Below are 57671 nucleotides of genomic sequence, written 5' to 3'. Positions count from 1 at the left end.
ACCAGCCGGCGCCTTCCGGGTCGGTATTCACCAGCGACGGCTCATCGGCCAAGGCTACATTGCCTTCGACCACGGTGCCATCGACCGGGGCATAGACCTCAGACGCAGCCTTCACCGATTCGACCACGGCGGCATCCTTGCCCTTGGTCAGGTGGCGGCCGGCTTCCGGCACCTCGACGAACACCACATCGCCCAAAGCCTGCTGGGCATAATCGGTAATGCCGACGGTGGCGATATCGCCGTCAAGCTTGATCCACTCATGGTCGTTGGTGAAACGGATGGTCATGGTCGGGTCTTTCGTAGGGAGTGCGGCAGAAAGAGGTTTGCCTTCCCCGCGAAAGCGGGGAACCAGGGGCCAAAGGCGCAACGCTGCTTGCTGCTTCCCCTGGACCCCCGCTTTCGCGGGGGAGGCACATTGGTTGTGACGGGTGAGACAGGTGCTGCCCGTCTCACCCCTTGAAATAACGATGCGGTGCGAACGGCAGGGCGGCGACGGTGGCGGGCATGGCCTTGCCACGCACGATCAACTGCACGCGCGTGCCCACAGCGGCGGAAGCGGCCGTGACATAGCCCATGGCGACAGGGCCGCCGGCGGTGGGGCCGAAGCCGCCGCTGGTGATCTCCCCGATGCGGTTGCCGTCCAGATCCTGGATTTCGGTATGTTCGCGGGCCGGGGCCTTGCCTTCCGGCTGAATACCCACGCGCTTACGCGCCGGGCCTGCCGCCAATTGGGCCTGCACGATGGCAGCACCGGGGAAGCCGCCTTCCGTGCGGCGGCGCTTGGAGATGGTCCAGGTCAGGGCCGCTTCCACGGGGTTGGTGCCGGTGTCGATATCATGGCCGTACAGGCACAGCCCGGCTTCCAGGCGCAGCGAGTCGCGCGCACCCAGCCCGATGGCCGCCACTTCCGGTTCGGCCAGCAGCAGGCGGGCCAGCTTTTCGGCATCGGCAGCACCGACGCTGATCTCGTACCCATCTTCACCGGTATAGCCGGACCGGCTGATCTGCACGGGAATGCCCTGGATGGTGGCCGTCCGCGCGCTCATGAAGCCCATGGTCGCCGCTTCGGGCAGCAGGCGGGCCATCACCGTGGCCGCCGCCGGGCCCTGCAGCGCCAGCAGGCCGGCATCATCGCCCAGATATTCGATCTCAATACCCGCCGGCAGGCCGGCCTTCAGATGGGCCAGATCCTCGGCCTTGCAGCCGGCATTGATGACGACATAGAGGTGATCCTCGAACCGCGTCACCATCAGATCATCCAGAATGCCGGCCTGATCATTGGTAAACATGGTGTAGCGGATGCGACCCGGTGCCAGGGCTGCGATATCGCCCGGCACCAGCGCTTCCAGCGCCTTGATCACCGTATCGATATCGGCCCCGCGCAGGCGCACCTGCCCCATATGGGAAACGTCAAACAGGCCCGCCTTCTCACGGGTATGCAGATGTTCCTTCAGCACGCCCAGCGGGTACTGCACCGGCATGTCATAGCCGGCGAATGGCACCATCTTGGCGCCCAGTTCGACATGGAGATCGTAAAGCGGCGTGCGCAACAGGCTGGTGTCACCCAAGACGGGACACTCCCTTCAGGACAGGTTACGGCCGTCACGGGGATCGTCCCCGTGGCGGTTGCCCCCCTCTGTCCTGGCCCCTGAGAGATTCGCCGCAACCTTGTGGCTGTCAGCTTACTCCGTCGGTGGGCTGTCGGCTGGGATGGAATCCCGGCCCGCCTGCTTTCCAGATGCGCCTACCCCTTGCGGTCCTTTTGCCTGAGAGTTTCCGGGGGCGGTTGCTCCTTCGGCGCTGCCGCCCGGTTAAGGGCAACAGTCTCTCCCGCAAAGGGTAATCAGCTTTGCAACACACAAACTAAACAACCCACGCCGCCTGTCAATGGCGGCGTGGGAAGAGGCCCAATGCGGTAATTACCGGCCTTCGTTGGCGGCGCGGTTGGCGTCGGCCTGATCGGGGGTGATCTGGAAGCCGACCAGCACCTCATACCAGCGGGCATCCACCGTCTTGGGCACGGCAATCGACTGTTCCAGCGTCTCCTGCACCATGCCGGTGCCGCCATTCAGCGGAATGGTGGTGCTGAAATCCTTCTTGGTGATGATGTTCCGGTTGGGGTCCACCACCGCCACGAAATAGGTGACGGGCAGCGCGGTGGCGCTGCCACCTTCATTCACCCGGCCGGAAATATCCAGGTTCGCCGCGATCTTGACGTGGGTATCGTCATAGGCGCAGTTGGCGAAAATACCGGACAGCACCGCCACACCCTGATCGGTGCGCAGCGTGCCGGCATCGCGCAGGATACCCACATTGGGGCAGCCGGCCTTGAAGCCTTCATTTTCCGCGCAACCGGACAGGGCCAGCATCGCCAGTCCCGCACACGCGGCCATGCGCCAGGGGCGGGCGGCTTTCCTGGCCGGCGAACCTATATTATGGTCGGGCTGGGTCGTCATCGTGCAGGGGCTGGTCATCAAGCGTCCGTTCACTTCCACCATCCGGGACAAATGCCGCGCATCCCAGATACGAGCCTTCGACAGCCCGCCGCGGCGCGGCACCGCGACAATATAGAGGCCCCTTCGACGGCACAAGCCCGCCAAGAAGGGCCATTTCATGGCATCACCGACGATCACCATTCCGCCTTACACGCAGCGTCAGGAATTTCCCAGCATCATGACCGACATCACCGCGCCAGAAACCGCCGCCGCCCCGCCCTCTCTGCCGCCGCTGCATGTGCTGCTGGCGGCCCCGCGCGGTTTCTGCGCCGGGGTGGACCGGGCCATCCAGATCGTGGAGGTGGCGCTGCAGAAATTCGGCGCGCCCGTCTATGTGCGCCATGAAATCGTGCATAATCGCTTTGTGGTGGAAAGCCTGGAGGCCAAGGGGGCCGTCTTCGTGAAGGAGCTGGACGAGGTGCCGGATGACCGGCCCGTCGTCTTTTCCGCCCATGGCGTGCCCAAGGCGATTCCCGCCGAGGCGCAGCGCCGCAACATGATCTATGTCGATGCCACCTGCCCCCTGGTGTCCAAGGTGCATCGGGAGGCGGAGCGCCATCATGAAAGCGGTCGCGCCATCGTGCTGATCGGCCATGCCGGGCATCCGGAGGTGGTGGGCACCATCGGCCAATTGCCGGATGGTGCCGTGCATCTGGTGGAAACGGTGGAGGATGTGGCGACCCTGACGGTGGCCGACCCGGAGAATCTGGCCTTCGCCACCCAGACCACCCTGTCGGTGGATGATACGGGTGCCATTGTCGACGCGCTGCGTGACCGCTTCCCCAACATTGCCGGGCCGAAGCGGGAGGATATCTGCTACGCCACCACCAACCGGCAGGCGGCGGTGAAGCAGATCGCACCCAAGGCCGATGCGTTGCTGGTGCTGGGGGCGCCCAACTCCTCCAACTCCGTCCGGCTGGTGGAGGTGGCGCGCGGCCATGGCTGCACCCGCGCCATGCTGGTGCAGCGGGCCGCCCAGATCGACTGGCCCCGGCTGGACAAAATCCGCACCCTGGGCATCACCGCCGGCGCCTCGGCCCCGGAAGTGCTGGTGGATGAGGTGCTGACCGCCCTGCGGGAGCGCTTCACCGTGACGGTGGAAGAGGTGGTGACGGCGACGGAAAACGTCGTCTTCAAGCTGCCGCGTGTGCTGGCGGCGGAGTAAACTAAACAGCCGTGACCGGGCGCACAGCGCCCGGTCGGCCGGTGTGGCATTGACGGGGTGTGTGCCCCTTTACGCGGGCGCCATCTCCACCAGATAGGTGCGGGTCCAAATCCGGCTTTCACCGGGGCGGACCATCGCATCATCCTCCATGCCCGGCCTTCCGCCCTTACCCTTACGGCGGCGGCCTCGATCCGAAGGGACAGCCGATGCTTGCACCGACCCCCATCATCGCGGCTTGCCTTGCCGAAGAAACCACCAGCGTCGACAGCATCCTGGCCCGCCCGCCCATGGGCGATTCGACCTGCCCGGCCCTGACGGTGGCGCAGTTGCGCCGGGTGGTGCTGTTCATTGAGGATAATCTGGACGGGCCGCTGGCCCTGCCCCTGCTGGCCGCCCAGACCGGCCTCAGCCCCAGCCATTTCGCTCGGCGTTTCAAGGCATCCACCGGCATGGCGCCGCATGGCTATGTGCTGGCGCGGCGGATCAATGCCGCCAAGAAAATGCTGCTGGAAAGCGAGACGCCGCTGGCGGAAATCGCCGTGGCCACCGGCTTTTCCAGCCAGGGCCATTTCACCGGCATGTTCCGCCGCCATGTCGGCACCACCCCCGGCGGCTACCGTGCCGAACGGGATGAATGTTATGCCTGCCTGATGGCGGGGGAAGCGGCCTGAAAATGGCCCACCCTGTGTGAAGCAGGGCGGGCCTTGGAACCAATCGGATCAGATCGCCCGCGTCGCCTGTTCCAGCCAGGCGCGGTCCGCCCCCTCCACCAGCGGGGACAGTTCACGCAGAACGCGGGCGTGATAGGCGTTCAGCCAATCCCGCTCTTCTGCCGTCAGCAGCGACGCATCCACCATGCGCAGGTCGATGGGGCAGAGCGTCAGCGTCTCAAACCCCAGCATAGACCGTTCGGCCCCTGCGATTTCCACCGGCACCACCAGTTCCAGATTCTCCACCCGGATGCCGTAGGAGCCAGCCAGATAGTAACCCGGCTCGTTGGACAGGATCATGCCCGGCAGCAGCACGACGCCATTCACCGTCTTGCCGATGCGCTGCGGCCCTTCATGCACCGACAGGAAGGAGCCGACGCCATGGCCGGTGCCATGGTCATAATCCAGTCCCGCCTGCCAGAGGAACTGACGGGCCAGCACGTCCAGCTGAATGCCGGCCGTCCCCATGGGGAAGCGCACGCGGTTCAGCGCGATATGGCCCTTCAGCACCAGGGTGAAGTGCCGCCGCGCCTGCGCCCCCGGATCGCCCACCGCCAGGGTGCGGGTGATATCGGTGGTGCCGTCCAGATATTGCCCGCCGCTATCCAGCAGGAAGACGCTGTTCGGATCAACCTGACGGTTGGTCTTCTCATTGGCGCGGTAATGCACGATGGCGCCATTGGGGCCGGCGCCGCTGATCGTGTCGAAGCTGGGGCCGCGGAAATCTGCCGCCCCCCGGCGATAGGCCAGCAGCGTATCCACCACGGTCAGCTCATCCAGGCCGCCCTTCGGTGCCACCTCGTCAAACCAGCGCAGGAAGCGGACCAGGGCGGCACCATCGCGGCGATGGGCCGCCTTGGAACCCTCGATCTCCACCGCATTCTTCGCCGCCTTGGGCAGCACGCAGGGATCGCCGCCCTGATCGACGGCGGCACCGGCCTTTTCCAGCCGGTCGATCACCCACAGGGCGGCGGTGGTGCCATCCAGCCGGACCCGCGCCTCCTTGCCCCCCAGCGCATCCAGCGCCGCCGGCAATTCACCCGGTGCGCGGATGGCGACACCATTGCCCAGATGCTGCTCCAACCCAGGTGCCAGCTTGCGCACATCGACGAACCAGTCGACCTGCCCATCCCGGTGGATGATGGCGAAGGACAGCGGCAGCGGCGTGCAGGGCACGTCCGAACCGCGCACATTCAGCAGCCAGGCGATGCTGTCCGGCTGGGTCAGCACGGCGGCATCCAGCCGCAACCTGTCCAGCGAGGCGGCAATATCCGCGCGCTTATCAGCGGAATCACGGCCGGTCGCGGACAGCGGCTGGATATTGACAATGCCCAGCGGGGCCGGCGGCTGATCGGTCCAGACGGCATCGATCGGGTTGCCCTCGGTCGCCACCAGCTCAATCCCGGCGGGGGAAAGGGATGCCCGCATCTTGTCGGCCCAGCCGGCCGTATGCATCCAGGGATCGAAGCCCAGCTTGGCCCCAGCCGGCAGGTTGGCCGCCGCCCAGTCGCCGTGGAACTCCTCCATCAAGTGGTGATAGCTGAAATGGGCGGCCGAGACTTCCTGGCGGACCTGGATGGTGTACCGGCCATCGGCGAAGACGGCCGCCTTGTCCCGCAATACCACCACCGCCCCGGCAGAGGCGGTGAAACCGCTGATCCAGGCCAGCCGGCTGCCGCGCAGCGGCACATATTCACCCTGATATTCATCGGCGCGCGGCACCACGAACCCATCCAGGCCCCGGCGCTGCAATTCCGCCCGCAGCGCCGCCAGCCGGGCGCCATGATCGCCATGGGCCGGATCGGCCGGACGGGCAATGCCGGCCCGCAGCGCCAGCAACTGCTCGCTCAACCCATCGGACCGTTTCGCCGCGACCAGATCCAGCCAGGCATCCGGCAATTCCCCATCCGGGGCGGCATTGACGCCGGCGATCAGGTCACGGACATCGGCGACGCTGCGCGCCACCCCGGCTTCCCGCAGCAGACGGGCGAGATTTTCATCACCGCCATAGGCGGCCGTGGAGATGGAGGCGGACAAGGGTTGGGCTCCCGTTCTGGGCGGTATGGATTGGGCCAAAGGCTAGAGCGCCAGCGGTGTCGGCGCAAGCGCCACTGTACATTCGGTACCCACTCATATGCCGTAAGACATAGATAAGTTATCAGAGGGACAATCCTGAGAATGACAAGCCCGCTTCACAGTTTTGCCTTAATCAGGCAGCAGAAAAAGCGACGTCAGACAACGCTTGTTGAAAGTTGAGTTCGCATTCGGCTCCTGGGTATTCAAGCGGATTAATGTATCGAAGCAAGACATCTTCGTTGCAATTTAGCCACACCCGCCGATGCAAACAAATCAACCTCAATTTCCGAAGGAACCGCCCGTCAGAGGCGGCGTTGTTTGATCCGAAACGGGAGTTACCCCGGCACATTTGCCGGTCCTTATTCAGGAGGAATATGAGAATGAAGAAGTGGCATAACTTGCTCGCGCCGATGGTGTCGGCCGCCGCCTTGATGGTGGCGTTGCCTTCGCTGGCAATGGCACAGGATGGCGAGATCAAGACCGCTTCCGGTCCGTATCTGGGCCTGTCGGCCGGTTACAACTGGACCCGCGACACCAATGTAAATGCTGGTACTGCCCTCAACAGCATGGATTTCAGCGAAGGCTATACGGGCATTCTGGAAGGCGGCTATCGCTTCGATAACGGCCTGCGTCCGGCCCTGGAGGTTGGCTATTCCACCGATGTGGTCGACAAGATCACGGGCGGTCCGGTTGGCCGTTACGGCAGCGGCGGCAATATGAGCGCCATCACCATCATGGGCGTGGTGAATTATGACTTCCATACCGGCACGGCCCTGCGCCCCTATGTGAATGCCGGTGTCGGTCTGGCCCGCCTGCATATGGACCGCGTTGGGTCCCTGTCGGCCCCCGGCGTGCTGTATGATGATTGGGACAGCACCTTCGCCTGGCAGGTGGGTGCCGGCTTCTCCTATGCCGTGGCCGACAATATGGATCTGACCGTCGGCTATCGTTACCTGGATACCGACAAGGGCACCTTCAAGGCTGGTACCCAGCGTGCCAAGGCCGATTACCGCAGCCACTCTGCCCTGATCGGCGTGCGCTATGTCTTTGGTGCGCCGGAACAGGCGCCGGCCCCCACCCAGGTCGCACCGCCGCCGCCCCCGCCGCCGCCGCCTCCCCCGCCGCCGCCCCCGCCCCCGGTAGAGGCCCCGGCGATCACCCGCAACTTCACGGTCTTCTTCGACTTTGACAAGGCCACCCTGTCGGCGGATGCCCAGGGCGTGTTGCAGAACGTGGCGCGCGATGCCAAGGCCGGCAAGATCGTCAACATCACCGTCAGCGGCCATGCCGACACTGCCGGTTCCGCCCAGTACAATCAGCAGCTCTCGCAGCGCCGCGCCGAAGCGGTCCGCGAGTATCTGCTGAGCCAGGGCATGGGTTCCGCCCAGATCAGCGTTGAAGCCAAGGGTGAAACCGACCTGCTGGTGCCGACGGCCGACGGCGTGCGTGAGCCGTCCAACCGCCGCGCTGTCATCATCTTCCCGTAAGGTCAGCCGACCCGCTGATCTGATGGATTGATGAAAGCCTGAACGGGGGCGCGACCTGCCAAGGGTCGTGCCCCTTTTCATTTATCCAAGCTGTGGCTTGGCACAAAAAGAAATGGCGGGGCCAAAGCCCCGCCATCCCACTTAACACTGTACCTGTCGTCAGGATCAGAACTTGATCTGCGCGCCCATGAAAATGTAACGGCCCATGGCGTCGTAGGTACCCGGATAGGTATTGCCGTTGCCATAGACAGAAGCATAGGTGGAGCTGTTCATGATCGGCGGATCTTTGTCGAACAGGTTGTTGATACCGCCGGAGATGGTGACATTCTCCGTCGCGGAATAGCTCACGCCCAGATCGAAATAGTTGAAGGCGTCGATCTTGCGATCGATGGCGTTGATGTCACCCTTCAGCAGCGGGTTGGACGAGGTAGCCTCATTCTTCACCGAACCGACATAGCGCCAGGTCAGCGACAGGCTCAGATCCAACGGCGTTGCCCAGGTGGTGCGCAGACGGTGACGCCATTCCGGGGTGGGTACGCCGCAGGTGGAACCATGCAGGCCAACGCAGTCAAAGGTGCCTTCGCCCGGCAGCGGCTCCTGGATCGACTTGTCCATCCAGGTACCGGCCATCAGGAAGGACAGAGCACCGGCATCATTGACACCGATATCTTCCAGATCAAAGCTATAGCGGGCTTCCACGTCGATACCGGAGCTCTTCAGCGAGCCGATATTGACATTGGTGGCTTCGACATAGGCTTCCGGAACCGTGTGCAGGATGCCGGTCAGCGGATCACGCTTGACCAGGTTGCAGTAGGCGGGGTTGCCGGTCAGGCCGCAATTCGTCACCGCCAGCGCCGACGGCACAGTGGAGATAACGTCCTTGATCTTGATGTTGAAATAATCGACCGACAGCGAGAAGCCGCTCAGCACCGTCGGGGTGGCCACGAAGCCGATCGAGTAGGTGTCAGAGGTTTCCGGCTTCAGGTCCGGGTTGCCACCATCCAGCGAACCATACTGGCCGGCGGAATTGTCCAGGATCTTGCCATACTGGTCGGCGGGCACGTGCAAATTGGCGCACTGGGCGGCCGTGAAGGTCGGCTTTTCACCCGCGCAGGGGTCAGAGGACATGTTGAACAGCCCCTTGGTCTGCGGGGTGAACAACTCTTGCACGTTCGGTGCACGAACAGCGCGGTTATAACCGCCGCGGAAGCGGAGATCGTCCGCCGGTGCCCAGTCACCACCGATCTTGTAGGTGTTGGTGCTACCGAAGTTGGAATAATCGGAATAGCGGTAACCCAGGTCCAGGGTCAGCTGCTTGACGAACGGTGCATCTTCCACCAGCGGAACACGCATTTCGCCGAACAGTTCGGTGACATCGAAGCCACCCTCAACGCCCTTGGTCGCACCACCCTGGCCGGCCAGATCGCCGCTGGCAAAGGCAGAGTCCACGGTGCGGGACATGAATTCTTCGCGATATTCAGCACCCAGCGCGATGGCAATGCCGGTGGTGGCGGTCGGCAGGGTCAGGCCATAATCGCCCAGATCCTTGGAGACGCTGCCGCTGGCGATCTTCTGCTCAGTATAGCCGCGCTGGAAGCCCGGGGTCTGCAGGAAGGCCAGGGCCTCCTTGGTCACACCATTCGGAGTGAAGATATTGTAGGGCACGCAGTCGTTGGAGCTGTCACGGCAGACGAGATTGCCGGAGCTGTCACGGATGACATCCAACGCCTGACCGGTCCGGGAGAGCGAGAAGTCGTTATAGTAGGTCTCAGCGAAATTGACGCGGGCGTACTGGCCATAGACGTCATAGTCCCAGCCACCAAAGTCACCCTTGAAACCACCGACCATGCGGTAGGAGGTGTGCTGCAGGTCATCCTGACGGCCGCCACCTTCAACGTTACGGCGATAGACCGACGCCAGGAAGGTCTGGTTAGCGGTCGGCGTGGTGCCGCAAATCTGGGTCCGCTGGGCAGCGCTCAACAGGGCATTGTCGCAGCGAATGGTGAAGCGCTGACCGAACACGCCCGACGGGGCGATCTGAGCGACCGTCTGGTCGTTCATGAACATCAGCTGCGTATAGGCAGTGACATGTTCGTTGATCTGGTACTTGCCGAAACCACCCAGCGTGTAACGTTCGTCAGGACGCTGGAAGTAGTTGATCGGGCCGTAATTATACGTGTCGTTGCCGGTGAAGGCGCGGAACTGGCCCGTGCTGTTATCCAGCACTGCGTTGGCCATCGTACCGCTGGCGCCAACCACAACCAGGCGGGTCGGGAAGGTCGTGCCGGAACCGGCGCAGGTGAAGGCCGTATCGGTCGAACCCAGGGCGCAGGCGGAATAGTCGCGCTTGGCCTGGGTGATCGGGTCGATCTTGCGATAGCCGGCATAGAGCGTGACGTTGCCGCGACCATCCTCGGTGGAAGCACCCATCACGACGGTGGCGTCGCGGGTGAAACCGTCGGTCACGTTGTCATCGGGCAGCGGGAAGCCGCGGGTGCGGACAACGTCGCCGACCTTGTTGTTGTTGTTATGCTGGTAGAAGGAGAACTGATAGTCGAAAGCAACGCCTTCGAAATTGTCCTTCATAATGAAGTTCACAACGCCGGAGATAGCGTCGGAGCCATACACGGCGGATGCACCACCGGTGGCCACTTCGACACGCTCCACCAGCGCGGAGGGAATCTGGTTGATATCGGGCGCGGAACCGCCTTCACCCGGAGAACCGGACGGCAGACGACGGCCATCAACCAGCACCAGGGTGCGTTCCGAACCCAGGTTACGCAGGTCGATCGTGGCGGTACCGGTGGAACCGTTGGAGACGGTGCTGGTCTGGGTGGCGAAGGCCTGCGGCAGCTGATTGATCAGATCTTCAACGCGGGTGGTGCCGCTCAGCTTGATTTCTTCCTGACCGACCGAGGTGATCGGGCTGGTGGAAACCAGATTGGGGGAGGCGATACGCGAACCCGTGACAACGATTTCTTCTACCTGATCCTGCGCCATGGCGGGCAGCGCCGGCAGGGTCATCATGCCAGCAGCGGCACCGGCCAGCAAAAGGCTGCGCACGGACCGCGACGGATATACGGACTGCTTCATCTATCTCTTTCCCTTGTTCAGACGCCCTTGTCGAACGCCGCATTGGGTTGCCCTTAATCCCGCGATCCACCCCGGTTGTGTCCGGATAGACCAACGGGCCCCGCCCTTATGATGGGAAAGGCGGGCCGCATGGCTGCTGCCCGCAAATAACAATCTAATCGCTCGCGCTTGCAATAGGTGTTTCACATCGGTGACTCAACATTGCTCAAGACCGTTGCAGTTTTGCACTCCTCGAACCGAGGGATGCGTGTTTTTGAACAAAATTTGCGCAGAGAGCGCAAATTGACAGCAGTGGCCGTAACCATGCCGTTACAAACTGGCAACACGCACCCCGGCCTGTCAAAAATCCTTCTCTTGCACTGCAAAAATCGTTGCCAATGAAACAGATAGCGCCTGCCGGTCGCGTGCGTCAGCATCGGCCAGCAGGCGCGCCACCTCGGGTTGCCACCGTGTGCTAAGACGCCCCACGGACAGCAGATCCCCACGAATCGTCAGGTTGAGGGAGCGGCGCAGATCATCCAGCGTGGCTTGATGAAGGTCGCGGCTGGCGACCCAGGCATTGCGGCTGGTGCGGTCCACCCAATGGGCGGCGCGCAGGGTTTCCAGCATATCCGAAATGATGATGCTGCCCACGGGAATGCGCGCCGCCAAGGTTTCCCGCCGCACCCCCACCCCCAGTTTGGCGGCGCGGTGCAGTTCGGCCAGCACGGCCAGGGCCACCACCAGCCGGTGCCCGGACAGCAGCCCGTCGGCCCCGCCCTCTGTCATCCGTCCCGCCCGCCATTCCGGCAGGGTTGCTGTCAGTTCTGCGCCGAACAAAACCACCGACCAGACGGTGTAAAGCCAGAACAAGAAGATCGGCACCACCGACAAGGCGCCATAGATGGAGGCATAGGTGGGGAACAAAGTGACGTAGAAGACAAAGCCGGCCTTGGATATTTCTGTCAGCAGCGCTGCCACAGTCCCGCCGGCCAGCGCATCCCGCACCATCACGTCCCGGTTGGGAATGGCCAGATACATCACGCTATAGGCCAGCACTTCTGCCGCGAAAGTAACAAGCGTCCAAAGCAGGGTCAGGCCCGGCGCGCCCGCCGCCTGGGCCTGTGCCACGATACCGGCCCCCACCGACAGGCTGGCCCCCATCAACAAGGGTGTCATGGTCAGCACTGCCCAAAAAGAGAGCAGTCGTGTCACGAAGGGGCGCGGCTCCACCTGACGCCAGATGCGGTTGAACGCTGTCTCGATGGAGAAAAACAGCAGAATCGAGGTGACGAACAGGCCGATGGCGCCGAATCCGGTCAAGGCCCCGGCATTGGCCATGAATGTCGATGCATAGGTGTGCACTTGGTCGCCCACCTGCGGCACCAGCGTCTGGAACAGTAGGCTTTCCGCCTGTTGCCGCATCCGGCGATAAGCGGGAAACGCCGTGAAGATGGCGAAGGTCACGGTCAGCAGCGGCACCAGGGCCAGCAGCGTTGTATAGGTGAGCGAGCCGGACATGATGAAGCCACCATCGCGGCTGAACCGGCGCACCGTGTGGGCAATGATCGCCCCCGCATCGGTCAGCAACCGCCAGGGTCGCCCATCCTGCTTTCCTGCCAACTGTGCCATGATGCCCCGCATCAGTGCCCCCATTTCCGCCACCCGGCTTCCAGCCGCATCCGTTTGACCCTTATGAACGTTCGTGTAGGATGCGCGCCAATTATGGCCACGCCGTGCCTCCCCCGCAGACACGGCAAAGGCCATGCTGGAGAGCAAGAGAATGAGCAATACAGCAACCGTCACCACCCCGGTCACCGGCACCCTGATGCAGGGCAAGCGCGGCCTGATCATGGGCGTCGCCAATGATCGTTCCATCGCCTGGGGCATTGCCCAGGCCGTGGCCGCCCAGGGCGCGCAGCTGGCCTTCACCTATCAGGGCGAGGCCCTGCTGAAGCGGGTAAAGCCGCTGGCCGAACAGGTGGGATCGGACATCCTGCTGCCCTGCGATGTGACGGACGAGGCCAGCATAGACGCCGCCTTCAAGGAGATTGAGGCGAAGTGGGGCGAGATTGATTTCGTCGTTCACGCCATCGCCTTTTCCGACAAGAGCGAGCTGGACGGGCTGTATCTCAATACCAGCCGGGCCAATTTCCTGCGCACCATGGACATCAGCTGCTATTCCTTCACCGCCGTCGCCCAGCGCGCCGTGCCCCTGATGAAGGAAGGCGGCAGCCTGCTGACGCTCTCCTACTATGGGGCGGAAAAGGTGATGCCGCACTATAATGTGATGGGCGTGGCCAAGGCCGCCCTGGAAGCCAGCGTGATGTATCTGGCCAACGATCTGGGCCCGAAGGGTATCCGGGTCAACGCCATCTCCGCCGGCCCGATCAAGACGCTGGCCGCCAGCGGCATCGGCGATTTCCGCTATATCCTGAAATGGAACGAGCTGAACTCGCCCCTTCGCCGCAACGTCACCATCAACGAGGTGGGCAATAGCGGCCTGTACCTGCTGTCCGATCTGGGTGCCGGCGTGACGGGTGAAAACCTGCATGTCGATGCCGGCTATCACACCGTTGGCATGGTGCAGGTGGATGCTGCCGTAGAAACCGGCAAGCTGCTGGCCGGCATGGGCGAGGGCTGATCACATCATGGCGGGCAACAGCTTCGGCACCCTGTTCCGGTTCACCACTTTCGGCGAAAGCCATGGCCCCGCCATCGGCTGCATCGTGGATGGGGTGCCGTCGCGCCTGGCGTTGGATGAGGCGTTCATCCAGTCCTTCCTGGACAAGCGCAAGCCCGGCCAGAACAAGTACGTCACCCAGCGGCAGGAGCCGGATCGGGTGCAGATCAAATCCGGCGTGTTCGAGGGTGTCACCACCGGCACGCCGATCATGCTGTTCATCGAAAACGAGGACCAGCGGTCCAAGGATTACGGTGACATCAAGGACAAGTACCGCCCCGGCCATGCCGACTTCACCTATATGGCGAAGTATGGCATCCGCGATTACCGGGGCGGTGGCCGGTCCAGCGCGCGGGAAACCGCCAGCCGCGTGGCCGCCGGTGCGGTGGCCCGCCGCGTGCTGGAACAAGCCGGCCCCATCAGTATCCGCGCCGCCATGGTGCAGATGGGGCCGCACAAGATTGACCGCAGCCGTTGGGACTGGGATCAGGTGGACCAGAACCCCTTCTTCTGCCCCGATCCGGTGGCGGCCCAGCAATGGGCGGAATATCTGGAAGGCGTGCGCAAGGCCGGGTCGTCCACCGGTGCGGTGATTGAGGTTGTGGCCTCTGGCGTGCCCGCCGGCTGGGGCGAACCGATCTATGACAAGCTGGACAGCGACCTAGCCTGCGCCATGATGACCATCAATGCCGTGAAGGGTGTTGAGATCGGTGACGGGTTCGATGCTGCCGCCCTGACCGGCGAAAGCAATGCCGATGAAATGCGCATGGGGCCGGACGGCAAGCCGGTTTTCCTGTCCAACCATGCCGGCGGCATTCTGGGCGGCATTTCCACCGGGCAGGATATTGTGGTGCGCTTCGCCGTGAAGCCCACCAGTTCCATCCTGACCCCGCGTCTGACCGTGGATGTGAACGGGAATGAGACGGAGATTCTGACCAAGGGCCGGCATGATCCCTGTGTCGGTATCCGGGGGGTGCCGGTGGGGGAGGCCATGATGGCCATTGTGCTGGCGGACCATTACCTGCGGGCGCGGGCGTTGGGGTAGGCAAAACCGGGCTACTGCCCGGACCCGTCCGGAGGCACCGCCTCCGAACCTCGGCCTTTTGCAGCAGCGACATGGCGGCCCCTTGACCTTGCCGCCGCCGGCACCGATGTTACGCGCCCATCGTTTCTGCCGCAGGCCGCCCATCATGCCCTATGCCTCCTTGCGCGATTTCATCACCAAGCTGGAAGAAACCGGCCGTCTGGTCCGCGTGAAGGAGCCGGTTTCCACCCAGTTGGAAATGACGGAAATCCATACCCGCCTGCTGGCGGAGGGTGGGCCGGCAGTTCTGTTTGAAAATGTCATCAAGGCCGATGGCAGCAAAAGCACCATGCCGGTGCTGATCAACCTGTTCGGCACGGTGGAGCGCGTGGCCTGGGGCATGGAGCGCGAACCGCACCAGTTGCGGGAGGTGGGCGAGACCCTGGCCTTCCTGAAACAGCCGGAGCCGCCGCGGGGCCTGCGCGAAGCCTTCGCCATGCTGCCGCTGGCCAAACAGGTGATGGCCATGCGCCCCGGCTCCGTCTCCAAGGCACCGTGCCAGGAGGTGGTGTTGACCGGCGATGAGATCGACCTGTCTATCCTGCCGGTGCAAAGCTGCTGGCCGGGGGAACCGGCCCCGCTGATCACTTGGCCGCTGGTCGTCACCAAGGGGCCGACCCATGATGACAAGGACGGCAAGCGGGAGGATAATTTCAACCTCGGCATCTATCGGATGCAGGTGCTGGGGAAGAACAAGGCCATCATGCGCTGGCTGAAACATCGCGGCGGCGCCCAGCATCACCAGCGCTGGAAACAGGCGGGCAAGCGAGAGCCGTTGCCCGCCGCCGTGGTGCTGGGGGCTGATCCCGGCACCATCCTGGCGGCCGTCACGCCCGTGCCGGACACCTTGTCGGAATATCAGTTCGCCGGCTTGCTGCGCGGCAAAAAGGTTGATCTGGTGGAATGCAAGACGGTGCCGTTGAAGGTGCCGGCCACGGCGGAGATTGTGCTGGAAGGCTATGTCAGCCTGGATGAATATGCCGATGAAGGGCCCTATGGCGACCATACCGGCTATTATAATTCGGTGGAGCCGTTCCCGGTTTTCACCGTCACCGCCATCACCATGCGGCGTGACCCGATCTACCTGTCCACCTTCACCGGCCGCCCGCCTGATGAACCCAGCGTGCTGGGCGAGGCGCTGAACGAGGTGTTCATCCCCCTGTTGCAGCAGCAATTCCCCGAGATCGTGGATTTCTGGCTACCGCCGGAGGGCTGTTCCTATCGCATCGCCGTGGTGTCGATGAAGAAGGCCTATCCGGGCCACGCCAAGCGGGTGATGATGGGTGTGTGGTCCTTCCTGCGCCAGTTCATGTACACCAAATGGGTCATCGTGGTGGATGATGATATCAATGCGCGCGACTGGAAGGATGTGATGTGGGCGATCAGCACCCGCATGGACCCCGTGCGCGACATCACCATGATCGAGGGCACGCCCATCGACTATCTGGATTTCGCCAGCCCGGAAAGCGGCCTGGGCGGCAAGGTCGGCATGGACGCCACCAACAAACTGCCCCCGGAAACCCACCGGGAATGGGGGGAGAAACTGTTCATGGATCAGGGCGTGGTGGATAAGGTGAGTGAGATGTGGGGCAAACTGGGTCTGCCGGGCAGCGGCAAGCCGATCTGGAAGTAAGGATAGACTGGCCCATCGGCGGGGGCGTTCCCCGCCGATGGGCGCCATGCCTACCCCTGCGGATAAAGCGTCAGCGTGCCTTCCAGCAGATTGAAGGTCACGGTATTATCGAAGAACGTCTTGATACTGGTATTGACGTAGCCGAACTGCTTACCGGGCTTGGCGGCGGTCAATTCGGTGGCGGTGACAGGGAAGTCACCGTCCCCCGTGCCAACGGTGAAGCCAGCCGTCACCGCAGGCGCGAAGGCAACGGTCGTATTCGCAATCACACTGAAATTATTGTTGTTCTGCGTCAGGAACGAACCGATCTGGCCCCCCGTTCCTGTGGAGAGAGGACCATTCTCCCCAAGATGGATCATCATGCCTGGGCACCCGGTATCCAACACCATGGGAACATTGGGAAGTGTGAAAAGGCCACCAGTGCTTTGATCGGTCAGCGTGAACGCAGCACTCACCTGTGCCTGGGCAAAGGTGTAAAGGAATGGCATCACCTGGCTGGCACCGGCCGGGTAAGGCTGCGGTGCCGCCGTGGGGTTCATGTAAACCGTTGACGGATTGCTCCCCGGAATAACCGGGGGCGGGCCAAGGGTCAGGGTTCCCTGCTGAATGGTCTGTCCCAATGGCCATGACTGCGAGTCCGGTACAGGCCCCAGATCAATCGTGAATTGATTGCAGAAAGGGGCGGGGAACTGCGGCAAGACCGCCAGAACAGGCGCCCCTTCATTGGTACCGCTGTTCGCCGCGTTACCCAAACCAATGCCAAAATCCCCAAAGAAATAATTATCCAGGGGGCCACTCATAATAGGTCTATTGTTCTTGATATCGACATTGGCAGACGTCAATGACTGACACCAATTTTCTGCAAAATTTGATTTATTACTATTTATCGCATCAACAATTGCACCAACATTGACCGTCACAGCAGGAACAGACCCTGCCTGATACTCATTCGTCTCACTTGAATAAATGTAGCTGTTCCCTTCAAAGGTCAGGGTCGCCGGCGTCGATACAGCCGTGTAGCAATTGCCGCTGGAGTAGTTCTGGGTGAAGTTGGCGATCCCAGCAGGCGCCTGGAAATCCGTCCACCAGGCAAGCGACGGCGAAGTGCCTCCGTTGCTTGCTGGAATTTCTGCAGCCGGATAAAAGCCAGAGGCACCGGTATCCAGTTCGTACAGCATGGCCAAGCCGCCATTGATGGCGATCTTGATGCCCACCTTTATCTCACCGGGAGACACCTGAACCAGATAGAGCGGAATCTGTACAAAGGGCGCGTTGGCGGTCATGGCCTATACCTCTGGGTCAAAAAATCCAGAGATATATAACCCTAGGTAGAAAAACATACAGACGAATTCGAAAAAAGACAGAATTGATCTTATTTGCTCACATTTGACAAAGCTGAGACCCTGGTAAGGGTTCGCCATAGGCCATCAGCGCCGTGCCATGCGGCCTACTGCCAAGGCTCCCAGTACACGATCCATATCCGCGTCACCCGCCAAACATGCGGGTGACGTGCCTCACGTCCCCGGACGGCCCATCTTGAATTTCGTTGTCTCTGAAATGGTGAAGTAATCCGCCGGGCCGCCACCGCGCAGCACGGGTGCGGATTTCACCGTGTCATAGACACCGCCCTCAATCAGGCTGTGATGGATGCGGATCAGCACCGCCTCCCCCAGCACCAGCCAGGTGTCGATCGCCGCCCCCTGGTGGTTGGTCAGGCGGATCAACTGGGTCAGCCGGCATTCGAAACTGACCGGGCTTTCCGCCACATAGGCGGCGTCGATCTTCACACAGGCGGCCGGGGTCAGCCCGGCCAGTGCGAATTCATCCACTTCACGGGAAACCATCGCCGCCGTTTCATTCATCGGGCGGGCCAATGGCTCTGTCACCAGATTCCAGGCGAAAACCCCGGTTTCCTGGATATTGGCCACACTGTCCTTCCAGCCGGTGCTGGCAAAGCCGATGATCGGCGGGCGATAATTGAACAGGTTGAAAAAGCTGTAGGGGGCGAGATTGTTGATCCCATCCGCCCCCCGGCTGGAAATCCAGCCAATGGGCCGGGGGGCGACAATGGAATTCAGCGGATCATGCGCCAAACCGTGACCGGCGGCGGGTTCATAGACATGAAAATCCGCCATCGTCCGGCCCTTCTGTTATTCCGCCGCCGCCCGCGCGGCGGCGCGGTGCAGCGCATAATCCCGGATTTCCGCCACCAGCAGCGACAAATCCCGGCGCAGCACCTCAAACCCTTCATGAATCTCCAGCGTTTCCTCGTTCATATAGAGGCGCCGGTCGATTTCCAGTTGCAGGGAATTACGCCCCCGCGTCGGCAGGCCATAGCGGCGCACCAGTTCGACCCCCTTGTAAGGATCGTTGATGCGCACCTTGTACCCCATGCCGCGCAGCTTTTCCGCCACCATGCGGGTAAAGCCCGCCTCGCAGGTGGAGCCGTCGCGGTCGCCCAGCACGAAATCCGGCGTCTCCCGCTCCGGCCCGATGACGAAGCTGGGCATGGAATGGCAATTAATGTGATAGACCGTGCCGAACCGGGCGTAGAGATCATCCAGCGAGGCCGCCAGTAGATCATGGTAAGGCCGCCAGTAATTTTCCAGCCGGTCCATCACCACCGAAACCGGCAGGCGACCATCATACATCGGCATTCCGGGGCGGCAGAGATGGCGCACCAGCCCCATGCCGGCCAGGCTTTTGCCCGACGGGTTCACCGGAAACGGCCATTGCCCATCCAGCATGGCCGGATCGATATCATCCGGCGCGCGGTTGGCATCGATATAGGAGCGCGGGAACAGCGCGCAGAGATAGGTTGCCCCGAAATCCGGCACCATGTTGAACAGCTCGTCCACATGGGTATCCTCTGCCTGACGCAGCAGCGGCAGGGGGCAGACGAAATTGAAATCGGCCGGGTAGCGGGTGCCACTGTGCGGCGAATCGAAGAGGACCGGAATCGGCGCACCGACCGGATCATGCCGGACGACGACATCGTCGATTACCAGACTCATCGGCGCTCTCTCAGGCTCAAGGGGCAGGCTCCGCCTAACGGACACGGAAGGCGGGGAAACTTGCCATCCGTCTTTCATCAAACTGTCTTGGAACCTATACAGTCAAGACCGCCCCCCGTCGAGGGGCAAGCCGTCATGCCAGACCGGCGCACCGGACCGCAAACCCATGATGCAAAAGGCAGTTGCGGATGAAGAACCTTCCACCCGTCTGCGTGCCGCCGCCCGATATATCCCCCCATCAGGCGGGAAACGGGGGCATTCCCTATGTCTGGCAATTTGACAGCGGCCATCCCGGTCCGCATGTCGCCCTGGTGGCCCTGATGCATGGCAATGAATATGCCGGCGCCATTGTGCTGGACCAGTTGCTGCGATGCAACATCCGTCCCTGTCGGGGCCGGTTGAGCCTGATCTTCGCCAATGTCGCGGCCTTTGGGCAATTCGATCCGCGCTACCCCGCCCAGTCCCGTTATGGGGAAGAGGATATGAACCGGGTCTGGGCGCCGGAACGGCTGGCGGGGTCGGCCCGCACAGCAGAACAGGCCCGCGCCCAGACCCTGTGGCCAATACTGGCCACGGCTGACCGGGTGCTGGACCTGCATTCCATGCTGCATGATCCCATCCCCCTGATGCTGGCCGGGCGCAGCGCCGCCGCGGCCGCCCTGGCGCGGGAACTGGGGCTGCCCGGCTGGATCGTGGCGGACCAGGGCCATGCCGATGGCACCCGGCTGATCGATCATCCGCATTTCCTGAAAGGCGAGGCCGTGGCGCTGCTGGCAGAATGCGGCCAGCATTGGGCCGCCGATACGGTGGCCACCGCCTGGGCCATTACTGCCCGGTTTCTGGATATGTGCGGCATGGTGGCAAAACCTGCGCTGGCCCCATGGCTGCCATCCGGCCCCTACCCGCCGCCAAGGCTTGTCCGGGTGACGGAAACCATTACCGTGGGCAGCGAGCAATTCCGTTTCGTAAGGGAAATGAACGGCATGGAGATCATCCCCGCCGCCGGCACCCTGATCGCGCAGGATGGTGACCGCGCCATCGCCACCCCGCATGATGATTGCGTGCTGATCATGCCCAGCCGCCTGCCCGCCATCGGCCATACCGCCGTGCGGCTGGGTCGGATCGAGAAATGAGCGATACAGAGAACAAGCCGCCCCGGCGCGGCATTCCCGGCCGCGCCTTTCTGACTGCGCTGTGCCTGGGGGCGGGCGGCGGCTATCTGTTCTTCCGGCTGCATGTGCCGCTGGCCTTCATGATGGGGGCCATGCTGGCCACCACCATGGCGGCCCTGTTCCGGCTGCCGGTGGGGGTTCCGCCCGTGCTGCGCAGCTGGATGGTGGTGGTGCTGGGCATCATGCTGGGCAGCGCCTTTCATCCCTCCCTGCTCTCCCATATCGGGGAATGGGGCTACAGTCTGGCGGGCTTGGGGCTTTACATCATCGTCTGTGCCAGTGCCGGCCTGTTCTATCTGAAAAAGGCCGCCGGTTATGACCGGGTGACCGCCTATTTCTCCGCCATGCCGGGCGGTTTCAATGAAATGGTGATGATGGGCGGGGCGATGGGCGGCGATGACCGCACCATTGCGCTGGGCCACAGCCTGCGGGTCATGCTGGTGGTGCTGACCATCCCCTTCGCCTTTCAGGCCCTGCCCGGTTATGACCCGGCCGGGCGGGACTGGAGCCTGCGCGGCCTGGGGCCCGGCCTGCTGGACCTGCCCTGGCAGGATTATGCCATGATGGCGCTCTGTGCCGCCGGCGCGCCGCTGGCCCAGCGCCTGCGGGTGCCGGCGGGGATGCTGGTCGGCCCGATGCTGTTGAGCGCAGGCCTGCATCTGGCCGGCTTCATGGCCGGCAAGCCGCCGGGCCTGCTGGTGGCCGCAGCGCAGGTGGTGATAGGGGCCAGCATCGGCGCCCGCTTCGCCCGCGTGCCTCTGGTCCAGATCGCCCGCACCTTGCTGGTCGCCATCGGGCTGACCATTCTGCTGCTGTCGGTGACGGTAGCGATGGCCACGCTGCTGCATCTGCTGACCGGGCTGCCCTTGCCGGGGCTGATCCTGGCCTATGCGCCGGGCGGGCTGGCGGAAATGAGTCTGGTGGCCCTGTCACTGCACGCCGACGTGGCCTTCGTCGCCACCCATCATATTGTGCGCATCATGCTGATCGTGCTGCTGGCCCCGCCCGCCTTCCACCTCTGGCGCCGCTGGGCGGAGAGGCGGGAAGCGGCGGCGGGGACCAAAACCCTTACATGAACTGCGCGCGGCGCAGCAGGTCGTAGAAAATCCGCAACGCCTGGGCCTGTTCCTGCGGCGTGTTCAGCCCCTCCACGAACTTGCCGTCGAAATTGGGCTGGCGCAGATGGCCGATGATCTGGTCGCGCACCATCTTGCGCGCCTTGGGGCTGGACAGCACGTCATTGGCGGCGAACTGCATCAGCCGGGTGGCGCGGATGCGCAGGTTGGCCGAGGGATCATCCAGCTTTTCAATGACGCGGGAAGTGACGATATAATCAGCGACAATAGCATCCACCCGGTCGGCCAGTTCCGCCGCTTCCGCCAAGCCACTCTCATTGACAGAGCGGTAGAGCGAGGCCATGGCCTGCATCTTCGGCTTCAGCGGCACCTGAATGCCAACCAGCCGGTTAACATCCTGCCCCGGCCCCAGCAGCGGGCGCAGCCGGCCCAGCACACTGTCCTTTTCCCGTTGGCCCAGATCCGTGCCCGCCAGTTCCGCCAGGAAAATGGCCCGGTCGCGGCCAGAGGGCAGCATGGCGGTCACGCCATCAATGGAAAGCCGCCGCCCCTCCCCACCGCCTTGCTCCAGAAAGCGCAGATAGCCTGTGGTCAGCGCCTCCGCCATGCGGCGGCCGCCATTCAGGCCCTGCGGCGTCATCGCCCGCGCCACCAGGGCGGCATAGGCGCTGCGGTTGCGCTCCGGGTCGCGCGCCAGGGGCTGGGTGCCCTTGATGGAACGCAACAGCCCTTCAAACACCACCTGCCGGCATTGCGGCGCATGGCCGATGGCGATCCAGCGGCTGAGCACCTGGGTGATGGCGGGGGCCATTTCCCGTTCCTGCGGCTCAAACGTGCCTTCCAGAATATCCAGGATGCGGTTCAGCGCCGTGCCCAGGTCGGGCTGACGGCCCAGCATATCCTGGATGACACTGGGGAAGCTCAGCGCGTCGGCCACCAGCGTGTCGATGATATGAATATGGGCGGGTGCCTGGCTGCCGGAATCACCGGCCGTTTCCAGCAGCCATTCCACCTTGCCCAGCAGGTTGCGGATCTGCACCAGATCGCGGCAGAGCACCACCTTGGACAGGTAATCGGCCATGTCGGTATCACCGGCGGCCAGCGTTTCCGCCTTGGTCATGACCCCCTGGAAACCATCCTGCTTGATGGTGAAGGTGGCGCGTTTCTGCGCCTCCTCCGCCTTCATCCGCAGGTCGGTCAGGCTGCCATAGATCATGTCGCGCCGTTCGCGCGCATCCTGACCGGTAGTCTTGCCCTGGATGGTGGCAATGCGCCCCACGGCCACCGGGATCATATTTTCAAAATTGATGGCCCGCTTCATCTCCCCGGCATTATAAAGCAATTCCGAGGCGGTCAGCGCCTTCTCCTCCAGATATTGGCGGAGCATCCGGGAAATGATCTGCCGGCTGTCATGCTGAAGATAGTCGCGGCTTTCCGTACAGACCGGCGCTTCCTCCACCGGCTGCACGGTGATGGGCTTGGCCTTGGGTGCCCGCAGTTCGGAAAAGATGATCGTATGGGTGGCGGGCATACCGGGGGCGCCGGCGAAATCGCGCACAATGCGCATCCCGTCGCGATTGACCAGCAATTGCTTGACGAGATCGCGCGCCTCCTCCTCGGTGGCAAAGACATCCTCGATCACCCAATGATCGACCTTGAAGCTTTGCACCTCGAAATTCAGCCTGCGTCCCGCTGCCGCCTTGTCGGACGTGCCGATCAGACTGGACAGCCACATGGCCCGTGCCCCCTATACCCCTCTAACAGATATATACCATCGAACAGGTTCGATAAAAAACCATCTATTTTGGGGTTAACCCATACGGGGAGCAACGCAAGCAAGGGTTACTTGGGTCGGCCCTTGGTCCATGTAGGATTGGCCGCGAAGAGTGGGACGGTGCTGATGGACATCTTGGCCGAGGCGTCCTTCACCTGCCGGCTGTAGACGACATAGATCAGCGTATCGTTCGACTTGTCATAGATGCGGCGCACGGCGATCGACTTGAAGATCAGGCTCTTGCGTTCAGAGAACACCTCCTCCCCCCGCTTGGAGAGATTGATCTCCCCCACCGTGACCGGCCCGGTCTGCCGGCAGGCGATGGAGGCGTTGGAGGGGTCTTCGAACCAGTTGCCCTTGGACAGCCGGTCGATCAGCGACCGGTCGAAATCCACAATATGGCAGGTCACCCCCTGCACGGCGGGGTCGGTGAAGGCGGTCACCTTCAGGCCATTGCCGGTCCAGTCATTGCTGAATTCCCCCACATCCTCCTGCGCGGCGGCAGGCAGGGCGGCGGCAAGCGACAGGGCGAGGCAGGCAGCGGACAGCAGCGGGCGGATGGACATGGTGCAGATGACCTCGAAAGCCGGGGGACGGCGCAGGCTACGCCGCTGCCCGTGACGGAGCAATGCCAGTATCCCATGATTTGATGGAACCAGCAGCGCAACCTGATGCGGGCTGGCGCGTTGTCACCCCAGCATTGTCACGGGGGATCAGGAACAGGCATGGTGGATCGGGCGGGGATGACGCGGGCCCTGGTGGCCCGCACGGCGCCGGCTGCGCGCGGATCGGAACAGGTACGCCGGTTGCAAACCTGGCTGCTGGGCGGGCTATTGGCCTTGGCGCTGATGTATACGCTCTATTTTGCCCGCGACATCCTGCTGCCGGTATGTCTGGCGGTGCTGCTGGCCCTGCTGCTGCGCCCCCTGGTGCGGCTACTGCACCGGCTGCGCCTGCCGGAACCGCTGGGGGCCGCCCTGATACTGCTGCTGGCCTTGGGGGCCTTGGGGGCCGGGGCCGGCAGCGTGGCCGACCCCGCCGTCGGCTGGGTGGAACGGGCGCCGCAGGTGATGGAGACATTGCAGGTGCGGATGTCCGGGCTGGAACGCACGCTGGCCCCCGCCCGGCAGGCGACGGAGCGGCTGCAGCGCATGACCCGGACAGAGGCAAACCAGCGCGAAGTGGTGATGCGCGGGCCAGCGCTGGCCGATATCATTCTGGGCAAGGCGCAGAACTTCGTGGCCCAGGGGCTGGGGGTGGTGGCGCTGACCTATTTCTTCCTGGCCTTCGGCAAACAGTCGCTGCGGGCGGTGCTGACCTCCCTGCCCCGTCGGGATGACCGGCTGCATGTCTCCGACATTGTGCAGACGGTGCAGGTCAATATCACCGCCTATCTGGCCACCATTACCCTGATCAATGCCGTGCTGGCCCTGGTGACGGCCGGCATCATGTGGATGCTGGGCGTGCCCAGCCCGCTGCTCTGGGGGGCGATGGCGGGGCTGTTCAACTTCATCCCCTATCTGGGGCCGGCCGCCACCACTTTGGTGCTGTTCGCCGTGGGTGTGGTCAGTTTTGACAGTTGGACGCAATCGCTGTTGCCCGCCCTCTGCTTTATCGCCGTCACCTCGGTGGAAGGCAATTTCCTGACGCCGATGATTGTCGGCCGCCGGCTGACCCTGAACCCGATTTTCGTCTTTGCCACCGTGCTGTTCTGGGGCTGGCTTTGGGGCATTGCCGGCGCCCTGCTGGCCGTGCCGATTCTGGCCGTCACCAAGATCCTGTGCGATGCTACCCCACCCTTGCGCACCGTCGGTGCGCTGCTGGGCGGGATGGCACGCGAGGGAGAGGTTAAACCCTTATAGAAAATCGGCCTTTCGCGGTTGCGAAACCCTGGTACGCCTCCCCTCCATACCCCATATTGGTGGATGGGTTCATACGGGGGGGGGAAATATGGAAGCCACCATCTTCGCCAGCATCGTTGCCATCTTCGGCATTCTGGTGGCCTGGGCCGGTATCAAGACCGTGCCGCAGGGCCAGGAATTCACGGTGGAGCGGTTCGGCCGCTATACGCACACGCTGCGCCCCGGCCTGCATTTCATCGTGCCCTTCATCGACCGCATCGGCGCGAAGATGAACATGATGGAAACGGTGCTGGATGTGCCCAGCCAGGAGATCATCACCAAGGATAATGCCATGGTGAAGGTCGATGGCGTCGTCTTCTTCCAGGTGCTGGACGCGGCCCGCGCGTCCTATGAAGTGAACCAGCTGCAGCTGGCCATCCTGAACCTGACTATGACCAATATCCGCACCGTCATGGGTTCCATGGATCTGGACGAGCTGCTGTCCCAGCGCGACCGCATCAACGGCCAGCTGCTGCACGTGGTCGATGAAGCCACCCAGCCCTGGGGCGTGAAGGTGACGCGTATCGAAATCCGCGACATCCAGCCGCCGCGCGATCTGGTGGACAGCATGGCCCGCCAGATGAAGGCTGAACGCGACCGCCGCGCCCTGATCCTGGAGGCGGAAGGCGCCCGCCAATCCGCCATCCTGAAGGCGGAAGGCCAGAAGCAGGCCGCCATCCTGGAAGCCGAGGGCCGGCGCGAAGCCGCCTTCCGCGATGCCGAAGCGCGGGAGCGCGAGGCCCAGGCGGAAGCGGAGGCCACCCGCATGGTGTCCGACGCCATCTCTGCGGGCAATGTGCAGGCGATCAATTACTTCGTGGCCCAGCAATATCTGACCACCTTCAAGGAATTCGCCCACAGCCCCAATCAGAAAATATTGATGATGCCGGTGGAGGCGACGGGCATCATCAGCACCCTGGGTGGCCTGTCGGAACTGGCGCGCGAAGCCTTTGCGCCCAAGGATGGTTCCACTCCGCCCAAGCCGCCGGCCCCGCCCAGCCGTCCGGCGGCCCGCCCCACCCCGCCGCCCTCGCCCTGGGGCGAGAATAATGGCGGCAGCGCCACCTGATCGGGGGAGGAACCGCCATGGAAGAGCCCTATCTGCATTTCTGGCACTGGTGGGCCCTGGCACTGCTACTGGGCGGCCTGGAAATGTTCCTGCCCGGTGCCGCCTTCCTCTGGGTCGGCGGGGCCGCTGCCCTGACGGGGCTGGTCGTCTTTGTGGCGCCCGGTCTGACGGAAAGCGTGCAGCTGATGCTGTTCGGTGCCCTGGCGGTGGTGGCCTTCCTGGCCTCCCGCCGCTTTGCCCGGCCGGACGCGCCGGATGATGGCAACAGCACGCTGAACCGCCGGGGGGAACAATATCTCGGCCAATGGCTGGTGCTGGAAACCCCGTTGAGCAATGGCCATGGCCGGGCCCGGCTGGGGGACAGCAGCTGGCCGGTGCTGGGTGATGGCGAGCTGCCGGCCGGCACAAAGGTAAAGGTGGTGGGGATCGACGGTGTCAATTTGCGGGTGGCGACAGAGTAATCATTTGTTAACCACCCCAAATTCTTGATCTTGACTGAAGGATTACATATCCTTTTGTTCACATGATACAGCCGCTCTGTTGCGTTTATAATAAATGCGATGCAACGGAGCGGCCCATGTTCAACGCGGAAAACTATGTCGATCCCTTGGGCAGCGCGGCGCAGATTGCGCCCAGTCTGCTGCGCGACCCACTGACCGGGATGCATAACAAGCACGGTTTCGTGGCGCTGGGGAATCGGTATCTGCCCGGTATGCTGGCCCGGGGGGAGAAACCACGCGTCATCTATATGGAATTGCGGAATTACGAAGGGCTGCTGTCCCGGCTGGATTATCCGCAGGTGATTGAGCTGCTGAACGCGGTGCGCGAACGGATGGAATCCGTGTTCGGCACGGAGGCCCTGCTGGCCCGTTTCGACAGTGAGCGCTTTGCCGCCCTGGTGGATTACCGCGACCCCGATCTGACCGGGCTGATGGCGGCGCTGGAAACGCCGGTGCGGATCGGCGGCCTGTCGCTGCGCCTGGACGCGACCTTGGGCGTGGCGGGTTATCCCGACGGTGCCGACAATATGGACATGCTGGTGATCGCCGCCCGCAGCGCCCGCCAGGAAGCGGTGGATGGGGGCCGCACCGTCGGTTTTTTCGCCCAGGATTTGCGCCAGCGGCTGGCCCGCCGCCGCGCCATAGAGGATGCGCTCTGGGCCTGCAGCGAGGGCGCCGGCCTCTCCGTCGTCTATCAGCCGAAAATCCATATCCGGCAAGGACATCTGGCAGGGGTGGAAGCGCTGATGCGCTGGAACCATCCGGAGCTGGGGCGGCTGTCACCCTGCGAGTTCATCCCCATTGCCGAACGCACCCGCACCATCGGCCTGATCGGCGAATGGCTGACGCGGGAAGCCCTGGGCCAGGCCCGCCGCTGGCGTGACCAGGGGCTGGACATCACCATGGCCATCAATGCCTCCCCCCAACAGCTGGCCCTGCCGCTGGAAGGCGACCCGCACAGCCTGCCCCTGCAGGACATCCTGTGCGACGCGGCGGCCCAACTGGGGCTGGACCGGCAGCGGATTGAGGTGGAAATCACCGAAGGCATGTTGACCGACGCCCATGCCATGCAGGCCATCCAGTCGGTCGCCCGGGCCGGTTTCGGCATCGCCATCGATGATTTCGGCCGTGACCATTCCGCCCTGTCGCTGCTGGTGGACAGCCCGGCCCGTACCTTGAAGATCGACCGGGGCTTTGTCATCGGCGTGCTGGGCAATGAACGCCAGATGGCGGTCATCCGCTTCATCGTGCAGCTGGCACAGCGGCTGGGCATGTCCACCGTGGTGGAGGGGGTGGAGACGATCCATCAGCTGGTGGCGCTGGCCGATGCCGGCTGCGATTACTGCCAGGGCTACTTCTATTACCGCCCGCTGACGGCGGAACAGGTGCTGACCCTGCGGCATCGACAGTGATCGGCAAGCGGGAACACCGTTTCCAGGTAACCGGGGGCGGTGAGCCGCGATTGCCGCCGAGCGGCCCATGCCGCGTGCAAGCCAAGCCGTTAGAGCGGATCGCGGAAAAGCGGAATCGCTTTGGAGCGTGAATTCGCTCGCTGAACAAGAATTTAGAGCCGGGTGCGTTTCCGTTTAAACGCACCCGGCTCTAGCGTGTTGGCACCGATGCAGAAGGCCGTGACCAGAATCGACAGATCCTGGTCACGCCATGCGGGGTGCTGGCAGAAGGTTACTCTGCCGTCAGCGCCTTCTCATCCTTGCGGGTACGATAGAGCGAGTAGAGCACCCCACTGCTCAACAGTACCAAGGTGACAGAGAGCGAGATGGCCGGGTCCAGCTTGCCATAGATCTGGTTCCAGAAAATCTTGGCACCGATGAAGACCAGCACCAGGGCCAGCGCGTACTTCAGATAATGGAAGCGGTGGACCATGGCGGCCAGGGCGAAATACAGCGCGCGCAGGCCCAGGATGGCGAAGATGTTGCTGGTATAGACGATGAACGGGTCGGTGGTGATGGCAAAGATGGCGGGCACGCTATCCACCGCGAACACAACGTCAGCAAATTCCACCGTGATCAGCGCCAGGAACAAAGGCGTGGCCCAGCGCACCAGCTTGCCGGTCTGCGGGTCCGGCTTCTTCACGAAGAAGGAATGGCCGTGCAGCTCATCCGTCACCCGCATGTGGCGGCGCAGGAAAGCAATCATGCGATTGCCTTCCATCGACTGTTCCTCATCCTTGGCCAACAGCATCTTCACGCCGGTGAACAGCAGGAAGGCACCGAAGATATAGAGCATCCACGACCATTCATTCACGATGGCCGCACCCAGCGCGATCATGATGCCGCGCAGGATGATGACGCCCAGGATACCCCAAAACAGCACCCGGTGCTGGTAGAGGCGCGGGATGGCGAAATAGCTGAAAATCAGCGAGATAACGAAGACGTTATCCAGTGCGAGCGCTTTTTCCAGGGCAAAGCCGGTGAAATACTGGATGCCGGGCGTGGCCCCCAGATACCACCAGACCCAGCCGCCATACAGAACGGCGATACCGATATAGAAGGCGGAAAGCACCAAGCTTTCCTTCACGCCGATCTCGTGATCCTTCTTGTTCAAAACGCCCAGGTCAAAGACCAGCAGGGCGACGACGATGCCGATGAAAAGCAGCCAGATCCACAGCGGTTTGCCCAGGAAGGGATCTGACACGAGAGAGAGCAGGAACTCCATAGGAGCGCTTCCGTCCAACGATGCTTGCGTCAAGCGGGAGGAATGTGCGTTCCGACATCGCAGCCGACGCCTCGGCTGCCAGAGGGGCCCGGATCAGACCACAACTTAGGGTGCGGCATTGGCCGTTCAAGGGCGAGGAAGCAAAAAAAATTTCGGCCTATCCTTTACGCAATTGCTCCCGCACCTTGGCGATGCGGGCGAAGCGGAAAAAGGCGATGATAGCGGCGATTTCCAGACCCTGAAACCCGAACACCCAATAGCCCTTCAGGAAAAAATAACGGAACAGGTTGATCGGAAATTCCGCCATCAGCCGCAGGGCGGAAAAGCGCTTGCTCCTCCCCTTGGCCATGATCTCCGCCGCCTGGGCGCTGCTGTAACGGTTCAGCTTGGCAATCAGATCAGCATGGGAGCGAATCGAACGGTGGATGATGATCGAGCGAAGCTGCCCCACCGCACCGCTTTGCATGATGACGGCATCATGGGTTTCGCTGTCGGCAAAGCGGCCATGGCGGCGGTCATAAAGCCGGATGTAGTTATGCCGGGGGGCGAAGCGGTGCGGCCGGGGCTGGCCGTCCAGCGTCATCACCGTCTGGATGCGATAGCCCTGCTGCGGCGGCGTGCCGGCGGCGAACAGGGCGCGCACCTCCGCCTCCAGCTCCGGCACCGCCTCTTCATCGGCATCAATGTTCAGCAGCCAGTCATGCTGGCACGCCATCTCACCAAACCGCTTCTGCGGGCCGTAACCGGGCCAGTCATGATGGATGACGCGGGCGCCCAGCGACGCTGCCAGGGCCTGGGTGCCGTCGGTGCTGCCGCTATCAATCACCAGCACCTCCCCCACCCAATCACGCACGGCGCGGATCACCGGGCCGATGCGGTCAGCCTCGTTCAGCGCGATGATGAAGGCGGAGACGGGCAGCTTGTCGGCCATGATCTGTCCTGCTGGCAACGATGTCGGAGCAATAGCACGGGACGCTGCCGACTTCACGGGCTGGCGCTGCCCTCCCCGTCATGGTGGCAGACACAGAGCTTGTTGCCGTCCGGGTCGCGCAGATAGGCACCATAATAGTCGGCATGATATTGTGGCCGCAGGCCCGGTGCCCCTTCGCAGCGGGCCCCAAGCCCCAGCGCTGTGGCATGGAACCGGTCCACCGCTGCCCGTGACGGGGCCAGCAGGGCGATCATCTGCCCATTGCCAGGGCTTGCCGCCTCTCCATTCAATGGCACCCCGATCAGGAATAGCGGGCGCGCCTGATCGGGCGGCTGCCATCCCGCCCATGGGCGCGATTCATCCATAAACCGGGGCTTCCAGCCCAGGATCGGCAGCAACTGGGTATAAAAGCTGTAGGACCGGGCGAAATCCCGGACGCCAAGATGGATATGGGACAACATGCCAAAACCCCACAAGCAAAATGCGGGGCCAAGCTATCACGAGAAAGACGGGGGATAGGGACCAAAGGCTTCCCCCCCGGAAGGGGTGAACCATCCGGGGGCAATCTCGCCCTTCTCAAGCCGCCCGCAGCCGGGCCAGGAAATCATCAATGGCCTGACGCAGCGTTTTGGCATCGCTGTCCAGGGCGCCGGCGGTGGCTTCCACCTGGGTGGCGGCCCCACCCGCCTCCCCGGCGGCCTGGGTCACCTCCAGGATGGTGTCTGCCACTTCCTGCGTGCCCTGGGCGGCCTCGGCAGCGGAGCGGGCAATCTCATGCGTTGCCTGGCTCTGCTGGGAGACGGCACCCCGGATCATTTCCGACACATCGCCGATTTCCCGGATGGTGGTGCCGATCCGGGTCATGGCCTGCACGCCCTTTTCGGTCCGGGTCTGGATGGCGCTGATCTGTTCGCGGATATCGTCGGTGGCGCGGGCCGTCTGGGTGGCAAGCGTTTTCACCTCCGACGCCACCACGGCAAAGCCCTTGCCGGCTTCCCCAGCCCGCGCCGCCTCAATGGTGGCGTTCAAGGCCAGCAGGTTGGTCTGGGCGGCGATGGCATTGATCAGTTCCACCACCTGGCCGATGCGGCTGGCCGCCTCCGCCAGTTCCGCCATGGAGCGGCCGGTTTCATCCGCCTCCGCCCGGGCGCGGCCCGCCACCGCGGCCGACTGGCCAACCTGGCGATCCACTTCGGCCACGCTGGCCGCCAGCTCTTCCGCAGCGGCTGCCACGGTCTGCACATTGCCGGTCGCCCGCTCGGCCGCTTTAGCCACATGCTGGGATTTCTCCCCCGTGCCTTCGGCGCTGCGGCGCAGGGAATCGGCCGCCCCCAGCATTTCATGCGAGGCCTGGGCCACGCGGCCGGCCATGGCGCGGACATTGGCTTCGAAATTATCGGCCAGCCGCACCTGCGCCGTCACCAGCATCCAGGTCAGCATCGGGCCAAGATAGCGGCCATGGCTGTCGCGAACGGCGGCGATCCGCACCTCCACCCGTTCATCGCCCATCTGCACCTGCCCGCGCCAGGGCAGGTTTTCCGGCTGGGTGATGATGCGGCCGATCTCCCCCCGCTCCGCCTGGAAAATGTTCAGATGGCGGCCCAGCGGGTCCGTCACCCCGCCCGGAATGGCATGGGACAGGGCCGGCAAGGCAGCCAGCGTGGCGCGGTTCGCATAGATGACGGCGAAGTCCTGGGAAGCATCGGCCAGCAGCACGTTCAGCGGCATATCCTCCACGATCTGCTTCAGGCGGAAAGCCTCCACCACCGCTTCGCGCAGGGCAGCGGCGGCGCGCTGCATCCGGCCAATCTCATCCTGGCGGTTGCTGCTGTCGGCAGGGGCGGCATCGGTATCCCCCTGGGCCAGCCGTTCCAGCAGGTCGGACATGGCCAGCAAGGGGCGGGCGGCCCAGCGGCGCATCAGCCACCAGCACAGCCCGCCCAGAACCAGCGTGACCCCGACTGAAATCAGCAGCAGGCTGGTCTGCAGCGCCCGCACCGGTGCCATGAACCGGTCCTTCTGCACGCCGGTATACAGCACGCCCACCACGGCCCCTTGGGCATCCTTGATCGGATCATAGGCGGTCAGATAGGCAACGCCCAGAATGTCGGCTTCCCCGCGATAGGGTTTTCCCTGGCCGACGACGGCCTCAAAGGCGGCATTGCGGGCCAGATTGGTGCCGACGGCGCGGGCCCCATCAGGCTTCTTGACATTGGTGGTGATGCGGGTCGCTTCGCCCTTGTCCACCACGAAGATGGTGGCCGTGCTGCCGGCGATCTGGCTGATCAGGTCCACCGGCTCAAAGAAATTGTTCAGCGGCTTGTCGCCGGCATAAAGCGTCGCCCCGTCGCGGCGAAAGCTGCTGCCGACACTGTTCAACACCTGCCAGGCCACCCGCATGGCCTGATCCTGCTGCTCTGCACCGGCAGATTGCGCATAGGCATCAACCAGCCGGTTGCTGCTGATGGCCAGGGATGCCGCCAGAAATGCCATGGACAGGATCGTGACCGCAACGATCCTGCCAGACAAACCAAGATGAAATCGATTGGATACAAAAATATCCATAAGGAAACCCCCGCCCACGTGCGCCGGCTGACCTGATAGAGCCGAGATAATGATTGATAGATGTCAATTTTGACCAATCATTAGCTAACAAACTCTTTATTTTCACTGACCAATTAAATGCCAATTTGCATACCAACCCAACCAATCCATCGGGGCTGGCCGCGTTTTACCGGCCATGTGATGAAATGATGGGCAAGTGCCCTTCCCGACGGGTCGAACGGGCCGCCCCGTCTTGGCACAGACACCGCCCGAAGGGAGAGGGGGGCGCCGCTGCCGCGCGGCGGAGCGCGTGGCGCAAAAGCGACGAATTACGCCTTTGCCGTACAGTCATACGCGTGCAATGCTTGATTATCGGCTGATAATAGGCTTGTCTTGCAGGATGTAGGTGCCGGGTGTTTGCGCCCGCTTCGTTCTTGCCAGGGGTTTGCCGTACCGATGTCCGAGGATTTGCTCCGCTATGACCGCATGGTCGAGGCCGCCAAGCGCAGCGTGGTGCGACAGGCCCTGCGTGAGGTGCTGGGCCTGGGTGGCCAGTTGCCGGGCGAACATCATTTCTATGTCACCTTCCGTACCGATGCGCCCGATGTGGATATCCCGGATTATCTGCGGGCCAAATACCCGTCGGAAATGACCATTGTTCTGCAGTACCAGTTCTATGATCTGACGGTGGATGCCGATACGTTCGGCGTGACGTTGAGCTTTGGCGGCGTGCTGCGCCGTCTGGTCGTCCCCTATGTCGCCATCATCACCTTCGCCGACCCCTCGGTGAATTTCGTTTTGCAGTTCCAGCCCGACGATATGGCCACCATGCTGCCCGATGAGGATGAGGAAGGCGGCCTTGACATCATGGTGGTGGAAGAGGAAGAGGCCGAACCCGCCAAGGCCGATGATGATACGCCCCGCCCCACCGGCACCGTGGTGGCGCTGGACGCTTTCCGGAAAAAGTAACCATGGCAGGCGGCCGGAAAGCCCCGCCGCCCAGGGCCCTGCCGCCCTTTGTCAGCCATGTGCTTGATCTGCTCGCCCCGCTGGGGCCGGTGGTGGCGCGGGCCATGTTCGGCGGCTGGGGCCTGTCGCTGGATGGCAAAACCTTCGCCCTGATCGCCGGGGATGAGCTTTATTTCAAGGTGGATGACGGCAACCGCCCCGCCTATCTGGCGCGGGGCCGGTTGCCCTTTGCCCCCTATCCCGATCAGCCCCATCGCACCATGGGATATTATCCCCCACCGCCCGAGGCACTGGAGGAGACGGACAGCCTGCTGCCCTGGGCCCGCGATGCTTTGGCCGTGGCCGGGCGGGCTGCCCTGGCCAAAATCAAACCACGGCGTGGATAAGCCGCAAATTTCCGCACGATCGTGCGCATTTACCTTGACGCCCCGCCCGGCTTGCGGCGTCCTTGGCGGCAATCAAACCTGAACAGGGGGAATTGTCCGATGAGCGATCATATTCTGCTGCGCGACGAAGAGGGCGTGCGTCACATCACCCTGAACCGGCCGGACAAGCGCAACGCGCTGACGGCCGCCATGTATGCCACCATGGCCGATGCCCTGACTGAGGCCGCGAATGGCGGACAGGTGCGCGCGGTGCTGTTCAGCGGGGCCGGCGGCTTTTTCACCGGTGGCAATGATATTGGCGATTTCCTGGCCAACCCGCCGCAGGGGCCGGATGCCCCCGTGTTCCGCTTCCTGATGGCGCTGGCCACCAGCCCGCTGGCCCTGGTGGCCGCCGTGGAGGGTCAGGCGGTGGGCATCGGCACCACCATGCTGTTCCATTGCGATCTGACCTATGCGGCCCCCAATGCCCGGCTGCATGTGCCCTTCGTCGATCTGGGGTTGGTGCCGGAAGCGGCCAGCAGCCTGCTGATGCCGCGCACCATGGGCCATGCCACCGCCGCCCGCATGTTGATGCTGGGCGAACCGCTGGAGGCGGAGGAAGCCAAACAGGCCGGTATCCTGTCCGGCATTGTTCCGGTGGAAGCACTGGCGGCCACCGCCACCGCCAAGGCCCGCGCCCTAGCCGCCAAGCCGGCAGAAGCGCTGCGCCAGACCAAGGCGCTGATGAAGCCCAACCCGCAGGAAGTGCTGGCCGTGATGGCCAAGGAGGCGGAGATTTTCAGCCGCAGCCTGCGCTCCCCCGAAGCCATCGCCGCCTTCCAGGCTTTCATGGGCCGGTCTAAGAAGTAAGGAATGCCGAAAGGGGGGGGGCGCGGACCTGCCCCCCTTTCGCACCGCTGGCGGCAAGGCGCTGTTTCGGTTAGGACTAGCCGCGACTGCGATGCCGCCACGAGGCCCCGTCCATTATGCGCCTTTCCTTTGTCAGCGCCCTTTCTGCCACCGCCATGTTGCTGGGGGCACCCGCTGCCTTCGCCCAATCGGCCCTGATCGGCACGGAAACCACCACAAACACCGCCCCGCTCTGGGAAGCGGGCGTGCTGGCTGCCGGTGGCTATGTCAGCCATTATCCGGCCGCCTCGGAGGGGCAGTTCCGGGCCCTGCCAATCCCCTACCTCATCTATCGCGGTGACACGCTGCGCATTGGCGATGATGGCTTCGTGCGGGCCCGTAAGGAATTTGCCGACGAACGGCTGGAAATCGATATCGGGCTTGATGGTGCCTTTGATGTGGACAGCAAGGATAACAAGGCCCGCGCCGGGATGCCGGATCTGGATCTGCTGATCGAGGCCGGGCCGAAGGCGACATGGCACTTCAATCCCAAAAAAGACCCGGTGCAGGTTGACCTGTCGCTGGAAGTCCGCGCCGTCATCGCCACCCGTTTCGTCGCCTTCGATTATGAAGGTTTCACGGTCAACCCGCAGCTCAGCGTGTTTGACCGTGAATTCATGGGCACGCCGCTGCGCGCCTATGGCTCAGTCGGGCCGATCTTCGGCTATGATGGGGTGAATGAATATTTCTATCAGGTGGACCGGGCCTATGCCACGCCGGACCGCCCGGCCTATCGCGCCAAGAGCGGCTATATTGGCACCAAGACGACGCTGGGCGTCGCCTATCCGGTCACCGAAAACCTGCTGCTCTTCACCGCCGCCCAGGTGGGCTATTATGGCGGGGCCGCCAACACGGACAGCCCGCTGCACCGGGATGATCTGAACGTCAATGTCGGTGCCGGTATCCGCTGGTCCTTCTGGCATTCCGACGCGCGGGTGCCGATCGTCCGCTAAGTAAGGATGCACCGGGGATGGGCACATAGTGCCCGTCCCCGGTTGAGAGCGTGCCGCCTTAAGCCGGCACGGCCAGATGGCCGAATTCCTGCACCACCGCCTCATAGATTGCCCGCTTGAACGGGACGATCATGGTGGGCAAGTCCACCACCGACACCCATTGCCAGTCATCGAATTCCGGGTGTTCCGTGTCCAGATTGATATCGGCATCCGCGCCGGTGAACCGGCAAGCCACCCATTTCTGTGTCTGGCCGCGATATTTGCCGCCCCAGACCTTGCCCAGCAGGTTGGGCGGCAGATCATAGCTAAGCCATTGGCCGCTTTCCGCCAGGACGGTGGCCTTACCCGTACCGATCTCTTCCTCCAACTCCCGCAGGGCGGCAACCCGGGGGCTCTCCCCGGCATCAATGCCGCCTTGCGGCATCTGCCAAGCGTCGGGCGTATCCACCCGGCGAGCGACAAAAATATGCCCGTCCTTGTTGATGAGCATGATTCCCACGCATGGTCGATAGGGCAGCTTGGAAGGGTCGGTTTTTGGCATGATGGTCGCGTCCATTTCGGAAACTTAAAATATATTAACGCAATGGGCAGCCGCCGTCACCTACCCTTGAAAATCCACCAAGGCAGCAGAGCACAATACATTGAATCATAAAATATTTTTCTGAACCACCTTACGTACAGGCGTCATCATTCTATGGTTCGTTCACAAGAGCAGTTTTATCATACTAGATGGCTAAATTGACCATCGCCTCATCACTCAAGTTTTATTTTGACGAAAAACGCGGCAGGTCACGCACGTCATCCAAAGGCCAGGGCATCACGGCCGGGCAGGGTGGGAAAACCCTGCGGCGACTCGGAGACCCCCTGCTTCCCCCTGCTGCGCCGCACTGCCGCAACGCAGCAGTAACGAACGATCCCGGCCTACCCCTTTCCTGCACGATCCCACGCTGAACAGCCCCCAGTTTGGACCGAAAATAAGTCAGTAGAATTGACCTATTTTTTAGCGTTACGGTTGGAACGAACAGGTTCAGGCTATCGATGCGTCATAGGGCATCGATACAATAAGGGGACGCTTCATGAGCAACGCCGCCCGTAAACTCGCCACCGTTTCGCTGGATGACAAATATGCCCTGGAGCAGGGCACAGCCTTCATGAATGGCACCCAGGCGCTGGTGCGGCTGCCCATGCTGCAGCGGCAGCGCGATCTGGCAGCGGGGTTGAATACGGGCGGCTTCATCTCCGGTTATCGCGGCTCGCCGCTGGGGGCCTATGATCAGGCGCTGTGGCAGGCCCGCAAGTTTCTGGCCAAGGGCAATATTCATTTCCAGCCCGGCGTGAATGAGGAGCTGGGGGCCACCGCCGTCTGGGGCAGCCAGCAGGTGAACCTGTGGAAAGGCTCCACCGTCGATGGCGTGTTTGGCATCTGGTACGGCAAGGGGCCGGGGGTGGACCGCTCCATCGATGCCATCAAGCACGCCAATTTCGCCGGCACCAGCCGTTATGGCGGCGTGCTGGCCTTTGCCGGCGATGATCATAGCTGCAAATCCTCCACCCTGCCGCACCAGTCCGACCAGGCCTTCATCCATGCCTTCATGCCGGTGATAAACCCGGCGGGCGTGCAGGAATTCCTGGATATGGGGCTGGTCGGCTTCGCCATGTCCCGCTATGCCGGCACCTGGGTCGGCTTCACCACCATCGCCGACACCATCGACACCACCGCCATCGTTTCGCTTGATCCGCAGCGGGTCAGCATCGTGGAGCCGACGGATTTCGCCCTGCCGCCCGGCGGGCTGAACATCCGGCTGCACGATACCCCGCTGATCCAGGAAGCGCGGATGATCGACTGGAAGCTGAATGCCGCCAAGGCATTCGCCCGCGCCAACCGGTTGGACAAGGTCGTCTTCGGCCACCCCGCCCCCCGCCTGGGCCTTGTCACCATCGGCAAATCCTATCTGGATGTGCGCCAGGCCCTGGATGAGCTGGAGATCGGGGAGGAACTGGCGCGCGAGCTGGGGCTGGGCATCTATAAGGTCGCCATGGCCTGGCCGCTGGAGCCCGAGGGTATGCGCGCCTTTGCCCAGGCGACCCAGGAATTGCTGGTGGTGGAGGAAAAGCGTTCCCTGCTGGAAAGCCAGATCAAGGAACAGCTTTTCCATTGGGACCGCCGCCCCCGTGTGCTGGGCAAGACCGACCATGAGGGCAAGCCGCTTTTCACCGAAAAGGCCGAACTGAACCCGATCGATATTGCCCGCGTGCTGGGGGCCCGGTTGCTGTCCTTCGGCCCGAATGATTATGTCAGCGAGCGGCTGGCAAGGATTGAGGCGCGGATGGCGCGTGCCGCATCCTCCTCCACCGTCGTCCGCACGCCGTTCTTCTGCTCCGGCTGCCCGCACAATACCTCCACCAAACTGCCCGTGGGCAGCCGGGGGCTGGCCGGCATCGGCTGCCATTACATGGTCACCTGGATGGGCCGGAACACCGATGTGTTCAGCCAGATGGGCGGGGAGGGCGTGCACTGGATCGGCCAGAACAACTTCACCGAGGAAAACCATGTCTTCGCCAATCTGGGCGACGGCACCTATTTCCATTCCGGTATCCTGGCCGTGCGCGCCGCCGTTTCGGCGAAGGTGAACATCACCTACAAGATCCTCTATAATGACGCGGTGGCCATGACCGGCGGGCAGCCGGTGGATGGCAACCTCTCCGTCTTCGACATTGCCCAGCAACTGGATGCGGAGGGGGTGCAGCGCATCGTCGTCGTCTCCGATGATCCGGAGAAATATGGTTTGGGGGGTGGCCTGCCGCACGGCACCAAAATCTTCCACCGCGACGAGTTGGATGGGGTGCAGCGCGATCTGCGGGAGGAAAAGGGCGTCACCATCCTGATCTATGAACAGACCTGTGCCGCCGAAAAGCGCCGCCGCCGCAAGCGCGGCAAGTTCCCCGATCCGGCCAAGCGGGTGGTGGTGAATGAGCTGGTCTGTGAAGGCTGCGGCGATTGTTCGACCAAATCTTCCTGCCTCTCCGTCGTGCCGGTGGAAACCGAATTTGGCCGCAAGCGCCAGATCGACCAATCCAGCTGCAACAAGGATTTTTCCTGTCTGAAGGGCTTCTGCCCCAGCTTTGTGACGGTGGAAGGTGGGTCGTTGAAAAAGCCCAAGCCGGCAGCCAAGAAGGAAGGCGATGATTGGGGCCCCCTGCCCCAGCCGGAAATCCCCACCCTGGACCGGCCCTGGAACATCCTGGTCACCGGCATTGGCGGTACAGGTGTTGTCACCATAGGCGCCATCCTGGGCATGGCCACGCATCTGGAAGGGCGCGGCTTCACCGCCATGGATATGGCCGGGCTAGCGCAGAAGGGCGGTTCCGTCACCTCCCACCTGCGTATTGCCGAACGGCCAGACCTGATCCATGCCAACCGCATCGTTGCCGGCGGGGCCGATCTGGTGCTGGCCTGCGATATCGTGGTGGCGGCCAATGCCGATGCCATCTCCAAAATGGCAACGGGCCGCACCAAGGCAGTGGTGAATACGGCCGAAAATGTCACCGCCGCCTTCATCACCAACCCCGATGCCACCGTGCCGTCCGGCAGCCTGACCCGCACCATCGCCAATGCCGTGGGCGGGGCGGATGCGGTTCACGCCCTGGATGCCGCCAAGATCGCCACCGCCCTGTGCGGTGACAGCATCGCCACCAATCTTTTCATGCTGGGTTACGCATGGCAGAAGGGACTGATCCCCACCAGCGCCGAGGCCATTGAAAAGGCCATTGAGATGAATGGTGCTGCGGTGAAGATGAATATGGAGGCGTTCCGCTGGGGCCGCCGCGCCGCCGTCGACCCCGCCCGCGTCATCGATGCCGCCACGCCCAAGGCCGATACGACGGGGGCCTTTGCCCATCGCAAGCTGTCGGAAACGCTGGAAGAGATGGTGGAACGCCGCGTCACCTTCCTGACCGACTATCAAGATGCTGCCTATGCCGGGCGTTATAAGGCGCTGGTGGACCGGGTGCGGTCGGTGGAGGCCCAGCGCACCCCTGGCCGCGACCAGCTTTCCCGCAGCGTGGCCCGCTATCTGTTCAAGCTGATGGCCTATAAGGATGAGTATGAGGTGGCGCGGCTTTACACCGATGGGCGCTTCCTGGCGCAGGTGAAAAGCCAGTTCGAGGGCGATTATAAGCTGAAATTCCATCTGGCCCCGCCGGCCACCGCCCCGGTGGATCCGGCGACCGGCCAGCTGAAAAAGCAGGAATTCGGCCCCGCTATGCTGTTGGGCTTCCGCCTGCTGGCCAAGCTGAAGGGCCTGCGCGGCACACGCTGGGACATTTTCGGCCGCCACCCGGAACGCAAGCTGGAGCGCCAGTTGATCAGCGATTACATCGCCGTGGTGGAAGAATTGCTGGCCGGCCTGTCACCGGCCAACCATGGGCTGGCGGTGGAGATCGCCGCCGTGCCGGAACACATCCGCGGCTATGGCCATGTGAAGATGGACCATCTGAAAAAGGCGAAGGAGAGCGAGGCCGCGCTGCTCTCCCGCTGGCGTCACCCGCCGCCGACCATCAGTGCGGCGGCGGAATGAACCCTCTACCCCGGTCACCGGCTTTATCGACAGCCGGTGACCGGGGCAGACACTATCAAACTGGCTTCTTGTTCCAGAAATCCCGCCGCTTCCAGGCGTCGAACGGATAGGCCAGCTGGCCCAGGAAGCTGGCCGGCACGGGGTCTTTGCAGCCGACATTGCTGGGCGGCTTGCGGTCGGCTGGCAACAGCCTTGTACCAAACACAATGTCCCACAGGATCAGATTTTCCCCGTAATTGCAGTTCCCCTCAATCGGGTCACGGTTATGGTGCCAGCGATGCAGTTCGGGCGTGGAGAAAATCCAGTTCAGCGGGCCGCACACCATCTGCACATTGCAATGGGTCAGGAAGCCGATATAGGCGGTGATCGCCAGCACCCAGAGGATAACATCGCGCGGCGCACCCGCCAGATAGGCCACCACCAGGGCAAAGCCGGTCTTCCACAGCGAATCCAGAAAATGGAAGCGCCCGGTATTGACGATCCACAGCTTGGTGACGCTGTGATGGATGGCATGCCAATGCCAGATGGCGCGGAATTCATGCGCCGTGCGGTGCGCCCAATAAAGCCCAAACTCCCCGGCCACCAGGGCCAGCGCAATCTGTGCCGCCAGCGGCCAGCTTTCCGGCCACCAGCCGCCCACCGTGGGCGGGGCATGGGCAACGCCAGCCATGGCCAGGCTGGCGGCAATCACCTGCCCCAGCCCCTTGTTCAGCACCGTATGAGCAATATCGTTGAACAACTGGCCGTCGCTGGACGCCCAGGCCGGCTCATAAGGCATCAAACGTTCCAGCAACAGCAGTGCCGCCGCCAACCCGAAATATGTCAGATTAAAGGCAAGTACCGCCTGACCAGACTGCCACCCCAGCCAATAACCAGCGATGCACAGCGCCAGCAACCCAGGCCAGAGCAAACGGGAAAGCAACGCACGCATTGATCATCCTTCAATCTGCACACCGGAACTTACTACCAAAAAACACAATTCCACACATTTTTTACAACCGGTTTTGGTGTGTTATTATAGCATATTGCCGTAGCGCATGTGTGTGTGCGGTTCCACAGGGGGTGCCATGAAAATCGGGTTGGCGTTGGGCAGCGGGGCGGCGCGCGGTTGGGCCCATGTGGGCGTATTGCGCGCCTTGGACGAGATCGGCATCAAGCCTGCCATGATCTGCGGCACCTCCGTCGGGGCGCTGGTCGGGGCCGCCCACCTGACCAACCAGCTGGACGCGTTGCAGCGCTATGCCCAGGGATTCGGGATGCTGGGCGTGTTCAAGCTGCTGGATATCACCCTGTCACGCGGCGGGCTGGTCAGTGTGGAAAAGGCCTATGAGGCGTTCCGCAACCCCCATACCGATATCCCCATCGAACAATTGCCCATCCCCTTTGCCGCCGTCGCCACCGATCTGGCGACGGGCAAGGAGGTCTGGTTGCGGGAAGGCCATCTGCTGGATGTGGTGCGGGCATCGGCCGCCATTCCAGGCTTGTTCCCGGCCGTGCCTTTCCAGGGCATGTGGCTGGCCGACGGGGCGCTGGTGAACCCGGTGCCGGTGTCGCTGACCCGGGCACTGGGGGCGGAGATCGTCATCGCCGTCAACCTGAATGGCGACCTGTCGCAATTGCCGCGCCTGTCCAAGGCGCAGCTGGGGCCGGTCAATGTCTCCCTGCCCGACCACCTGCTGGAAAGCGAGGAGGGAACGGCCGAGCACCCCCCGGCGCCGCGCGGCAGCGGCGGGGCATCGGGCAGCAGCGGCGCGCCGAAGCCGCTGGCGCAGCTGGCGGCCAAGCTGAACGCCATGGGCGAACGGACCCGCAGCATGGCCGCCCAGTTCATGGCCCCCAAACAGCCCACCCCCAATGTGCTGGAGGTGATGGCCAGTTCCATCGACATCATGCAGGACCGCATCACCCGGTCCCGTCTGGCCGGCGAACCGCCCGACGTGCTGCTGACCCCACGCATCGGTCATATCGGCATTCTGGAATTCGAAAAGGCCGATGAGCTGATCGAGCTGGGCTACACCGCCACCATGGCCATGCGCCCGGCCATTGAACTGGCGCTGGAACGGTAACATCCGGGCAGACGGCTGAGAGGGGGAGGAGAGAGCGACAGGGAAAGGGGCCCTTGCGCCCCTATGCTTGCCGCTTTCTTCTGCCATTCTGCCATTGACCATGATCGCATTGTCGTTTCCCATGCTGCCGCGCAAAGGGGGGACGGTAGATGAGTATTGGTGGCAATGCGGCAAGCCTGGGAAGGGCCGGGATGGAGGCGTTCCGGCGGGGGGATTGGCCGGCGGCGCAAGCCGCCTTTCAGGGTGCCATCGCCGCCGGGCTGGATGATGCCGGCATCTGGCTGGCCCTGGCCCATGCCCAGCGCGGCACCCAGGATCTGGACGGGCTGGCGGTCAGCCTGGAAAAGGTGCTGGCACGTGATCCGCGCAATTGCCGCGCCCTGCTGTTGAAAGGCGACCTGTTCGCCGCGCGCGGCAATGACCGGTCCGCCGTCGCCTTCTATCGGGAGGCATTGAAGCTGGCGCCCCCCGCCGCCCAGACACCGGCCGATCTGGCAGCGGAGCTGTGGCGGGCACAGGACCGCTGCCAGGATTATGCGCAGAAATTTGAGAGCTTCCTGCAGGAACGGCTGGGTGCCGCGGGCTTCGATCCAGCCCGATCCAGCGGCCGCTTCGCCCGGTCGCTGGATATTCTGTTCGGCCGGCGCACCGTCTATATGCAGCAGCCGCAGGCCTATCTGTTCCCGGAGTTACCCCATATTCAGTTCTATGAGCGGGAACAGTTCCCCTGGATGGAAGAGCTGGAAGCCGCCACCGACGCCATCCGGGCAGAGCTGCTGGCGATCATGCAGGGACCGGAGCCGTTCCAGCCCTATCTGCAAAGCGGCAGCGGCGACCAGCCGGAAATCGACCAGTCGGGCCTGCGCGACAGCCAGGATTGGAGCGCCTTCTATCTCTGGAAACATGGGGAGCCACAGGCCGATAACATCGCCCGCTGCCCCGCCACAGCCGCAGCGCTGGCGGGCCTTCCTTTGCCCCGCATCCGGGGTCGCTCCCCCTCCATCCTGTTTTCCCGGCTGAAACCGGGGGCACGCATCCCGCCGCATACCGGTTTCGTCAATACAAGGCTGATCTGCCATCTGCCCCTGATCGTCCCGCCCGGCTGCGGCTTCCGGGTTGGCAATGAGACGCGGGAATGGCGGGAGGGGCAAGCCTGGCTGTTCGATGACACGATCGAGCATGAGGCCTGGAACAACAGTGATCAGACGCGCGTCATCCTGCTGTTCGATGTCTGGCGCCCGGAACTGACTGCGCAGGAACGCGATCAGGTGGCGACCATGTTGGCCGCCATTGATGATTACGGTGCCGGAACGGGTGATTGGGGCAACTGAAGATCATTGCCTTGACGGAATGATCTTCAGTTTTGGGCCGGGTCCAGCCGGATCCAGGTCAGTTCATGCTTGTTCTGGCACAGATGCACCAGCTGGCTGCCGGGGATGGCGGCGAAGGCGCGGGCGGTTTCGTGGTCTGTCTCTCCCTGGAACTTCAGGGTGCAGATGTAATTCTTCACCAGCCCCGATTCCAGCCAGCCCTGCACCATGCGCAGCAGCTTGGACGGGTAGCAGATCACGTCACAGCACAGCCAATCCACCGGCCCGATATCGGCCGGCTTCAGGCCAAAGGCGCTTTCCCGCCGCTCCGTCACGCCGGGCAGGCGGGCAATGCGCGGGTCCAGCGGCGCCTTGTCGATGGCGATCACGCTGGCCCCACAGGTCTGCATCACCCAGGTCCAGCCGCCGGGACAGGCACCCAGATCCAGGCAGATTTCCCCCGGCTTGGGCGTATGGCCGATGCGGGTGAAGGCCTCCCACAGTTTCAGATAGGCGCGGTTGGGCGGTGTCGCCTTATCCTCAATGAACTCGATCTCCCCATTGCGGAAGGGGCTGGAGCAATGGGCGGCGGCCAGGATCGTGTTCTCGTTCAGCAACGTCCAGGACCCCAGCGGGGCCGTGGGCGGGGCCGTGAAGAAATTCAGCGGCTTGGCCGAGACATGGGGGAGATTGTCCTGGATCAGCTGGGCCCGGCGGTGATGCTGAAAACCATAGAGCGCCCAGTTGCGCTGGATGGCGCGCAGGGCCTTGGCCCCCTGTTTGATGGAGCTGATGGTGATCAGCACCGGATCGTACCAGATATTCTGCGCCCAGGCGGCGGGGCGCGGCGGTCCCTCGGCCAGCACCAGCCGCCCATGCACCGACTGTACCTCCCCCAGCTCCGCCAGCAGCGGTTCCAGGAATTCTTCGACCGCCAGATAGGCGGTGGCCCCGAGCGGCGTTGCCGTCGGGGCCGTCACATCATCAATGCTCATAATCAAGATATCGCGCGGAAAGGCGCCCTTATGCCTCAGGGCAGGATATCGGCAGAGGCGATCACCGCCTGGGTGCGGTTGCGCACCCCCAGCGACCGCATCACCGCCGTGACATGGATCTTCACCGTGCCTTCGGACAGGCCCAGTTCATAAGCGATCTGCTTGTTGGACTTGCCTTCGCGCAGGCAGCGCAACACATCGCGCTGGCGCTGGGTAAGCGCCGGCGACCCGGACGCGTTGCCGACAGCACCACCACCGGACGCGGAAGCCACCTGAGCCGAGCCCCCCACCCCGGCCCCATCGCCCAGCAGGGCCGCCGGCGGCACATAGATGCCACCGGAGAAGACGAGGTTCAGCGCACTCAGCATGATCTTCACGCTGGAGCTTTTGGGGATATAGCCGGAAGCACCGGCATCCAGCGCCGCGCGCACATCGGCTTGCGATTCGGAGGCAGAGACAATCACCACCGGCGTGCCGGCCTGATTCTCGCACACTTCCTGTACGCCGGAAAAACCAGGAAAGCCCGGCATCTGCAGATCCATCAGGATCAGGTCGAATTCCTGATCGCCCTTCGCCAGTTCCAGCACCGCGTCAAAGGTGCCCGCCTCCACGAAGGTGGCCTTCTCATCCAGCTGCTGCAGCAGGCGGCAGAGGCCCTCACGAAACAGAAGATGATCGTCGCCAATCAGGATATTCATCGTCAATCCCAATACCGGGGTCATGGGCTTTCTCCTGTTGTCACCCGATGGTACCGCCACGGTATGCAGAGCCGGCGGCACGCCAAATCAACAGGATCATTCCCTTAATAAATCAAAATACCACGGCTGTCTGTCACAACTGTGGGCGTTTGACACGAAGTCAGCAGAAATCCCATTCATTTCATGATTAGCATGTTCAACCCCGATGGCAAATGGCCTTGGCCGCCCCATCCGTCCAGCTGCAACCAAATTCCACACCGATCTGACAAAGATCAATGGGCGGAACAGACGGACGGCTGTAACGTTGAACAAGGCGGCCGGTTCCGTCCCCCCTGTTTCGACACGCCATTTCTGCGGGCATGTTGCGGGCGTCGGCGGCGCGTGGCACAACAGGGCGAGGCGGATTGATCCGCCCGCCCGTAATCTTCATTGGCTTTTTCAGCAGGGACCGAGATGCCCCAAAAAGTGCGCAAGGCTGTATTTCCTGTTGCGGGTCTGGGTACCCGCTTCCTTCCGGCCACCAAGGCCATCCCGAAGGAAATGCTGCCACTCGCCGACCGCCCGCTGATCCAGCACGCGGTTGATGAGGCGAAGGCTGCGGGAATTGAACAGTTCTGCTTCGTCACCAGCCGGGGGAAAAGCCCGCTGGAAGATCATTTCGACCTGAATTACGAGCTGAACGAGACCCTGCGCCGCCGCGGCAAGGATGATCTGCTGAAGATCGTGGAAGCTATCCAGATCCAGTCCGGCTTCCTCTCCTATGTCCGTCAGGCCGAACCGCTGGGCCTGGGCCATGCCGTCTGGTGTGCGCGCGAATTTGTCGGCAATGAGCCATTCGCCGTGCTGCTGCCCGACGAGCAGGTGCTGGGCGACCGCCCCTGCCTGGCGCAGATGATGGATGCCTATGACAAGGTGGGCGGCAACATGCTGTCCGTGTTTGAGGTGCCGCAGGAGCAGACCAACAAATACGGTATCCTGGATATCGCCGGGGAAGATGGCCAGCTGGTCGCCGTCAAGGGTCTGGTGGAAAAGCCGGAGCCGGCCAAGGCCCCCTCCAACCTGTCCATCCAGGGCCGCTATATCCTGCAGCCGGAAGTGTTCCAGCACCTGTCGGTGTTCGAGAAGGGGGCCGGCGGCGAAATTCAGCTGACCGACGCCATGGCCAAGCTGATCGGCAATCAGCCCTTCCACGGCTTCAAGTTCGAAGGCCGCCGCTTCGATTGCGGTGACAAGCTGGGCTTCGTGCTGGCCAACGTCGCCTATGCGCTGGAACGGCCGGACATGGCCGACAAGGTGCGCACGGCCCTGAAGGACATGCTCTAACCAGCATGAAGGGCGGCCGATCCGGCGGGGGAAGCCGGCGGCCGCCCCCTTTTGTTTTTGATATCCGGTATGGATTTAACCCGGCTGGACGGGGGATTAAATGCGGATCGCAGTGATTGGAACCGGCTATGTCGGGCTGGTATCCGGGGCTTGCTTCTCTGAATTCGGTGTGGAGACGATCTGCGTCGACAAGGATGAGGGCAAGATCGAACGGCTGCGCCGGGGGGAAATCCCCATCTATGAACCAGGGTTGGAAGCGCTGGTGGAAAAGAACGCCAAGGCGGGCCGGCTGTCCTTCACCACCGATCTGCCCAGTGCCGTTGCCGGGGCGGATGCCGTGTTCATCGCCGTCGGCACGCCCTCACGCCGCGGCGATGGCCATGCCGATCTCTCCTATGTCTATGCGGCAGCGGCGGAAATCGCGCAGTCGCTGGACCCCGATGATTACACGGTGATCGTCACCAAGAGCACCGTGCCCGTCGGCACGGGCCGGGAAGTGGCGCGCATCATCCGCAAGACCCGGCCGGAAGCCGATTTCGATGTGGCATCGAACCCGGAATTCCTGCGCGAAGGCTCCGCGATTGAGGATTTCATGCGGCCCGACCGCGTGGTCATCGGCACCGACAGCGACCGGGCCCGGCAGGTGATGCGGGCGCTGTACCGCCCGCTGTTCCTGATTGAAACACCGATGGTCTTCACCAGCCTGGAGACGTCGGAACTGATCAAATATGCCGCCAACACTTTCCTGGCTGCCAAGATCACCTTCATCAACGAAATCGCCGATCTGTGCGAGAAGGTGGGGGCGGACGTGCATGATGTGGCCAAGGGCATCGGCCTGGATAACCGCATCGGCAAGAAGTTCCTGCATCCCGGCCCCGGCTATGGCGGGTCGTGCTTCCCCAAGGATACGCTGGCGCTGGTAACCACGGCGCAGGATTATGGCAGCCCGCTGCGCATCATCGAAACCGTGGTGGACATCAACGACAAGCGTAAGAAGGCGATGGCAGAGCGCATCATCGCCGCCTGCGGCGGGTCAGTGGCGGGCAAGCGCGTCGGTATCCTGGGCGTGACCTTCAAGCCCAACACGGACGATATGCGCGATGCCCCGGCGCTGGATATCATCCCCGCCCTGCAGGCGGCCGGTGCCACGGTATCCGCCTTTGATCCCGCCGGCCGGCACGAGGCGGAAAAGCTGCTGCCCGGCGTGATCTGGGCAGAGGATGCCTATGGCGCGCTGGAACAGGCGGATTGCGCCGTTGTTCTGACGGAATGGAATGAATTCCGCATGATCAATCTGGGCCGGGTCGCCAAGCAGATGACCCAGCCTGTGCTGGTGGACCTGCGCAACATCTTCAACCCGGAAGATGCGGAAATGCTCGGTTTCGCTTATTCTTGTGTCGGGCGCCCGGGACGGCTGAAAAGACCGCACCGCGACCATTGACATCAAGGCGCCGGTTAATGCTGCCACAAAGCGGTCAACCTGTGCCCCTATCCATATCAATCGAACAACCACCAGATCCTAGGTGACGTAACCATGACCCTGGCGCATCAGTTCCACCCCACGGTGCTGCGCGAATATGATATCCGCGGCATCATCGGCAAGACGGTGAATGCCGACGACGCCCGCGCCATCGGGCGCGGTTTCGGCACCCAGGTTGTCCGCCAGGGCGGCACCAAGGTGGCCATCGGTTATGATGGCCGCCATTCCTCCCCGGAACTGGAGCAGGCCGTGGTGGAAGGGCTGAAATCCACCGGCCTGCATGTCGTGCGCATCGGCCTGGGCCCCACACCCATGCTGTATTTCACCGTGCGCCACCTGAAGCTGGATGCCGGTCTGATGATCACCGGCTCGCACAATCCGCCGGATTATAACGGCTTCAAGATGATGATGGGCAAGGCCCCCGTCTATGGCGCCCAGATCCAGGAAATCGGCACCATCGCCGCCGCCGGTGACTTCGCCACCGGCGAGGGCTCGGAAGAAACCATCGATATCCAGGACGCCTATGTTGAGCGTCTGCTGCAGGATTATGATGGTGTGCGCGACCTGAACGTCGTCTGGGACAATGGCAATGGGGCGGCGGGCGAGATTCTGCGCCGTCTGGTCGCCAAGCTGCCGGGCAAGCACACGCTGCTGTTCGATGAGATTGACGGCGATTTCCCCAACCACCATCCCGATCCGACCATCCCGGAAAACCTTGAGGATATTATCCACAAGGTGAAGGAACTGGGTGCCGATCTGGGCATCGCCTTTGACGGCGACGCCGACCGTATCGGGGCGGTGGATGAAAAGGGCCGCATCGTCTGGGGCGACCAGCTGGTCGCCATCTATGCCAAGGATGTGCTGCGCAGCCATCCCGGTGCCACCATCATTGCCGATGTGAAGGCCAGCCAGACCCTGTTCGACCAGATCGCCAAGTGCGGCGGCACGCCGCTGATGTGGAAGACGGGTCATTCGCTGCTGAAGGCCAAGATGGCCGAAACCAACAGCCCGCTGGCCGGCGAAATGTCGGGCCACATCTTCTTTGCCGATAAATATTACGGCTATGATGATGCGCCCTATTGCGGCGTGCGCCTGATCGGCCAGGTCAGCCGGGAGGGCACCCTGTCCGCCCTGCGCGACGAGTTGCCCGAGGTGCTGAACACGCCGGAAGTCCGCTTCCAGGTGTCGGAAGAGCGCAAGTTCGCCTCCGTCGAAGAGATCAAGAACCGCGTCAAGGCGGCCGCTGCCGCCAGCGGCGACGAGGTCAATGATATCGACGGCGTGCGCGTGAAGACCAAGGATGGCTGGTGGCTGCTGCGCGCCTCAAACACCCAGGACGTGCTGGTTGCCCGCGCCGAAGCCTATAGCGCCGAAGGGCTGACGCGCCTGACCAGCGCCATCAAGGCCGAACTGGCCGCCAGCGGCATAGCCGCCCCGGCCGGGTTCTGATGATATGCTTCCCCGCACGGCTGCCTAGGCCGCCGTGCGGGGATCATTCTTAAGGACGGTCAGGCCCCGCCTTCCAACCGGCGGCGCCATGCCTGCAAGGCCTGCACCTGCCGGCGTGCCCGGATCAGCAGCAGTACGCCCCCGGCGAGCATCACCACCCCAAGCCCGGCCGCCGGCCCCGCCCCCGGCATATCGGCCCCCAGCCAGAGGGTGACGGCACCGGCCGTATAAAGCCCGGCAAAACCGCAGCCCATGGAACTGGCCACCACCCGATGCCGGCCGAAAAGCGGGCGGCGCTGCGCCAGCACCCAAACCGCATAGGCAACCCAGGCCAGCGCCATGGCCAGCATCACCGAAAAAGATATGGTGGTCCGCAGCGGCAGGCCCGGTTCCGTGGCCAGCAGGCTGCCCAGCGTCGCCGCCATGGCCAATGCTGCGGCCAGCAAGGCCACATGTCCCCAGCGCCCCGGCCCGCTGAGCATGGCGCGGCCCTGGGCGATCAGGCGTTCTTCGATCTGTGCGCTGTCTGCCCTTGTCATGCTTCCTGCTCCTTCATGATGGCGCGCAATTGCGCGCGGCCCCGCGACAGGCGTGATTTCACCGTGCCGGCAGGCACGCCGGTGATGCGGGCAACCTCGTTGATGGAAATATCTTCCAGATAGAAAAGGGTCAGCGTCTGGCGTTCCACTGGACCCAGCCGGTCCAGCGCGTGGTCGAGTGCGACCAGCAGCATTTCCCGGTCGGCGGTATCCGCACCCGACTCATCAGCGGCGACCTGATCCGCCGCCTCCGCCGGCATTGGCGGTGGTTGGCGGTATTTTACCCGAAACCGGTCCATCGCCGTGCGGTGGGCGATGCCGAACAGCCAGGATCGGAATCGATCCGGCTGCCGCAGGCCGGGCAGGCCGCGCAAGACCCGTAGCCAGACATCCTGGCTCAAATCCGCCAGCGCATCGCCATCACTAGTCCAACTTGTCAGATAGCGTTGGAGGGGTTTGGCCCAGCGGCGGGCCAGCCCGTCAAAGGCCGCCGCCTCCCCCAACTGGCACCGCAGCACCAGCAGCAGATCGGCCCTGTCATCCTGTTCATCCTGTGCCATCGCCCTTCCCCTTCTCTGACTTGGTAGTCGCGGCGCTGGGCAAAAGGTTCACGGGGTGCGCAATCAGGGGGCGGATAATCCCCGCAGCCGAGCAGGTGCCGGGTCCAGCCGCATCAGCCGGTCGGGTTCCGACGCGAACCAAACCTGACTGCCCCAGCCAAGCGAGGGCAGCGCCTTTTTCACTTCTGTCCGGGAGCGGTCCAGAAAGGCGGTGACACAGGCGACATGGGCGGGCCCGAATCCGCCTTCGCGCGCGATTTCCAGAAAGGCCTGGGCGCGCTGTTCCGTCACCGGCCCGTCAGTGGCCACCACCTCCACGAAGACCAGCATCAGATCATCAGCGCTATGGCCGCGATCCAGCAGGATGATGTCGGGCAAGGTGCGGTCGGGCGTGATGCGCAGGCCCAACCGTTTGATCCAGCCCTCATCCCGCGCGGCCACCTTGGCGGCACTCTCGCTCAACCACAGCACCACCGGGTCAGCCAGGAAGCGGGGGGCGAATTCCTCCACCACCGCCTTGGCGATCAGCGAACTGGGACCGGGGGCCAGCAATCGCGTCTCCCGGTTGGGAAAGCGCACCAGCACATCCTCGGCATCGCTTTCGGTGCTGACGCGCAGGGAATTGATGCGCGCCCGTGCGGCGGCGTTCAGCGTGGCTGTCGCCCAGGCTGCCGCCGCCGCATCCAATGTTTCACCCGCCAGAGTGGGATCAAACAAGGCGGCAAAGCGCGCCGCCAAGGCATAGCGCGGCTTGGAAGAGGTGGTGGGCACGCCCGGCCGTTCAATGATGGCGCCATTGGGGATCAGCCCCTGGCGAATCACCTCATCCCGCACCTGTTCGCGGCTGTTATCCTGATACCAGCGATTGCCCATAGCGGTGGCCGCCTTGGCATAGGTGGCGCGGGCCTCCTCATCGGCGGCGAACAGCATCCTGGTTTCGCCCATGCGCACCACATGCACCGGGTTGCCCCAGATATCCGCCCCCTCCACCGCACCAATATAAAGGAAGGCCCCCACCGTGGCGGCGGCGGCATCGCGCACGCATTTATCCCGTTCGGGCGTACCCTCAGGAAAGATCAGTTTCAGGCGGCGGGCGATTTCTGCCCGGTCCAGCAGCGGCGGCAGACCCATGGTCACAGGCCATACAGCGCATCACAGGCGGCATCCAATGCGTCCCGCGTCGCCCCCTGCGCCACCAGCCGGGCCAGCGGCGCCAGGGCCTTGGGATCGGGCAGCGGCATGGCCTGCAACTCAAACGCCGACACCGCAACGGAACCGGACAGGCAGCGGAAGGCCCGGTCGGCCGCCCGGCTGTTCAGAAAGGCGGCCAGCACGGCGGGCGATACGGGCGGGCGGGCCACGCGCGGCACCAGCATATTGACGTGGTTTTCCACCGTCACCCCGCCATGCGGGGTGATGAAGCTGGCCGGCATTTCGGCGGCGATCAGCCGGCGGGCCTGTTCCTTGGCCGTGGTCCGCTGCAACAGTACGCAGGGTTGGCGGATCACCAGCCAATCATCGCCGGGACCGGGGATGAACCAGGGCTTGTGATTGGCCTTCTGGCAACGATAGGCAAAGCGCCCATCGGGCGTGATGCTTTCCGCCCAGACCAGAGGGATGGCACCCCGGCCCTTCGCATCGCCGATCTGCGGCTTGTGCCGGTTCCAGACCAGCGGGCCGGTGGAAACGCCATAGCCCCAATCAGCCAGCCGATGGCCCATGGCACGCAGGCTGGCCGCCAAGTCCGCCTCCCCCGCGTGCCGGGGCAGAATCCAGGGGGCCGTCACATCCGCCGGCAGGGTGAAATGGCCGGCGGGGCAAAGGCCGATGCCGCCGCCCTGGGCGATCTGGATCATCCGCACCTCTGCCCGGCGCGGGCGGCGCACACCACCACCGGCCCGGCGATAGGTCGCCAGCACGGTTTCCTGCAGCACATTGTCAAACACGCCCTTGCGCTGTTCGACGAAATCCAGCCGCAGGGGCGGCGCTTCCTCTGCCAGGGTGCGGCGCAGATGCTTGAAATAATCGCCACCCAGAAAGGAACTGGGGGTCAGGAAACAGACCAGCCCGCCGGGCCGGGCCAGCCGCACCGCCAGATCCATGAACACGCCATAAAGATTGGCATGGCCGAACAGGCTGCGGGCGAATCGGGCCCGCACCGGCTTGGGCAGCACCTGACGGCCATAGGGCGGGTTGCCGATCACCAGATCGAAGCAGGGATCCTCCCCCCGGTCCAGGCTGTCCCCGGCCTGCACGCAATCGCCCAGCCGCTGGCCGGTGCCGTGCAGCAGCGGCAGCAAGGCCGCCTCCAGCATCACCACGGAAATCCAGGCTGCCACCGGGTCCAGTTCCCAGCCGCGCAGCCGGGTGGCAATCGCGCGGGCGGCCAGGGCCGGCTCCACATTGCGCAGGGCCCCGGCCATGCGCAGCCCGCAGGCCACCAGAAAGGCACCGCAGCCCGATGCCGGGTCCAGCACCCGCGCCGACACCCAATCCAGCCCCGCCCCTTCCGCCTGATCGGCCAGACAGGAGGCGAGCGAGGCGGGGGTGTAGAACACGCCATGGCGGGCGCGATGTTCCGCCGACAGCAGACCGGCATAAAGATTGCCCAGCTTCTCACAGACCAGCGGCACCGGCAGCGGTGCCAGATCGGCCCCCCAGCGGGTTGCCTGTTCCCGCATCGCCTCGTCTAACCCAACCGGCAGCCGGGCCGGCAGTTCCGGCGGCGGCGATGCAATGGGCAGGCCGGTTTCCAGGGCGGCCCAATAGGATTGCACCACCAGCCCGGCAATGGCCGCCACATGCCGGCGCTGCTGTGCGGCCAGGGCAGCGGCGGCGGCCAGCAGCAGCGCCGACCCGTCAGCCGGCAGCGCCCCCGCGCGCTTGCGCGGGGCCTTGGCAGGGCTGGGAACAGGGCGGGTGCGGCGAACCAAAGGGCAACCTGGCTGGGGTGATATCGGCGCTCACCATCGTTCAGCGCCGGGGGACTGGCAAGGGGGGATTATCGGGGGGAAGGGACGCGGTTTGTTGAGCCGTAACCGATGAAGGCGCAAAGCTACTCAATTGCCCATTACCGTCACCCCGGCGCAGGCCGGGGTCCAGGGGCCACAGGCGCTTCGCTCTATGAAACTGGACCCCGGCCTGCGCCGGGGTGACGGTAGAGAGAGGGATAAAGGGTGAGAGCAGAGAGCCAGGAGGCGGAAACAAGGATATCCCCCCTCACTCACCCGGCAGATCATAGGTGAAATCGTAATAATGGTTCCCGTCGGCCACCTTGATGGCCATCTCCCCGGAAATACCGGTCAAGCCACCGGAACCGCTGTCCGGCACGACGGAGATGGACAAATGCGGGTGGCCGCGATCCATGGTGCCTAGGTGACGCAGCACGAAACTGCCGCTGCGCCCGTTCAGCGTGCCACTCACCCGTTCAAGCGCCACATAGACCGCCGAGCCCTCCACCCCCGTATGCGCGGTCAGCATCCGGCCCTGGCCGGTGGCGTCCAGGGGGCCGTGAAATTGCTTGTCCAGCAGCATCTGGCCCAGGCTGGTGCCGTCGGCCGCATCGGGTTCGCCGGCGGGCGTCATCTTGACGTCGAAAGTACCGGTGGCATGGAGGCTCATGGCGGCGTCGATCCCATGGTTGGTGACGCCGCCATTCTATCAGAACATTACACGAACAGGAAAGCCCGTTCAGCCCGCCCGCACCAGATCGGCCGCCGGGCGGAACAGCAGGTCGCGCGGGGATGTCCGGGCGATGAAGGCGGCGAAATCGCACGCCTCCCCATGCACCAGTTCGTGATAGGCGTCGAACAGATCTTCATAAAGATGCAGTTCCTTCAGCAGAGCCGTCTTCTGCTGAAGGCTGGCCTGGGGGGCCAATTCGGTATGCAGCAGGGCCAGCCCGGCCAGCCGCCAGTCGGCCCCGGCGAAGAAGGGCACCAGCAGCAGGTTTTCCGCCTCCCCCGTGCCAGCGGAAAACACGGTGCGGCCCAGGCGCAGGGCCTTGCGCTTGCTGCCCGCCGCCACACGGCCGCCATCATAGCCGGATTTCTGCCCGGCGGAGCGACCCACCCGCGTATCGGCCACCAGCTTCGGCCCATCCTTGCTGTCACCGGCCAGCCGATAAAGCAGCCCCCCCGTCACCCCGGCCAGCACAGCGGAATAGGCGGTCAGGGTCTGGCGGTCAGCGTCAGCCAGTGCCTCCGGCGCCACGCCCAGGTCGGCCAGCGTGGCCAGGATGGCGGGTGACACTTCCCGCGTCGGGCGGGAAATACCCACGGTCACCGTCTTGGCCTGATGGCGGATGGTGTCGATAGGGCGGCTGGTTTCCTCAAACAGCTTGCGCAGCACCGCTTCACCCGCTGTCAGCACGGCAGCACGGCGCGCGGGATCGGTGCCAATGGTGGCCAGATCGGCCCCGAACGCGGCCAGTTGCGCCACGGCGCGCGGCGGCAGGGCGGCATCCTGTTCACCATCGGCAATGCGGCGCATTTCCAGCGCCACCGCCTCCAGCAGCGGGGCAGTGGGCCGGTCCTTTTCCACCAGGGCCTGTTCCAAGGCCGCGCCCAATTCGCGGAAACCCTGGGACCGGCGGTCAATGGCGCGGGCGGCATGGAAACCCCAGAGATGCCCGGCCACCGTGGCCAGCACGAAATCCAGCCCGGCCCCGGCGGACGGCACGCGGATCACCGCCTCTGCGTAAGGATCGAAACAGGTTTCCCCCTTGGCCGCCACCACAATGGGTTTGCCGGCATGGGCCTTGAAAATCGCCACTTCCTTGGCCGTGTCCTGCGCCAGCAGCGGCGGCAAATCGTTGGCGATCACCAGGGTCAGCGGCTCGGTCGACAGGTCGATATGCTTCTTATCCTCGGTGTAATCGACCGGGATGGATTTATAACAAAGCTCCGACAGCTTGATGCGGATTTCCTCTGCCGCCACCTTGTTGGCCCCATTACCCACCACCGCCCAATAGCGGTTATAGGGGGCATATTGTTCCGCCACGGCGGCAATGGCCGCCTCTTCATCCAGCACTTCCTGGATGCGGGCGGGCAGCCCTTCCAGGGCCACCAGCTCATCATGGATCTGCACCGGGCCCAAGGTGCCCAGCGCATCGGCGATGCAGAGCGCTGTCAGCTTGCCCGCCGTCACCTGGGAATAGAAGGCCTTGGTGCTGGCCACGGCCATTTCAATGTCGCGCCCGTCGCTGGTGAACAGGTGGCTGTCCGCCTTGCGCACCAGGGTGCTGTTGCGGCGGTTGACGATGGCGTGAATCCACGCCCCCGCCGCCCGCGCCAGATCGACCGTGCGGTTGGTGTCGGTGGTGGTACCCGACTGGCTGATGGCGATCACCAGCGTATCATCCAGCGCCACCCCATCCAGATCGGACGACAGTTCTGACGCCTTGGCCGCTTCCACATGGATGGCGCTGCCAGCCAACGCTTGGCGCAGCAGATGCGCCACGCCCATGCCGGCAATGGCCGCCGTGCCCTGGCCGGTGACGAAGATGCGGCGGATGGCGGGCTTGGCCGGATCGGTCAGGCGGCGGCGCAGGCTGGTCCAGATGCCATCTTCCCCCAGATCGAAGCTGGCCTGCCGCCCGGCGCGGCTGTAACGCCCCACCAGGGTCTTGCGCACGCTGCCGGCGGCTTCGTGGACCTCTTTCTCGAAGAAATGGTCGAAATCGCCGCGGAAAATATCGCGGCTGAAAATCTCGATCGGGTCGGCTTTCAGGGCGGTGGGCTGGCCATCATCGATGGTGCGGGCGGCCAGCGCCGGCTCCCCCGCGGCGGTGGACAGCGTGACGGCCAGCCCGCCCTTTTCCACCTTGGCCAGCGCGATGGAGGCGCGGGCGCGCGGGGCCAGCCCATAATTCTCCGACGACAGGATCAGGCCATCCGCCACCTCGGCCACAAACAGGGCCTGCCCGCTGCCTTTCTGGCCCAGATAAAGCCGTTCCGGGTCCGTCGGGTGCAGCAGCGCAATGGCGACAGACCCTTCAAAGCGGCGCAGGGCCGCCAGGAAGCGGTCGCCATTGCCGTTGCCCGCCGTCAGCCGGAAGGTGACGGGGATGATCTTGGCATCGGTGGTGACGGCGGGCGGAATGGCCAATCCGGCCGCCGTCACCAGCCCTTCGCGCAGGCCCCGGTAATTGTCGATATCGCCATTCAGGACGGAGACGACATCAGCATCCACCGGCAGCAGCGGTCCTTCATCCCCCGCCAGGGCCCCGCCCTGCGGGTGGCAATTGGGCAGGTTGATCGCCCCGTGGGAGGCCCAGCGCGTATGGGCGATGATGCCCACCTGTTCCGCTTTCGCCGCCATCTGCCAGAACAGCGCATCGGCGCGCAGCTTGGCCCGCAGCGTGGCACCATTGTCACCCAGCTTGCCGATCAGTTGCGCCACCTTATAGGTGAAGC

At 63.6% G+C, this 57671-nt stretch carries 47 protein-coding genes and 1 riboswitch (2 of these 48 cut by a window edge); of the genes, 22 read left to right on the top strand and 25 right to left on the bottom strand.

Features of this window, described 5'->3' with window-relative positions; all coding sequences use genetic code 11:
• The 3 genes from gcvH to CHB97_RS01440 form a co-directional block, all read right to left on the bottom strand.
• On the bottom strand, positions 1-286 hold the 5' portion of the coding sequence (gene gcvH / locus CHB97_RS01450) for a glycine cleavage system protein GcvH (RefSeq protein ID WP_089286153.1). 86 nt of this gene lie to the left of the window's left edge; 286 of the gene's 372 nt are visible here — the first part of the coding sequence; it begins with the start codon at positions 284-286; its stop codon lies beyond the left edge, outside the window.
• A 163-nt stretch (positions 287-449) separates the two neighbouring features.
• Positions 450-1568: a glycine cleavage system aminomethyltransferase GcvT gene (gene gcvT / locus CHB97_RS01445; protein ID WP_089286152.1), complete on the bottom strand. Its 1119-nt coding sequence runs from the start codon at positions 1566-1568 to the stop codon at positions 450-452.
• Between the two features lie 176 nt (positions 1569-1744).
• Positions 1745-1843, bottom strand: a riboswitch (glycine riboswitch).
• A gap of 76 nt (positions 1844-1919) precedes the next feature.
• Positions 1920-2474: a hypothetical protein gene (locus CHB97_RS01440; RefSeq protein ID WP_143270661.1), complete on the bottom strand. Its 555-nt coding sequence runs from the start codon at positions 2472-2474 to the stop codon at positions 1920-1922.
• Between the two features lie 199 nt (positions 2475-2673).
• On the opposite strand from CHB97_RS01440, the gene ispH reads away from it, so the two are divergent.
• Positions 2674-3660: a 4-hydroxy-3-methylbut-2-enyl diphosphate reductase gene (gene ispH, locus CHB97_RS01435; protein ID WP_089286150.1), complete on the top strand. Its 987-nt coding sequence runs from the start codon at positions 2674-2676 to the stop codon at positions 3658-3660.
• Between the two features lie 206 nt (positions 3661-3866).
• Positions 3867-4331, top strand: a complete 465-nt coding sequence (locus tag CHB97_RS01430) for a helix-turn-helix domain-containing protein (RefSeq protein WP_089286149.1) — start codon at positions 3867-3869, stop codon at positions 4329-4331.
• 48 nt (positions 4332-4379) lie between these two features.
• On the opposite strand, the gene CHB97_RS01425 is transcribed toward CHB97_RS01430, so the two are convergent.
• Positions 4380-6407 carry an aminopeptidase P family protein gene (locus tag CHB97_RS01425; RefSeq protein ID WP_089286148.1) on the bottom strand — a complete coding sequence of 676 codons (2028 nt, stop codon included), beginning with the start codon at positions 6405-6407 and terminating at the stop codon, positions 4380-4382.
• 419 nt (positions 6408-6826) lie between these two features.
• Here CHB97_RS01425 and CHB97_RS01420 point away from each other — a divergent pair, with 419 nt between their 5' ends.
• Positions 6827-7933 (top strand): OmpA family protein, encoded by a 1107-nt coding sequence (locus tag CHB97_RS01420; protein WP_089286147.1) that lies wholly within the window; start codon positions 6827-6829, stop codon positions 7931-7933.
• 165 nt (positions 7934-8098) lie between these two features.
• Here CHB97_RS01420 and CHB97_RS01415 read toward each other — a convergent pair whose 3' ends face one another.
• Both CHB97_RS01415 and CHB97_RS01410 read right to left on the bottom strand, forming a co-directional pair.
• Positions 8099-11026 (bottom strand): TonB-dependent receptor, encoded by a 2928-nt coding sequence (locus CHB97_RS01415; protein ID WP_200819771.1) that lies wholly within the window; start codon positions 11024-11026, stop codon positions 8099-8101.
• 339 nt (positions 11027-11365) lie between these two features.
• Complete coding sequence (locus CHB97_RS01410) at positions 11366-12649, bottom strand: YihY family inner membrane protein (protein ID WP_244559340.1); 1284 nt, start codon at positions 12647-12649, stop codon at positions 11366-11368.
• A 139-nt stretch (positions 12650-12788) separates the two neighbouring features.
• Here CHB97_RS01410 and fabI point away from each other — a divergent pair, with 139 nt between their 5' ends.
• From fabI to CHB97_RS01395, 3 genes are all read left to right on the top strand, one after another.
• Positions 12789-13649 carry an enoyl-ACP reductase FabI gene (gene fabI / locus CHB97_RS01405; protein WP_089286146.1) on the top strand — a complete coding sequence of 287 codons (861 nt, stop codon included), beginning with the start codon at positions 12789-12791 and terminating at the stop codon, positions 13647-13649.
• Positions 13650-13656: 7 nt separating this feature from the next.
• The gene (aroC, locus tag CHB97_RS01400) at positions 13657-14733 is read left to right on the top strand and encodes a chorismate synthase (RefSeq protein WP_089286145.1); all 1077 of its coding nucleotides are present in this window, start codon (positions 13657-13659) and stop codon (positions 14731-14733) included.
• Between the two features lie 145 nt (positions 14734-14878).
• On the top strand, positions 14879-16405 hold the full coding sequence (locus tag CHB97_RS01395) for a UbiD family decarboxylase (protein ID WP_089286846.1): 1527 nt from the start codon (positions 14879-14881) through the stop codon (positions 16403-16405).
• A gap of 50 nt (positions 16406-16455) precedes the next feature.
• Here the strand turns inward: CHB97_RS01395 and CHB97_RS01390 are convergent, their stop codons facing one another.
• The 3 genes from CHB97_RS01390 to CHB97_RS01380 form a co-directional block, all read right to left on the bottom strand.
• Positions 16456-17688 (bottom strand): hypothetical protein, encoded by a 1233-nt coding sequence (locus CHB97_RS01390; RefSeq protein WP_089286144.1) that lies wholly within the window; start codon positions 17686-17688, stop codon positions 16456-16458.
• 231 nt (positions 17689-17919) lie between these two features.
• The gene (locus tag CHB97_RS01385; RefSeq protein WP_089286143.1) at positions 17920-18540 is read right to left on the bottom strand and encodes a flavin reductase family protein; all 621 of its coding nucleotides are present in this window, start codon (positions 18538-18540) and stop codon (positions 17920-17922) included.
• A gap of 15 nt (positions 18541-18555) precedes the next feature.
• Positions 18556-19419 (bottom strand): N-formylglutamate amidohydrolase, encoded by an 864-nt coding sequence (locus tag CHB97_RS01380; protein ID WP_089286142.1) that lies wholly within the window; start codon positions 19417-19419, stop codon positions 18556-18558.
• A gap of 188 nt (positions 19420-19607) precedes the next feature.
• Here CHB97_RS01380 and CHB97_RS01375 point away from each other — a divergent pair, with 188 nt between their 5' ends.
• Positions 19608-20552 carry a succinylglutamate desuccinylase/aspartoacylase family protein gene (locus CHB97_RS01375; protein WP_089286141.1) on the top strand — a complete coding sequence of 315 codons (945 nt, stop codon included), beginning with the start codon at positions 19608-19610 and terminating at the stop codon, positions 20550-20552.
• Positions 20549-21667: an AbrB family transcriptional regulator gene (locus CHB97_RS01370; protein ID WP_089286140.1), complete on the top strand. Its 1119-nt coding sequence runs from the start codon at positions 20549-20551 to the stop codon at positions 21665-21667. Before CHB97_RS01375 ends, CHB97_RS01370 begins: the two co-directional genes overlap by 4 nt.
• Here CHB97_RS01370 and CHB97_RS01365 read toward each other — a convergent pair.
• Both CHB97_RS01365 and CHB97_RS01360 read right to left on the bottom strand, forming a co-directional pair.
• Positions 21660-23402, bottom strand: a complete 1743-nt coding sequence (locus CHB97_RS01365; protein WP_089286139.1) for a hypothetical protein — start codon at positions 23400-23402, stop codon at positions 21660-21662. The genes CHB97_RS01370 and CHB97_RS01365 overlap by 8 nt on opposite strands.
• 107 nt (positions 23403-23509) lie before the next feature.
• Positions 23510-24007: a CreA family protein gene (locus CHB97_RS01360; protein ID WP_089286845.1), complete on the bottom strand. Its 498-nt coding sequence runs from the start codon at positions 24005-24007 to the stop codon at positions 23510-23512.
• Between the two features lie 159 nt (positions 24008-24166).
• Here CHB97_RS01360 and CHB97_RS01355 point away from each other — a divergent pair, with 159 nt between their 5' ends.
• From CHB97_RS01355 to CHB97_RS01340, 4 genes are all read left to right on the top strand, one after another.
• Positions 24167-25303, top strand: coding sequence for an AI-2E family transporter (locus tag CHB97_RS01355; RefSeq protein WP_160105464.1), 1137 nt, complete (start codon positions 24167-24169; stop codon positions 25301-25303).
• Between the two features lie 136 nt (positions 25304-25439).
• On the top strand, positions 25440-26411 hold the full coding sequence (locus tag CHB97_RS01350; RefSeq protein ID WP_371332958.1) for an SPFH domain-containing protein: 972 nt from the start codon (positions 25440-25442) through the stop codon (positions 26409-26411).
• 17 nt (positions 26412-26428) lie between these two features.
• Positions 26429-26872, top strand: coding sequence for an NfeD family protein (locus CHB97_RS01345; protein ID WP_089286136.1), 444 nt, complete (start codon positions 26429-26431; stop codon positions 26870-26872).
• A 116-nt stretch (positions 26873-26988) separates the two neighbouring features.
• Positions 26989-28323 carry a GGDEF domain-containing phosphodiesterase gene (locus CHB97_RS01340; protein ID WP_160105462.1) on the top strand — a complete coding sequence of 445 codons (1335 nt, stop codon included), beginning with the start codon at positions 26989-26991 and terminating at the stop codon, positions 28321-28323.
• 271 nt (positions 28324-28594) lie between these two features.
• On the opposite strand, the gene CHB97_RS01335 is transcribed toward CHB97_RS01340, so the two are convergent.
• The 4 genes from CHB97_RS01335 to CHB97_RS01320 all read right to left on the bottom strand — a co-directional run bounded on the left by CHB97_RS01335 (position 28595) and on the right by CHB97_RS01320 (position 33011).
• Positions 28595-29587, bottom strand: coding sequence for a TerC family protein (locus tag CHB97_RS01335; protein ID WP_089286134.1), 993 nt, complete (start codon positions 29585-29587; stop codon positions 28595-28597).
• 157 nt (positions 29588-29744) lie between these two features.
• Positions 29745-30518: a glycosyltransferase family 2 protein gene (locus CHB97_RS01330; protein WP_089286133.1), complete on the bottom strand. Its 774-nt coding sequence runs from the start codon at positions 30516-30518 to the stop codon at positions 29745-29747.
• Between the two features lie 53 nt (positions 30519-30571).
• Complete coding sequence (locus CHB97_RS01325) at positions 30572-30979, bottom strand: VOC family protein (protein WP_089286132.1); 408 nt, start codon at positions 30977-30979, stop codon at positions 30572-30574.
• Between the two features lie 115 nt (positions 30980-31094).
• The gene (locus CHB97_RS01320) at positions 31095-33011 is read right to left on the bottom strand and encodes a methyl-accepting chemotaxis protein (protein WP_160105460.1); all 1917 of its coding nucleotides are present in this window, start codon (positions 33009-33011) and stop codon (positions 31095-31097) included.
• Between the two features lie 507 nt (positions 33012-33518).
• Here CHB97_RS01320 and CHB97_RS01315 point away from each other — a divergent pair.
• From CHB97_RS01315 to CHB97_RS01300, 4 genes are all read left to right on the top strand, one after another.
• Positions 33519-34031 carry an SspB family protein gene (locus tag CHB97_RS01315; protein WP_089286130.1) on the top strand — a complete coding sequence of 171 codons (513 nt, stop codon included), beginning with the start codon at positions 33519-33521 and terminating at the stop codon, positions 34029-34031.
• 2 nt (positions 34032-34033) lie between these two features.
• Positions 34034-34417 (top strand): TfoX/Sxy family protein, encoded by a 384-nt coding sequence (locus tag CHB97_RS01310; RefSeq protein ID WP_089286129.1) that lies wholly within the window; start codon positions 34034-34036, stop codon positions 34415-34417.
• Positions 34418-34516: 99 nt separating this feature from the next.
• Complete coding sequence (locus tag CHB97_RS01305; protein ID WP_089286128.1) at positions 34517-35266, top strand: enoyl-CoA hydratase-related protein; 750 nt, start codon at positions 34517-34519, stop codon at positions 35264-35266.
• A 116-nt stretch (positions 35267-35382) separates the two neighbouring features.
• Entirely contained in the window at positions 35383-36258 is an 876-nt protein-coding gene (locus CHB97_RS01300) for a MipA/OmpV family protein (RefSeq protein ID WP_089286127.1), read from the top strand.
• A gap of 58 nt (positions 36259-36316) precedes the next feature.
• Here the strand turns inward: CHB97_RS01300 and CHB97_RS01295 are convergent, their stop codons facing one another.
• A complete protein-coding gene (locus CHB97_RS01295) occupies positions 36317-36814 on the bottom strand; it encodes an RNA pyrophosphohydrolase (RefSeq protein WP_371332954.1) in 498 nt (165 codons plus the stop codon).
• 520 nt (positions 36815-37334) lie between these two features.
• Here CHB97_RS01295 and CHB97_RS01290 point away from each other — a divergent pair.
• On the top strand, positions 37335-40835 hold the full coding sequence (locus CHB97_RS01290) for an indolepyruvate ferredoxin oxidoreductase family protein (protein WP_089286125.1): 3501 nt from the start codon (positions 37335-37337) through the stop codon (positions 40833-40835).
• A gap of 55 nt (positions 40836-40890) precedes the next feature.
• Here CHB97_RS01290 and CHB97_RS01285 read toward each other — a convergent pair whose 3' ends face one another.
• Positions 40891-41766 carry a sterol desaturase family protein gene (locus CHB97_RS01285; protein WP_089286124.1) on the bottom strand — a complete coding sequence of 292 codons (876 nt, stop codon included), beginning with the start codon at positions 41764-41766 and terminating at the stop codon, positions 40891-40893.
• A gap of 136 nt (positions 41767-41902) precedes the next feature.
• Here CHB97_RS01285 and CHB97_RS01280 point away from each other — a divergent pair, with 136 nt between their 5' ends.
• Together CHB97_RS01280 and CHB97_RS01275 are read left to right on the top strand one after the other, a co-directional pair.
• Positions 41903-42901, top strand: coding sequence for a patatin-like phospholipase family protein (locus CHB97_RS01280; protein WP_089286123.1), 999 nt, complete (start codon positions 41903-41905; stop codon positions 42899-42901).
• Between the two features lie 149 nt (positions 42902-43050).
• Positions 43051-44232 (top strand): aspartyl/asparaginyl beta-hydroxylase domain-containing protein, encoded by a 1182-nt coding sequence (locus CHB97_RS01275; protein ID WP_089286122.1) that lies wholly within the window; start codon positions 43051-43053, stop codon positions 44230-44232.
• A gap of 26 nt (positions 44233-44258) precedes the next feature.
• Here CHB97_RS01275 and CHB97_RS01270 read toward each other — a convergent pair whose 3' ends face one another.
• Together CHB97_RS01270 and CHB97_RS01265 are read right to left on the bottom strand one after the other, a co-directional pair.
• Positions 44259-45206: an SAM-dependent methyltransferase gene (locus CHB97_RS01270; protein ID WP_089286121.1), complete on the bottom strand. Its 948-nt coding sequence runs from the start codon at positions 45204-45206 to the stop codon at positions 44259-44261.
• A 35-nt stretch (positions 45207-45241) separates the two neighbouring features.
• Positions 45242-45904: a response regulator transcription factor gene (locus CHB97_RS01265; protein WP_089286844.1), complete on the bottom strand. Its 663-nt coding sequence runs from the start codon at positions 45902-45904 to the stop codon at positions 45242-45244.
• A gap of 453 nt (positions 45905-46357) precedes the next feature.
• On the opposite strand from CHB97_RS01265, the gene galU reads away from it, so the two are divergent.
• The 3 genes from galU (at position 46358) to pgmG (ending at position 50156) form a co-directional block, all read left to right on the top strand.
• Positions 46358-47227: a UTP--glucose-1-phosphate uridylyltransferase GalU gene (gene galU / locus CHB97_RS01260; protein ID WP_089286120.1), complete on the top strand. Its 870-nt coding sequence runs from the start codon at positions 46358-46360 to the stop codon at positions 47225-47227.
• Between the two features lie 100 nt (positions 47228-47327).
• Positions 47328-48668: a UDP-glucose/GDP-mannose dehydrogenase family protein gene (locus CHB97_RS01255; RefSeq protein ID WP_089286119.1), complete on the top strand. Its 1341-nt coding sequence runs from the start codon at positions 47328-47330 to the stop codon at positions 48666-48668.
• Between the two features lie 93 nt (positions 48669-48761).
• The gene (pgmG, locus tag CHB97_RS01250) at positions 48762-50156 is read left to right on the top strand and encodes a phosphoglucomutase/phosphomannomutase PgmG (RefSeq protein ID WP_089286118.1); all 1395 of its coding nucleotides are present in this window, start codon (positions 48762-48764) and stop codon (positions 50154-50156) included.
• 59 nt (positions 50157-50215) lie between these two features.
• Here pgmG and CHB97_RS01245 read toward each other — a convergent pair whose 3' ends face one another.
• The 6 genes from CHB97_RS01245 to CHB97_RS01220 form a co-directional block, all read right to left on the bottom strand.
• Positions 50216-50695, bottom strand: coding sequence for a hypothetical protein (locus CHB97_RS01245; RefSeq protein ID WP_089286117.1), 480 nt, complete (start codon positions 50693-50695; stop codon positions 50216-50218).
• The gene (locus CHB97_RS01240) at positions 50692-51255 is read right to left on the bottom strand and encodes an RNA polymerase sigma factor (RefSeq protein WP_089286116.1); all 564 of its coding nucleotides are present in this window, start codon (positions 51253-51255) and stop codon (positions 50692-50694) included. The genes CHB97_RS01245 and CHB97_RS01240 overlap by 4 nt, the downstream gene beginning before the upstream one ends.
• 63 nt (positions 51256-51318) lie before the next feature.
• Positions 51319-52386, bottom strand: a complete 1068-nt coding sequence (locus tag CHB97_RS01235) for a BsuBI/PstI family type II restriction endonuclease (RefSeq protein ID WP_089286115.1) — start codon at positions 52384-52386, stop codon at positions 51319-51321.
• Between the two features lie 2 nt (positions 52387-52388).
• Positions 52389-54188, bottom strand: a complete 1800-nt coding sequence (locus tag CHB97_RS01230; protein ID WP_089286114.1) for a class I SAM-dependent DNA methyltransferase — start codon at positions 54186-54188, stop codon at positions 52389-52391.
• A 286-nt stretch (positions 54189-54474) separates the two neighbouring features.
• Positions 54475-54876: a DUF3224 domain-containing protein gene (locus CHB97_RS01225; protein WP_089286113.1), complete on the bottom strand. Its 402-nt coding sequence runs from the start codon at positions 54874-54876 to the stop codon at positions 54475-54477.
• A 69-nt stretch (positions 54877-54945) separates the two neighbouring features.
• Positions 54946-57671, bottom strand: the 3' portion of a protein-coding gene (locus tag CHB97_RS01220) for an SIS domain-containing protein (RefSeq protein WP_089286112.1). Its footprint extends 637 nt past the window's final position; the window shows 2726 of its 3363 coding nt (coding positions 638-3363); its start codon lies off the right edge, out of view — the gene reads right to left on this strand; the stop codon is at positions 54946-54948.

It is taken from the genome of Azospirillum sp. RU38E (assembly GCF_900188385.1).
In the GTDB taxonomy this organism is placed as follows: domain Bacteria; phylum Pseudomonadota; class Alphaproteobacteria; order Azospirillales; family Azospirillaceae; genus Niveispirillum.
This window is presented reverse-complemented; position numbering and strand designations above follow the sequence as displayed.

Coding starts and splice junctions, on each gene's coding strand:
- CHB97_RS01440 (WP_143270661.1), bottom strand. CDS start 2,474: ATGACCAGCCCCTGCACGATGACGACCCAGCCCGACCATAATATAGGT.
- ispH (WP_089286150.1), top strand. CDS start 2,674: ATGACCGACATCACCGCGCCAGAAACCGCCGCCGCCCCGCCCTCTCTG.
- CHB97_RS01430 (WP_089286149.1), top strand. CDS start 3,867: ATGCTTGCACCGACCCCCATCATCGCGGCTTGCCTTGCCGAAGAAACC.
- CHB97_RS01420 (WP_089286147.1), top strand. CDS start 6,827: ATGAAGAAGTGGCATAACTTGCTCGCGCCGATGGTGTCGGCCGCCGCC.
- CHB97_RS01415 (WP_200819771.1), bottom strand. CDS start 11,026: ATGAAGCAGTCCGTATATCCGTCGCGGTCCGTGCGCAGCCTTTTGCTG.
- CHB97_RS01410 (WP_244559340.1), bottom strand. CDS start 12,649: ATGCGGGGCATCATGGCACAGTTGGCAGGAAAGCAGGATGGGCGACCC.
- fabI (WP_089286146.1), top strand. CDS start 12,789: ATGAGCAATACAGCAACCGTCACCACCCCGGTCACCGGCACCCTGATG.
- aroC (WP_089286145.1), top strand. CDS start 13,657: ATGGCGGGCAACAGCTTCGGCACCCTGTTCCGGTTCACCACTTTCGGC.
- CHB97_RS01395 (WP_089286846.1), top strand. CDS start 14,879: ATGCCCTATGCCTCCTTGCGCGATTTCATCACCAAGCTGGAAGAAACC.
- CHB97_RS01390 (WP_089286144.1), bottom strand. CDS start 17,688: ATGACCGCCAACGCGCCCTTTGTACAGATTCCGCTCTATCTGGTTCAG.
- CHB97_RS01385 (WP_089286143.1), bottom strand. CDS start 18,540: ATGGCGGATTTTCATGTCTATGAACCCGCCGCCGGTCACGGTTTGGCG.
- CHB97_RS01380 (WP_089286142.1), bottom strand. CDS start 19,419: ATGAGTCTGGTAATCGACGATGTCGTCGTCCGGCATGATCCGGTCGGT.
- CHB97_RS01375 (WP_089286141.1), top strand. CDS start 19,608: ATGAAGAACCTTCCACCCGTCTGCGTGCCGCCGCCCGATATATCCCCC.
- CHB97_RS01370 (WP_089286140.1), top strand. CDS start 20,549: ATGAGCGATACAGAGAACAAGCCGCCCCGGCGCGGCATTCCCGGCCGC.
- CHB97_RS01365 (WP_089286139.1), bottom strand. CDS start 23,402: ATGTGGCTGTCCAGTCTGATCGGCACGTCCGACAAGGCGGCAGCGGGA.
- CHB97_RS01360 (WP_089286845.1), bottom strand. CDS start 24,007: ATGTCCATCCGCCCGCTGCTGTCCGCTGCCTGCCTCGCCCTGTCGCTT.
- CHB97_RS01355 (WP_160105464.1), top strand. CDS start 24,167: ATGGTGGATCGGGCGGGGATGACGCGGGCCCTGGTGGCCCGCACGGCG.
- CHB97_RS01345 (WP_089286136.1), top strand. CDS start 26,429: ATGGAAGAGCCCTATCTGCATTTCTGGCACTGGTGGGCCCTGGCACTG.
- CHB97_RS01340 (WP_160105462.1), top strand. CDS start 26,989: ATGTTCAACGCGGAAAACTATGTCGATCCCTTGGGCAGCGCGGCGCAG.
- CHB97_RS01335 (WP_089286134.1), bottom strand. CDS start 29,587: ATGGAGTTCCTGCTCTCTCTCGTGTCAGATCCCTTCCTGGGCAAACCG.
- CHB97_RS01330 (WP_089286133.1), bottom strand. CDS start 30,518: ATGGCCGACAAGCTGCCCGTCTCCGCCTTCATCATCGCGCTGAACGAG.
- CHB97_RS01325 (WP_089286132.1), bottom strand. CDS start 30,979: ATGTTGTCCCATATCCATCTTGGCGTCCGGGATTTCGCCCGGTCCTAC.
- CHB97_RS01320 (WP_160105460.1), bottom strand. CDS start 33,011: ATGGCATTTCTGGCGGCATCCCTGGCCATCAGCAGCAACCGGCTGGTT.
- CHB97_RS01315 (WP_089286130.1), top strand. CDS start 33,519: ATGTCCGAGGATTTGCTCCGCTATGACCGCATGGTCGAGGCCGCCAAG.
- CHB97_RS01310 (WP_089286129.1), top strand. CDS start 34,034: ATGGCAGGCGGCCGGAAAGCCCCGCCGCCCAGGGCCCTGCCGCCCTTT.
- CHB97_RS01305 (WP_089286128.1), top strand. CDS start 34,517: ATGAGCGATCATATTCTGCTGCGCGACGAAGAGGGCGTGCGTCACATC.
- CHB97_RS01300 (WP_089286127.1), top strand. CDS start 35,383: ATGCGCCTTTCCTTTGTCAGCGCCCTTTCTGCCACCGCCATGTTGCTG.
- CHB97_RS01295 (WP_371332954.1), bottom strand. CDS start 36,814: ATGGACGCGACCATCATGCCAAAAACCGACCCTTCCAAGCTGCCCTAT.
- CHB97_RS01290 (WP_089286125.1), top strand. CDS start 37,335: ATGAGCAACGCCGCCCGTAAACTCGCCACCGTTTCGCTGGATGACAAA.
- CHB97_RS01285 (WP_089286124.1), bottom strand. CDS start 41,766: ATGCGTGCGTTGCTTTCCCGTTTGCTCTGGCCTGGGTTGCTGGCGCTG.
- CHB97_RS01280 (WP_089286123.1), top strand. CDS start 41,903: ATGAAAATCGGGTTGGCGTTGGGCAGCGGGGCGGCGCGCGGTTGGGCC.
- CHB97_RS01275 (WP_089286122.1), top strand. CDS start 43,051: ATGAGTATTGGTGGCAATGCGGCAAGCCTGGGAAGGGCCGGGATGGAG.
- CHB97_RS01270 (WP_089286121.1), bottom strand. CDS start 45,206: ATGAGCATTGATGATGTGACGGCCCCGACGGCAACGCCGCTCGGGGCC.
- CHB97_RS01265 (WP_089286844.1), bottom strand. CDS start 45,904: ATGAATATCCTGATTGGCGACGATCATCTTCTGTTTCGTGAGGGCCTC.
- galU (WP_089286120.1), top strand. CDS start 46,358: ATGCCCCAAAAAGTGCGCAAGGCTGTATTTCCTGTTGCGGGTCTGGGT.
- CHB97_RS01255 (WP_089286119.1), top strand. CDS start 47,328: ATGCGGATCGCAGTGATTGGAACCGGCTATGTCGGGCTGGTATCCGGG.
- pgmG (WP_089286118.1), top strand. CDS start 48,762: ATGACCCTGGCGCATCAGTTCCACCCCACGGTGCTGCGCGAATATGAT.
- CHB97_RS01245 (WP_089286117.1), bottom strand. CDS start 50,695: ATGACAAGGGCAGACAGCGCACAGATCGAAGAACGCCTGATCGCCCAG.
- CHB97_RS01240 (WP_089286116.1), bottom strand. CDS start 51,255: ATGGCACAGGATGAACAGGATGACAGGGCCGATCTGCTGCTGGTGCTG.
- CHB97_RS01235 (WP_089286115.1), bottom strand. CDS start 52,386: ATGGGTCTGCCGCCGCTGCTGGACCGGGCAGAAATCGCCCGCCGCCTG.
- CHB97_RS01225 (WP_089286113.1), bottom strand. CDS start 54,876: ATGAGCCTCCATGCCACCGGTACTTTCGACGTCAAGATGACGCCCGCC.